Source organism: Rhizobium sp. BK212 (assembly GCF_014197475.1).
GTDB lineage: Bacteria > Pseudomonadota > Alphaproteobacteria > Rhizobiales > Rhizobiaceae > Rhizobium > Rhizobium anhuiense.
Window position 1 is genome coordinate 345,705 of sequence record NZ_JACIFS010000005.1, and the last position, 57,671, is coordinate 403,375.

Below are 57,671 nucleotides of genomic sequence, written 5' to 3' on the forward strand. Positions count from 1 at the left end.
GACAATCCGGACGCCAAGATCGGCGCGCCGGGCGGCGGGACCGAGGAGAAGCTGGCGCTTGAGGCCGGCGTGCCGCGCGACCGCGTCATCGTTGTTCCCGATGGCCAGAGCGGCATCAAGATGCTGCAGGACGGCCGCATCGACGTCTACTCGCTGCCGGTCCTGTCGATCCATGACCTGATGGCCAAGGCGAACGATCCGAACCTCGAAACTGTCGCTCCGGTCGTCAATGCGCCGGTCTATTGCGATGGCGCTGCCTTCCGCAAGCAGGACGTCGCCCTGCGCGACGCCTTCGACGTCGAGCTGAAGAAGCTGAAGGAATCGGGCGAATTCGCCAAGATCATCGAGCCCTACGGCTTCTCGGCCAAGGCCGCGATGTCGACGAGCCGCGAAAAGCTCTGCGCCGCGGCGAAGTAATCGAGGTTGGCAGCCGGCCATGCCATCGGCATGGCCGGGTTGTCCCCGAACGATCTCCTAAAGCGCGTCGCGCTTTAGGTCCTTGTTTTTACGCATGTCGTTATCGCAACCGCTGCACAGTTTTGCGCGGCATGCTCTAGGAAGTGAGTTGCCGATGTCGGTATGGTCCGGCTATCTGACACTGATCCTTGAGGGCGCCCTGGTGACGCTCGAACTGACGGTCATGGGGTCTGCGCTGGCACTGGTGATGGCCTTCCTGGCGGGCCTCGGCCGGCTGTCGCGCTTCTTCGCCGTGCGGGCTCTGGCGACGGCCTATATCGAATTCTTCCGCGGCACCTCGATCTTCGTCCAGCTTTTCTGGGTTTATTTCGTGCTGCCTTTTGCGGGTTTGACCCTGACGCCGCTGCAGGCGGGCGTGCTGGCGCTCGGGCTGAATGTCGGTGCCTATGCGGCGGAGGTGGTGCGCGGCGCCGTCAAGGCCGTCGGGCGCGAACAGTCGGAAGCCTGCATCGCGCTCAACCTTTCGCGATACCAGCGCATGCGCCACGTCATCCTGCCGCAGGCGCTGCCGCTGATGCTGCCGACCTTCTGCAACAATGCGATCGAACTTCTCAAAGGCACGGCCGTCGTGTCGCTGATCTCGCTGACGGATATGACGTTCCAGGCGCAGGTGGTGCGGGCGCAGACCGGCAATACGCTGGTGCCCTTTGCGACGATCCTCATCCTCTATTTTCTCATAGCCTCGGCGATCTCCGCGACGATGCGCTGGCTGGAGCGGCGTATGGCGCGCAGCCTCGACGGCATAAGGACCTGATCGGATGGAATGGGATTGGGACTTCGTCTGGCAGATCATGCCGACCCTTCTCGAAGGGTTCAGGATCACCATTCTCGCGACCATCCTCGGCGCTGCCGTCGCGATGATCGTCGGCCTGGCTCTTGCGATTGCCCGGCGATCACCGGTCGCCGGCGTGTCGCGCACGGTCGGCTTCGTCTCGGAATTCATCCGCGGCACGCCGCTGCTGGTGCAGCTCTATTTCATCTTCTACGTGCTGCCCGATATCGGCATTCGGCTGGCGCCGCTGGTCGCAGGCGTCATCGGTATGGGCATTCACTATGCGACCTATACCGCCGAGGTCTATCGCGCCGGCATCGAGAATGTGCCGCGCGGACAATGGGAGGCGGCCAAGGCCACAAATCTGACGACGCGCCAGGCCTGGATCCACGTGGTCCTGCCGCAGGCGATCCCGCCGATGATCCCGGCACTCGCCAATTATTTCATCGCCATGTTCAAGGAGACGCCGCTGCTTTCGGCGATCACCGTGCTCGAACTGATGAACCAGGCCAAGAGCATCGCCAACAGCAACTACCGCTACATCGAACCGATGACGCTGGTCGGCGTCTTCTTCCTCGTCATCAGCCTGATCTCGGTGGTGGGATTGCGCTGGCTCGAGGAACGTTACGCCAGGATGGATGACTGACCATGACCGTAGAGATTGAGATCATCCCTGCCGGCAGGCTGCCGCGACTGGAGAATCGGCCGCTGGAAAAACGCATCGGCCTGATCATTCTGGCGACCGACCACACGACGGAAGTCGACTTCCAGCGCATGGTCGCCAGCGATCGCCTCGGCGTCTATGTCAGCCGCATCCACTATGCCAATCCGGTCACGCCCGAAAACCTCCTGAAGATGCAGCCGTCGCTGACGCAAGGCGCGGCGCTGCTCCTGCCGGACGAGTCGCTCGATGCCATCGTCTATTCCTGCACCTCCGCCTCAGTGGTGATCGGCGATCGCAACATCGAGGCGGCGATCCATGCGGCCAAGCCCGGGATTCCCGTCGTGACGCCGACGGCCGCCGCCGCGAAAGGTCTGAAAGCGCTTGGCGCCAGACGGATCTCGGTGCTGACGCCCTATACGGTCGAGACCAGCCGGCCGATGGCGGACTATTTTTCGGATCTCGGTTTTGCGATCGACCGCTTCACCTGTCTCGGCCTGACCGATGATCGCGAGATGGCGCGGATCGCACCGGAGGAGATCCTTGCCTTTGCGCGCCAGGCGCTGGCGCCGCGATCGGATGCGCTGTTCATCTCCTGTACGGCGGTGCGCGCAGCCCAGGTCGCTGCCCGCATCGAAAGTGAGACCGGCAAGCCGGTGGTGACCAGCAATCTGGCGACGGCCTGGTCCTGTCTGAGGCTTTGCGGCGATGATCGGGCGCGGCCCGAACTCGGTCAGTTGATGACCAAGTCCTATTGGGAAGGCTGAGGTCATGGTGAGCACCTTGCCCGTTTCGCTGGAGGACATCCGTGCGGCGGCGCGACGGATTGCCGGCCGCGTGACCACCACTCCGATGGTGCAGTCCGCGTCGCTTGGCGAATTGGCCGGCGTGCCAGTGCATCTCAAGCTCGAACATCATCAGACGACCGGCAGCTTCAAGCTGCGTGGGGCGACCAATGCGGTGCTGTCCTTGTCGCCGGCGCAGCGCGTACGTGGCGTCGTCGCAGCCTCGACCGGAAATCACGGCCGTGCGCTTGCCTATGCGGCAAAGACCGAAGGTGCCGTCGCGACCATCTGCATGTCGCGGCTGGTGCCGGAGAACAAGGTTTCGGAGATCCGCCGTCTCGGCGCCGATGTCCGCATCGTCGGCATATCGCAGGACGAGGCGCAGCAGGAAGTCGACCGGTTGGTCCGCGAGGAAGGGTTGGTGATGGTGCCGCCCTTCGACCATCCCGATGTCGTGGCCGGGCAGGGGACGCTGGGGCTTGAAATCATCGACGACTTGCCGGAGGCGGCGAGCGTGCTGGTGCCGCTCTCGGGCGGCGGCCTTGCCGCGGGGGTTGCGGCCGCGGTCAAAGCCATCAGTCCGACGACCAAAGTGATCGGCCTGACCATGGAGAAGGGTGCCGCGATGAAGGCAAGCCTCGATGCGGGGCAGGCCGTGCAGGTCGAGGAAGTGGCGAGCCTTGCCGACTCGCTCGGCGGCGGCATTGGTCTCGACAACCGCGTCACCTTTGCCATGTGCCGCGAACTTCTCGACGACGTCATCCTGCTGACCGAGACGGAAATCGCCGCCGGCATGCGCCATGCCTATGCCTGCGAACGCCAGGTCGTCGAAGGCGCGGGTGCGGTCGGTATCGCCGCGCTGCTTGCCGGAAAAATCAGGGGCGGCGGTCCCATCGTTGCGATCTTGTCCGGGGCGAATGTCGACATGGAGCAGCACCTTCGGGTGATCAACGGGACGCAGCCGCTCTACGGCGAGGAGAGACCATGAGCCGGATGATCATTTTGACGGAAACGGAACTGAGGAAAGTCATCGGGCTTGACCGAGATGCGGTCGCCTGCATCGAGGAGGCTTTCGCAGCGCTTGCGACCAAGGCCGTCGCCATGCCCCCGATCCTGCGGCTCGACATTCCGGAATATCGGGGCGAAGTCGATGTGAAGACGGCCTATGTGCCCGGCATCGAGGGCTTCGCGATCAAGATCAGCCCCGGTTTCTTCGACAACCCCCAGATCGGCCTGCCGAGCACCAACGGCATGATGGTGCTGCTGTCGAGCCGGACCGGACTGGTGCAGGCACTGCTGCTGGACAACGGCTATCTCACCGACGTGCGCACCGCAGCAGCCGGCGCTGTCGCGGCGAAACATCTGTCGCGCCAAAATGCGTCCGTGGCCACGATCTTCGGCGCCGGTATGCAGGCGCGGCTGCAGCTCGAAGCGCTGACGCTGGTGCGGCCGATCCGCGAAGCAAGGATATGGGCGCGCGATGCCGCCAAGGCGCAAGCCACGGCTGCGGAATTGGCCGGAAAACTCGGCTTTCCCGTCATCGCGACATCGGACGCCAGGGGAGCAGTGTCCGGCGTCGACCTCATCGTCACCACCACGCCGTCGGAAATGCCGATCATCAAGGCGGGGTGGCTGGAACCCGGACAGCATCTGACGGCGATGGGCTCGGATGCCGAACACAAGAACGAGATCGATCCGGCCGCCATCGCCGCTGCCGGCCTCTACGTCGCCGACAGCCTGAAGCAAACGCGGCGCCTCGGCGAGCTGCATCACGCAATCGATGCCGGCCTGGTCGCGGCCGATGCGGTCTTCACCGAACTCGGCCAGATCGTCGCCGGCCGGGCGCCGGGGCGGACGGATAACGACCAGATCACCATTGCGGACCTGACCGGGACCGGCATTCAGGACACCGCCATCGCCACCCTCGCCTTTGCCCGAGCCGGCGCGGCGAAGGCCGGGACCACGTTCGAAAGCTGACCGGCGCGGCGCCGGAAAAGAAGGGAAGAGACATGACCCAGCCCAACCTCAAATTCTCGCTCGGCGAATATGCCGCGCGGCTGGAAAAGACACGGCGTGCCATGGAAGCGAAGGGCGTCGACCTGCTGATCGTCAGCGACCCGTCGAACATGGCCTGGCTCACCGGCTATGATGGCTGGTCCTTCTATGTGCACCAGGCGGTGATCGTGCCGTCACAGGGAGAGCCGATCTGGTTCGGCCGCGGCCAGGATGCCAACGGCGCCAAGTTCACCGCCTATCTGAAGCATGACAACATCATTGGCTATCCCGATCACTATGTGCAATCGACCGAACGCCATCCGATGGATTATCTCTCGGGCATCCTCACCGAACGCGGCTTCGGCAAGCTGACGATCGGCGTCGAGATGGACAATTACTGGTTCTCGGCGGCGGCCTTCGCGGCGCTGCAGAAGCACCTGCCGAATGCGCGCTTCGTCGATACGACCGCCCTCGTCAACTGGCAGCGCGCGGTCAAGAGCGAGACCGAAATCAAGTATATGCGCAATGCCGCCCGCATCGTCGAGGCGATGCATGCCCGCATCTTCGACAAGATCGAGGTCGGCATGCGCAAATGCGATCTGGTCGCGGAAATCTATGATGCCGGCACCCGCGGCGTCGACGGCATCGGCGGCGATTATCCGGCGATCGTGCCGCTGCTGCCGTCTGGCGTCGAAGCATCCGCACCGCATCTGACCTGGGACGACCGGCCGATGAAGACGGGCGAGGGCACCTTCTTCGAGATCGCCGGCTGCTACAACCGCTATCACCTGCCGCTGTCGCGCACCGTCTTCCTCGGCAAGCCGACGCAGGCCTTTCTCGATGCCGAAAAGGCGACGCTGGAGGGCATGGAGGCCGGTCTTGCGGTCGCCAGACCCGGCAATAGCTGCGAGGATATCGCCAACGCCTTCTTCGCGGTGCTGAAAAAATACGGCATCGTCAAGGACAACCGCACCGGTTATCCGATCGGCCTTTCCTATCCGCCGGACTGGGGCGAGCGCACCATGAGCCTGCGACCGGGCGACCGGACGGAACTGAAGCCCGGGATGACCTTCCATTTCATGACCGGCCTCTGGCTCGACGACATGGGATTCGAGACGACCGAGAGCATCCTCATCACCGAGAGCGGTGTCGAGTGCTTCGCGAACGTGCCGCGCAGGCTGATGGTCAAGGATTGAGGCTGCGATGACAGAGATTGGCTTGCGACCGTCACCGATCAGCGCGACGGTCAATTTCGCCGCCGAGGGCGTCCAGCATGGCTTCCTGCGGCTGCCCTACAGCCGCGACGATTCCGCCTGGGGATCGGTGATGGTGCCGATAACGGTCATCAGGAACGGCAAGGGGCCAACGGCTCTTCTGACCGGCGGCAATCACGGCGACGAGTATGAAGGACCGATCGCGCTCTTCGATCTTGCCCGCACGCTGAAAGCCGAGGAGGTGAGCGGCACTGTCATCATCGTGCCGGCCATGAATTATCCGGCATTCCAGGCGGGAACCAGGACCTCGCCGATCGACAGGGGCAACATGAACCGCAGCTTCCCGGGCCGGCCGGACGGCACGGTGACGGAGAAGATTGCCGACTATTTCCAGCGGGTGCTTCTGCCGATGGCGGATCTCGTCCTCGACTTCCATTCCGGCGGCAAGACGCTCGATTTTCTGCCGTTCTGCGCGGCTCACATCCTGGCGAACAAGCAACAGGAGAAAAAGGCCTTCGAATTGGTGACGGCCTTTGCGGCCCCCTATTCGATGAAGATGCTTGAGATCGATGCGGTCGGCATGTACGACACCGCGGCCGAGGAGATGGGCAAGGTCTTCATCACCACGGAACTCGGCGGCGGCGGCACCGCCACGGCCAAAAGTGCGGCGATTGCCAAACGCGGCACCATCAACGTGCTGCGCCATGCGGGGATCGTCGCGGGCGCCGTCGAGACCGGCCCGACGAGCTGGCTCGATATGCCGGACGGCCGCTGTTTCTCTTTCGCAGAGGAGGGCGGGTTGATCGAGCCTGTCATTGACCTCGGTGAAGCCGTGGCCGAAGACGCCGTCGTCGCGCGCATCCATCCGATCGGCCGGACCGGAATGGCGCCCCGCGAGATCCGCGCCGGCATGAACGGCATTCTCTGTGCCCGGCATTTCCCGGGGCTGGTCAAAGCAGGCGACTGCGTTGCCGTCGTGGCGATCGTTACGAACTGAGGTGGGAAGGGCCTGGCCCTTCCCTTTGCCGCGGACGCGTCAGGCCGCTTTCTGCGATCTTGACGGGCTGGCGGCCGCGTCGATCTGAAAGCGGCTGACGACCCCTTCCAATGTCTGCGTCTGGCTGCCGAGCGCCCGGCAGGCCGAGGCGGTTTCGACGGCCATGGCGGCGTTGCGTTGGGTGACCTGATCCAGGGCGTTGACGGAGGTGTTGATCTCGCCGATCGCCACCGCCTGTTCGGAGGACACCAAGACGATGCGGGCGATCAGACTGGCAACCTGCTCGACCTGTCCTTCGATTTCCAGAAGCGCCTTGCCGGTGCGGTTGACGAGCTGCACCCCGGTGGAGACCTGAGACGAGGAGGTGGAAATCAGCGCTCTGATCTCCTTGGCGGCGTTGGCCGAGCGCATGGCGAGTTCGCGCACTTCCTGGGCGACGACGGCGAAACCCTTGCCCGCTTCGCCCGCACGGGCCGCCTCGACCCCGGCATTGAGCGCCAGAAGATTGGTCTGGAAGGCGATTTCATCGATGACATTGACGATGTCGCCGATCTGGGAGGACGAACCTTCGATCCGTTCCATGGCGGCGATCGCTTCACGAACGACGGCCGCCGAATGTTCGGCGCTGGTGCGGGTCTCGGCCATCATGCCGGTTGCCTTGCCGGCATGGTCGGAGGCGTCTTTCGCCTTGGCATTCATCTCATCGAGCGCGGCTGTGGCCTCTTCGAGCATCGCGGCCTGCTGTTCCGTGCGCGAGGCAAGGCTGTCGGCGGCATCGGTGATGCCGGCCGAGGAACTGCCCACTTGCTTGGAGGTCTGGGCGATCTCGGCCATCGAAGCGCAAAGCGCATCCATGCTGTCGTTGAACTTTGCGCGCAAAGTCTCGTAGGCCGTGGCGAAGGGCGTCGTGATGCGGCAATCGAGATTGCCGTTCGATAGCTGTTCCAGGCCGTATGTCAGCCGGCCGATCACCGTTTCGCGGATCTGTTCCTCAGCGGCCTTTTCGGCCAGCTGGCTGCGCTCGCGCTCGAATTCCGCGTCGCGAAGTGCGGTCTCGCGCTTCTGCGCGTCCTGCCGTTCGAGCGCATTGCGGCGGAATACCGCGACGGCCTTGGACATGGCGCCGATCTCGTCGGAACGGTTGGCATAGGGAACTTCGGTCGAAAAATCGCCTTCGGCGAGGTTGCCCATATAGGCCTTCATACCGTCGAGCGGCACGATGGCGCGGCGGCGCAGGAGATAGAGGCCGACCAGCAGCAGGCCGAACGAGCCGAAACCCGCAGCACCGGCATAGATCGTCCAGGTGACGATTTCCGAAGCGGCATTGCGCTCCTCGCCCTTCAGGAAGGCGTCGGAATTAGCAACGAGTTTCTCGACCGCATCCTGATGCGAATGGAAGGCAACGCGCAACTGTTCGATCGCACCATGCGCCTTGTCTTCATCCTTGGCATTTAAGGCGGGGATGATCTCGCGGTTCATCACCCCCCAGAATGCATCGCCCTTGGCGATGACATCGTTTTCAAGCTCGTCCTTCAACGCCTGCGGCAGCCGGGTGGTTTTCCAATAGGCGCGGCGGTCGTCGTAAGCGGCCTTGAGATTGGCGATCTTGGCAAGATTGGTGTCTGTTAGTTCGGGAAATTTGCTCGCCTCGAAGGAGAGCATGTAGGATTCGACCACGAACAGCGGCGGCGGTAGAATATCGGCAATCAAATCCTTGCCGTAGACCACCTGCTCGTAAACCGGACCGTTGACCTTCAGCCGTTCGAGCGCCGATTGCTGCAATCCGATCGACATGAAAAGACCTACTGAAACGGCGACGCCGAACGCCACCAGACTGCGAGCGATGGTGAATGCCAAGACTGTCTCCAAATAACTTTTGGCCTCTCTACTTCGAGAGACCTGATCTACGTACGGCATTATTTGGCAAGAACACTGAAATATGGTTAATTATTATGAGGTCGGAGCTTAGCCAGCTCTTTCAGGACTGGGGCAACCGTCCAAAATTGGGTTGATAGGTTGAAGCGGTGGTATCAAACCATCACCAGCCATCATGATGGCTCAAGGCGACATCACATTCATCGTGAAGGAGATCAGCTTGGCTGCCCTCAGCTTTCCGTACGAAGTGCAAAAGCGCGTGATCTTGCTCGCCGTGAAAACGGCTCGATAGCCGCCATAGTCACGCGGACCTTTGAATTGGACGAGATAGGCGAAGCTGGACGGGAACCGGCGGTGTCCTTCCATGCCAGGCTTTTTTCGCGGGGACGGACATCGGTATTGAAGCCCCGATCAACGAAGGCCGGCAGCATTGGATGGGCATCGAGCTTTGAATGTTCTCGATACCAACGGTTCTGCGTTTCCACGAAAGCTGAACGCTTCAGGGGATGACATCCGCGGTGTCGAGCAGACCGAAGCCCAAGGATATCCTATCGCGGCGTCGAGGTTATCGCGGATAGCGTTGTCAAGCGGCTAGCTTCTGAATGGGTCGATCGACGCGCCGGTAAGCCTTTCAGGCCAATCGCATGAGCATTTCATTCAGGTCGCTGATCTGGCGGAGCAGTTCGACCAACTTGTCCGTATCATCTTGGCTGAGCCGGCCCGTTCCGGCGCTGCTCTGCCAAAGATGTTGAAATTGTTGGCTCGTCTGGCGCGCGCTGCTCATGATTTCGATGATTTGCGCGCGGTTTTCCCAGGTTGCAACGACGGTCGATTCGTTCATTTCCATCGACACGTCCGATTCGCGTTCCAGCAAAAGCAATTCCTGATTCCTCTTGGCGACGGCGGGTTGGTTCGGCAGTCAGCAGCGATTGAAAATCAAACGATTGTCTGTCGGGTGTGGGGCGAACCCGATAGACAATCGGCAAGTCCTTCTTGGGAACCCAAATCAGGAATCGCAAGAGCAATAAATGGGAAATTTTCCCATATGTCAATCTGATTGATGGCGCGTTAGCGCGGAACTGGAGGATCCGTAGGCGGTGGACCGCGGCGCAAGGGGTCTTGCGGCGGCGGACCCCGCCTGTTCGGATCAGGATAATCTCCGCCAGGCCCGCCTCTGCCGAAAGACGGATGGCCACGCTCTGGCCCGTCTGGAGGACCATCCGGCGGGCGAGGACCAAAGCCGTCTGGGCCTTGCCTGTCCGCAAAGCCCGTCATTCTGCTTGAATCGCGAACGGTGACGTCGACAAATCCATGGCCATCGGGAGACATTCGCATCGAGCCGTAAGGCGCTGAGCCCCCAGGTCCTGCGCCAGCTCCGCCCTTTTCTGCGGGTTTGAAGGTCTCGACGTTGACGACGCCTCGTTTCAGACCCGGCACCACAGGTTCGGCCTGAATGCGTATAATGACCGATCGATTAGCGTCCGTCCTGAGACGCACGACGGTTTGCTTGCCGACCAAATGTGCTTGCGCCTGCCCGAGCGAAAGGCCGCCGAGCAAGACGCGATTGCCGCTCCTTACGGGGACACCGCGAACATGGGCGCCATCGGAAACGGCGCGATGCTCGATGCGTCTGGCAATGATGGTGCCATCCGGTTTGCGGATGCCGAACACGGCGACTCGCTTGCCCTTTCGTAAGCCCTTCGTGACCAAACCGGTCGTGTCGACGGTTTGCGACAGGATGGTCATCCCGGTCTTACCCATCTCGTCGATGCGGCCCTGGACCTCGCTGACGATCGCGATGCGGGCAGCACGCTTTCCTGCCAGCAGCACACGGACGACATGACCGACCTTCATCGCGCTTGCAGGCGCGCGTCGTCCATCGATGTCGATCGGCGTCGTCGCACTGAACGGTATGTGGATGTTGTTGACGATGATGCTGCCAAAACCCTGGATGGTTCCGACGATGCCGGTTCCGCCGATACCGTGGTCTTCGTTTTCTCCACCTGCAATGGAAAGACCGGAGCCGCCGATGCCATGGTCGCTGGTGCCTGTCGGCTGCGCGGCGGTCATCGCTGGCATCAGAACCTGGAGCGCTATTCCGCCCAGGAGAAACTGTCTTCTCGAGATCGTTGACGGGCTCATGCGTCAGTCTCCGTCTCGGAAGCGGCTGCCGGAGGAACTGCGTCACCCTCCTCGGTCATGACATAGACGCCGGTGATCCAGCGGCTGTTGCCGCCGGGATCGTCCTTGATGGCCTGATGGGCGATCTTGTTGAGCTTCAGGAGCAGCGCCATCCCTTCCTTGCGCCCAATCTCGTCGAGCCGGGCTGCCAGCGCTGGAGATATCCCGTCATAATGAACGGCGCGTTCGAAATAGGGAGGAGGATCGTTCATCAGGTTCATGACCGATGCCTGCACGTGGTCCCGAAGGTTGCGGGTAAAATAATGCCGGCGGGCTTCGTCCCCGGCATTCGGGACGATCGATGAGAGGTTGAGCTGGATCCAACCGTTCTGATCGACAACGACAATGTCTCTGTCCAGCCAGTCGTCCAGGATCGAGCGAGGATGGACGTCCTTGGTGATGTCGCTCACCAGGCTTTCGAATGACGGACCGCCGTCGCTGGATGTGCGGGGCAGGGCGCTCGGCCTATCCTCCGCATCGCAATAGAGCGGCTCGGCAAGCCATCTCGCAAGAATGCGGCTCGTCTGCGAAACACTCACGGTGAGAAAGGATGCCGTCAGGGTCTGTCCACGCAGCCGGTTGACGTCCTTGCGGTGGATGCCGGTTAGAAGCGAGATACGGCTATCCGTCTGCTGTTTGTTCGGCAGCGTAAATTCGTTCTCCGCAACCTCGATATAGAGGTGGCGAAGAATGGCCGAAAAGGCAGTGAAGTTGAAGCCGGAGGCGAGAGCGAGTTTGACCAGCGGGCGAAGCACGCGGACGAGCATGGCCTGCAAGGTCTCTTCGGAGAATGGAAGCTTCGCGCGCGGCTTTGACATCAACAATACACTCGGTCCCTGAAAGACCATTGCCGGCAGACTTCGACAGTCGCCCTCCATCTCCCTATGGTAAAGTCCAGACTGCTGCAACGGACAAGCCAGATGCAAGACCGGGCTATGCCGTGCTGCTGTGCGGCGCGGCCGCGATCGTGCCGACTTTGAAAGGAGATTTAGCGTGCTCCGTTAATGAGTTACCGGATGCGGCTCGGGTGAGAGCACCGCGCCATGGCTCCAGTCGATCAGCCGGTCGATACGTGCAATCTTGTGGAAAACCTCGAAGACGTCGAATGACGCGCCTTTCTCGATATGGCCGGCCAAAAGCTCGCAAAGCTCGAATATTTCAGGCGGCGTGCCGGTCATCTCGACGCCGTCATCGGTGAAAACACCTGATCGAGGCCATGCCCGCGGCTGTTGTTCATCAAGTTTGCAGCCGACGAAAGGGATTGTATCGATGATGCCGGAGGCGAGCGCGAAGGCGGCTTCCGTCACGATTTCGGAGCAATCCGTGCTGGGCTGTTTCCTTAAGGCTGGTATCTGCAACCGCTTGAACTCCTTCATGTCAGATCCGTCAGAGGTAATTGACCAAACTCAGCCCCTGGAGTTTCGAGACGAGCGTATAGGCCGTTTCCAGTTGCGTTTGCAGTTGGTTGACGAGCGTCGACGCCTCATAGACATCCACGCCCTGGAGGTCGACGAGCTTGCCCTGAAGCAGGGTTGATTGAGCGTCGAGGGCGTCATTTGCCTTTTCGACCCGCTCCTGCGAGAGGCCTAGCTCGCTTTGCTGTGTGACGATGCCGGCTGTTGCCTGCGCCGCATAAGCGATAGCCTGGGATGCAACGGTGCTTTGCGCATCGGATGCGAGATCCTGACCGAAGAGGGACGACACGACGACGGATGCAAGCGCGAGATAACGCATCCCTTCCGAATTCGCGTTGGTGGACGAGGTGATGGTTTCCGATCCGCTGATCCGGCTTGTCATGTCGGTGCTCGAGGCGGTCGACCAGCCGTCTGCAGAGTCCGTCCAGGCGCTTTCGGAAAACATCGGCTCGACCGTGTCGGTGATGAATGTGCCGATTTCCTCGCCCGTCAGCTCGTTCACGTCTTTTCCAAGGCCGGTTGCATAGTCGCTCAGCGCCGTCACGATCGTATCCGAGACCGTGGAAGTTTGGTCGGTCAGGGGCTGGCTGTCGAGGTTTGTCCCGCCAAACAGGAACTCGCCGTTGACGGCCGTATTCGCCGTCGAGATCAATTGCGAAACCGTGGAGCTCGCTGTCTGCAAGGCGACTGCGATACTCGTCGTATCCTGGCTCGCCTGAAGCGCGGTCAGGTTCGAAACCAGGCTGTCGCCGGCATCCTTGAGGTTTGAAAGGGCCGTCTGCGACGCGTCCATGCGCAATGCGACGACGGAATTGCTCGTTTGAAACGACGCGGCCTGGTTGATGGCGCTGGTGAGGTTGAGCGACTTTGCAGTGCCGGCACCAAGGGCCGTGCCGATATCGCTGTAGGTTCCCGTCGTTGCCTCTGTCGAAGCGCTCTGCAGCTTGGACTGGGACTGGCTGATGGTCAGCTTGAGAACGTTTTGCATCGCCGATGATGAGACAAAAGATGCTTTCATGACTAGCTCGCTATGTCGAGGAGCGACTTGAACATGTCGTCGATGACGTTCAGGATTTTCGTCGCCGCTTTGTAGGATTGTTCGATGTCGAGAAGCAGCGTCAGCTCCTCGTCGAGGTTCACGCCCGCTTCATTGGAATAAGCCTCGTCGGAGCGCGACAGGGCCGCCGAAGTGGTTTCGGAGGCCGTCGTCGCATCGCTGCGATATTGCTCGAGCCAGCCGATGGAGGCGCTGGCATAGTCCGTCAGGCTTTGCGTCGTGGAGAGGCCGGCATCGGAAGAGAAGGAGCGCTGTTCCGTCAAGGCCTCGTACAGGGCGTCGAGATTGTCCGAGAAGCCGCTGTCTCCCGACGTATTGAGATCGGTGATGCCGCTGATCGTTCCATCGCGCAGCTTCGTCGCATCGCCGCCGTCGCTCGTGACAACGGCTGTATTGACCGAGATGGTGGACGCGATCCCGGTGATATCGTCGGTGTCGGACGGCGTTGTCCCGGTTGCGCCCGCCGCCGTCGTCCACACGAAAAGTCCGGGTGCGCTCGTGCTGCCGTCGGTTTCCGAAAAGATCTGGACGAGCGATTTGGCGATCTCGTCGAGCTGGGCCTGGAAGGTCGGGGCGACCTCGTCGCGAAGCTGCAGCAATGACTGCAGGCTGCCCGAGGCAGTGGTCGTCGATCCTTCGCCGGCGTCGAGCGCAACCCCGTCTATGTAGACGGAATTGCCCTCCGTTCCCGCGACATAGGTTGCTGTCGAGGTGAATGAGACGGTGCGCGGGACGGTCTCGAACAGCACGGTGCCATCCGAGGTGTAGAGCGCCATGTCGTTATTGCTGCGGACGACGGAATTGACGCCGACGATCGAGGAGATCTGCTTCAAGAGCTTTTCGCGCTCGTCGAGCGCCGAGGATGTATCCGCGCCGGTCGATGTCGCCAGTTTGACTGCGTTGTTTGCCGTCTCGAACTGCGACAGCAGCGTATTCAGCGTCGAGACCTGCGTGGCGATTTCCGCGTCGGCCTCTGTTCTGATCGACTGAATGCCGTCGCTTGCAGTATTCAGCGAATTGGCAAGGTCCTGCGCGGCGGTGACGGCCGATTGTGCCGCGGTCGTGCTGCTCGGCGAGGTGCCGAACGTCTGGAGCGCCTGCTGGAATGCCGCGAGATAAGTGCTTGGCGAGGTCTCGTAGTCATTGCCGCCCACCAGCGACTTCAAGCTTTCAAGGCCGGTCAGCAGCGTTTGCTGGGCGCTGTCCTTGGAATTCGTCTGCAGGTACTGAGACAGAAGTGCGGTTTCCTGCGCCCGGCTGATGCTGACGACCTGCGCGCCGGAAAGGGATGTCGTGATCGACGCTTCCCGTCTCACATAGTCGGAGTTTCCTGCATTGGCGATGTTCGTCGAGACGACGCTGCTTTGCTGGCCGGTATTGTTGAAGATGCTTTGTGCGCTGTTTAAGGCGGAGGTGAGCGACATGCCGACGCCCTCCCTATCGTTTCAGATTGACGAGGACATCCATGATATCGGAGCCGGTCTGGAACACCTTCGAATTGGCGGTATAGCTGCGCTGCGCTTCGATCATCTCCGTCAGTTCGCCGGCGAGATCGACGTTCGAGCTTTCGAGAGCGCCGGACTGGATGGAGCCGAGGCCGTTGGTCTGCGGGAAGCCGGTGACCGTCACGCCGGACATTCCGTTGGCGGTGTAGACGTTGCCGCTGAGCAGCGTCAGATTGTCGGGGCTTGCGACCGTCGCGAGAGGAATCTGGTAGAGAGACTTCGTCGTGCCGTTGGCATAGGAGACCGACACCACACCATCGGTGCCGATCGAGACCGCACTGACAGCGCTCGCGGCCTGGCCGTCGGCCGAGCCCGTCGCCGAGAAGTCGGAGGCGAGCTGGGTGAAATCCGAATAGTCCATGGTGATCGTCTGTGCCGTCGTCGGATCGACGATATCCGTGTCGGTCGCCGAGGTGAGCTGTCCGTCGGCGTCGAAGGAGAGCGTCGCGACGCTGACGGCGTCGGAGGAGTAGGGGAAGGATGTCGTGCCGCCGGTGGTTGCGTCGGCATTGCGATAAACCGCGACCTCCCAGGTGCTTCCGGTGACCGCGCCGCTTGAATCCGTCGTCACACCGGTTTTGGTGAAAAAGTAGTCGTATTGGACGGTAGCGCCGAGGCTGTCATAGGCAACCAGCGACATTTTCTGCGTGTCGTCGGTGACATCAGACGTGTTGGCGCTCGGCAAAGTCGTCGTATCGGTAACGACGGTCGCTTCGGAGTTCAGGTTGCCGCTGAAATAGGCGCTGCTCGAGGCAACTGCGCTCAATCCCGACTGGGACACGTTGACCGGCACCAGGCCGTCAAAACCGTTGACGACCACCGCCGGCACGCCGGAATCATAGGAATATCCCATCAGCGTGTAGCCGGCGCCGTTGACGAGATTGCCGTCGCTGTCGACAGAGAAGTCGCCGGCCCGGGTGAGCACCGGCGTGCCGTCGGCACCTTGCACGATGAAGAACCCGTCTCCCGAGATCGCCAGGTCGTAATCGGAGGTCGTGTAGGAGATGTCGCCCTGTTCGGAAATCGCCTGGCGCACGGAAGTCTGGACGCCGCCGGAATTGTAATTACCCGACGAAGACGGCAGGACCAGCGACGAGAAGGACGTGGAAACGGCCTTGTAGCCGGTGGTGTTGGCATTGGCGATATTGTCGGAAACCGTGCTGAGCCGGTTTGCCTGGGCGCTCATGCCGGAGACGGCGGTTTTCATGCTTCCAAAAATGCTCATGGCTCGATCCTTTAAGGTTTGGGAACATGCCATGTGACGAAAGGCTTCCAGAGCCCGGATGGCGGGCGCACGACATCGCTGGCGCCGGGCAAAAGCCGACACCGGTCGATGATCTGATTGTCTGGACTGACCCCGTGATGGCGATAGGCGCTTCGGCTCATCCGCGCGCTGGTTATCCGTGCGCCTGTGACGGCGCACACTTCGAACGTTTCCATATTTCGGAAGCGACCCGACTGAAGGCTCTGCCGGCTCAACTGCCGGGTCGCTTTAAAACCGTCTCATTGCAGATCCTCCAGCGACCGCAATGGCGACGGCTTAACGACCGTCAGCTCGTGGACTGTGCAGACAATGAACCGGCGCCTGACGTGTCGAGCAGACTGAAGAGCTGGCTCGCCTGGTCTTCGGTGACGTCGTCCGGCTTACCCGCCATGAATTCGTCCAATGACACGAGCCCGTCGCCGTCCGTATCGAGATCGGAGAGCAGGGATGCAAACTGGTCATCGTCATCGTCACTGGACGACGGCGGCGGTCCTTCGGGGCGTTCCGACTGCTGAGCGGACATGGCCTCGGTCAGCGTATCGACCGATAGCGAGCCGGCACCTTCGCTGTCGAAGCTGTCGAACAGCGTGCCGGCCTGCTCCTCGCTCACATCGGACGGCCGACCTGCAACGAATTCGGCTTTGCTTACCTGCCCGTCGCCGTCGGTATCGAGATCGGAGAGCAGGGATGCAAGATCGTCATCGTCGGAAGGTGGCGGGGGTGGCGGCCCCTCGGCACGTTCCGACTGCTGGGCGGACATGGCTTCGGTCAGCGCATCGACCGATAGCGAGCCGGCACCTTCGCTGTCGAAGCTGTCGAACAGCGTGCCGGCTTGATCCTCCGACACATCGGACGGCCGGGCTGCGACGAACTCGGCCTTGCTGACGTAGCCGTCGCCGTCGCTGTCCAGCTGCGCAACGTCCATGTCTGCGCCGCCGTCCTGCTGCTCGCTGGAAGCGGACTGATCGGCGAGGCCGTTCATCGTCAGTGACATCAACTGCGACATGAGTTTCTCGGCGCTGTTGGTCGCGTCTTCGCTGAGCTGCTGGGTTGTGGTTGATTTTTTTGCCGAAACCGTATTACAGGATAGGACGTCCTGGGACGCTGACGTCGAACTCTTGCTATAGGAATAGGAAGACATTGACGTTGCGGCGGAAATGGTCGTCATAAGCGCTCCATCGCTAGAGGGTGGGGATGCAACGCATTACAGAACTGATGAGTTCTCTAAATCGAAATTACTAATGCCACAACCGAAAAAATCGTCCCTCAGAAATCGTAGTCTCCTTTCTGCGGGCGTCGGCTTGTGCTTCGATGAGGCGGTCTAGATCATCATGGATGTTGCCGACGATCCCGCAGATGAGCCGCGCAAACGGGGCCGGCCGAAAGTCTCCAGCGACGATGACAAGCGCGTGCATATCGTCGAGATTGCCCGCCGCGTTTTTGTAAAATACGGCTACGCCGGAAGCACGACCGCGGTCGTCGCCACCGAGGCGGGTGTTTCGAAACAGACGCTCTACAAGCTGTTTCAGAGCAAGGAAGAGCTGTTTGCCGCCGTGGTCGGTGCTCATCGGCGCATGATGCTCGACCTGCCTCGGCCTCCGGAAGATCTCTCGATCGCCGAGAGCCTTGAACGCATCTTCATGATCGACATGGATGAGGACAAGGATGCCGATCGTGCCGGTTTCCTGCAGCTCGTCTTTCGCGAAGCAGGGCAGTTTCCCGAACTCGTCGACATTCTGCAGCGCGAAGGCATGCGTGCCAGCCGGCAGCAGCTTGCCGACTGGCTGAGCGACCGCCGGGCCGAAGGCAGGCTGTCGCTTGATGATCCGACCAGCGGAGCCCGCATGCTGATGGATATGATCTTCGGTGGCATGGGCCCGCCGGAAGGGCGCGCTCAGGCCTGGCGCGATCGGGCGGCACTGCTTGCCCATCTCCGGCGCTGCATTGCAATCTTTGCCGCGGGCGTCGGCGCCGCGTGACCCGATAAAGCCGCGATCCCTCGGCTTTCGACGTCCTGTTGCATTTTTCGAAGAATTATAGTACCATACGGTTCTATTAAATTGATTCGGCCGCATGAATGCGGTTCGTCAGCGCCATGAACGGCGGCAACATCTCAGCAAACATGAAAAGTTTCAACCGTGGCGGCCGGCAGGCTTTCGCGCGCGCATGCTCATGAAAGGGACAGACGTTGGTTTCCACCTATGTGAGCTACCTCTCGGTCGCCAGAAATCTGAGCGCCAGTCTCTCGAGTGTGGCTTCACAGGCAACGGTTTCCCGAGACAGTGACTACTACAAGGAAAACATCGACAAGGTCACGACGGTCGATGAATTCATGGGCGATTACAAGCTCTACTCCTATGCTATGAAGGCCTATGGACTTGAGGACATGACCTATGCCAAGGCCTTCATGAAGAAGGTGCTGGAAAGCGACCTCAGCGATTCATCGAGCTTCGCCAACACTTTGAGCGATAGCCGCTATGCCGAATTCGCCGCCGCCTTCAAATTCGGGGGCGAGACGAAGACGGCGCAGTCGGACGTGCAGCGGGACAATCTGCTCGATGCCTATGAGACATCCTTCGACACCGAGGCGGACGACATCACGGATGAGACGGATTATTTCGAAGAGAATATCTCGTCGATCACCTCGGTCGATGATTTCCTGTCGAGCTCCAGACTGAAGAACTATGCGCTGACGGCCTTCGGCCTCAGCACCGAATACACGTCCAGCAGCTTCCTGAAGCAGGTTTTGACGAGCGATCTGGATGATGCCGACAGTTTCGTCAACCAGCTCGGCGACGACGTCTATGTCAGCCTGGCAAAGGCCTTCAACTTCAACGAGGATGGCTCGACCGACGGCGATGTGATGTCGGAAGACCAGATCTCGCTGGTGACGAGCGGCTATGCGGTGGCCTCCTCGACGATCGCGTCCACGGAAACCGGGGAGGCCTACGACACCTATTTCGCTGCTGAAATTGGCAACATCACCTCCGTCGACCAATTGATGAGCGACGACAAGCTGGTCGGCTATCTCAGGATTGCCTACGGTCTTTCCGACGACGAATCCGACAGCTACATTTCGGCAGCCCTGAAAAGCGCCGACATCGCCGAAGCGATCGGCTTGTCCGACCTGCACGACGCCTTCAATTTCGACGAGGACGGCGCGCTTGCCGATGGCGACACCGCCCAGACCTCCGACCAGACCGCCACGACCACGGCAGCCTTCGATGAAAATTATGAAGTGCTGGTCGCCAATACCAGCACGGAAGACGCCACCGACAACTATACGACGCGCATCGCCAGCGTCACCTCGATCGATGATTTCCTCGTGTCGAATGCCGATGACGACGATGACGACAACGACGATCTCCCCGAGCTGTGGGAAATGGCGTTGCGCGCCTATGATATAGACCCCGACAGCGTTTCGAGAAGCGAGGTCCGGAAAATTCTCGAAAGCGATCCCACGGACTCGAAAAGCTATGTCAACAGCCTGAAGGACGACCGGTTCGTAGCCTTTCGCAAAGCATTCAACTTCGACGACAATGGCGACGTCACCGTTCCCTTGCAGGCCATGTCGGAATCCGTCGTCGACGACTACGCCGCCTATTACAAGCAGAACAAGATCCGATACCTCGAAGGCGACGAGCTGACCCAGGCGACCGACGCGGCGAATGACGAGATCACCTATTTTCGCGAGCAGATGGCGACGATCACGACGGCCAGCGAATTCCTGGCCGACGATCGCCTGGTTAGCTTCGCGCTTGAGGCGAAGGGGCTCGATCCGGACGATGTCACGTCGGACGAACTGAAGAAGATGTTCTCTTCCGATCTCGACGACGAAGATAGTTATGTCAACAAGCAGGACGACAATCGTTTCGCCGAACTCGTCGGCTCGTTCAATTTCGATCAGGACGGCAATATATCCGCCGATCCGACCGGGACCGTGCAGCAGCGCGGCGACGTGCTGGAAACGATCGACTCCTATGTCAGGCTGACGCTCGAAGACGATCAGGGCGACAGCAACACCGGCGTGCGCCTTGCCCTCTATTTCGAACGCAAGGCGCCGGAGATCTCGAACGCCTATGATATTCTGGGCGACAGCGCGCTCTTCGAGTTCTTTACGACGACCTTCAACCTGTCCAGTTACGTCTCGAATATGGACGTCGAGAAGCAAGCCGAGATGGTCAACAATTTCATCGACATGGAGGATCTGTCGGATCCTGACAAAGTCGACGATCTGATCCAACGCTTCACCGCCATGTATGACATGGCCAACGGTACGGGCACCACGTCGTCAGCCCTTTCGATCCTGACCGGCTCGTCGACAATAAGCGCTGACACGCTGCTTGCGGTGGCGCAGTTGAAAAGCAGCTGAGCGGCCCGCAGTGCGCCGTTCCCGGGGAGGCTGCATCGCTGCCCGCGGCAGGGCGGGCCGCCGGCTGTCTTTGCCCCCGGATGCGCCTGATGAATGCAGCGCTGGTTGAAAATAAATTATACTGCACGTCACATTCATAATTAAATCCCCGTTAATGAGCATGAGCGAATATTCGCAAAATGGCTGGATCGACAGCGATGAATCTAGGAGGATTTGCGAGTGAATATTCTTGATCGTGGTGCAAATGCTGTCGCTGTTCTGGCGGCTCTATCGAATTCGCAAGCCATGATCGAGTTTGATTTGTCGGGCAAAATCCTCACCGCAAACGAAAACTTCTGCAGGGCGCTTGGTTACGAGTTGAGGGAGATCGTCGGAAAACATCACAGCATGTTTGTCGAACCTGCCTATGCATCCTCGGCAGAATACAAGGCTTTCTGGACGAAGCTGTCAGCAGGAAAATTCGATCAACAACAGTATAAACGGCTCGGCAAAGGCGGGCGTGAGGTCTGGATCGAAGCGTCCTACAATCCGGTGTTCCGTCGCGGGAAGCCGGTCAAGGTCATCAAGATTGCAACCGATATCACCGCGCAGAAGCTGAAATCTGCCGAGCATGCGGGCAAGATCGACGCATTGTCCCGGGCTCAGGCGATCATCGAATTCACGCCGGCCGGCGAAATCCTGACCGCAAACGACAATTTCCTGACCGCTCTTGGTTATTCGCTTGCCGAAATCCAGGGCAAGCATCACTCGATGTTCTGCGAAGGCGACTATTCCAAGTCGGAGGCCTACAAGGAATTCTGGCGGAAACTTGCGGGCGGCCAACTGGTTGCCGACGAATTCATGCGTGTGGGCAAGGGCGGACGGAAGGTTTACATCCAGGCTTCCTATAATCCGATCTTCGACCTGAACGGCAAAGTGTTCAAAGTCGTGAAGTTCGCAACCGATGTCACGGCGCGTGTCGAGAATGTCGAACAGCTCGCCCGTTGCCTGACGAATTTTGCAGATGGCGACCTGTCGCAGACGATCCAGAAGCCTTTCATTCCTTCGCTGGAACGGCTGCGCACCGACTTCAACAGCGCTTCGGAAAAGTTGAAGGACGCGATGGCAACGGTGGCCGAAAATGCCAAGGCGATCTCGGCCGGTTCCAACGAAATCCGCACCGCCGCCGACGACCTGGCAAAGCGTACCGAGCAGCAAGCGGCATCCGTCGAAGAGACGGCGGCCGCCCTTGAGGAAATCACGACGACGGTCAAGGATTCGAGCCGCCGCGCCGAGGAGGCCGGTCAACTCGTCTCCCGCACCAAAGACCATGCGGAACATTCCGGCCAGGTGGTTCGTGATGCGATCGGAGCGATGGACCAGATCGAAACCTCGTCGCGCGAAATTTCCAATATCATCGGCGTCATCGATGAGATTGCCTTCCAGACGAACCTCTTGGCGCTCAATGCCGGCGTAGAGGCGGCACGGGCAGGGGAGGCCGGCAAGGGTTTTGCGGTCGTTGCTCAGGAGGTCCGGGAGTTGGCGCAGCGGTCGGCGAAAGCTGCAAAGGAGATAAAGAGCCTGATTACAGCCTCCGGTTCTCACGTCGCAAAGGGCGTCGCCCTCGTCACGAATGCCGGATCGGCGCTTCAGGAAATCGCCAGTCAGGTTCACGACATCAACACCAATGTCACGGCGATCGTGGAGGCGGCGCGCGAGCAATCGACGGCGCTCGGCGAGATCAACCAGGCCATCAACACCGTCGACCAGGGAACGCAGCAGAATGCCGCGATGGTCGAGGAACAGACGGCTGCGAGCCACGGCCTCGCACGCGAGGCCGCCGCACTTTTCAAGCTTCTTGAACAGTTCCGTTTCGACGATGCTCCGAGATCGAGACTTTCATCCACGCAGGCGGATCGTCATGTGCCCGCACCGACGGCTTTGAAAGTTGTTCGTACCTCGCCCGCCGCGTCCGTCCAGCGCGGGTCGGCGGCCGCCGCGCTGAAGTCTGATTGGGAAGAATTCTGATCAACCCAGAAAATTGCTGTCGGCGGCAAGTTCGTCCGCTTCCATGATCCATGAAGCGTCTCACTCCGCGTCACGCAGCACTGCGAGGAGTAAGGTCGCATGTCCCTTACCGAAGATGAAAGATTGAACCTTCTCCACGAGGCAAGCATTCTCGATACACCGCCGACGACAGAGTTCGACGCTATCGTTCGTCTGGCCTGCAATATATTCAACATGCCGATGGCGTTGGTGTCGTTCGTCGACGAGCAGCGGCAGTGGTTCAAGGCCCAGCAAGGCTTCACTTTGAAAGAGACGTCACGCGAGCATTCCTTTTGCGGACATGTTGTGGAAACAGGGTTGCCGCTCGTCGTTGAAGATGCCGGGAAAGATTCCCGCTTTTGGGAAAACACATTCGTGAACGAGTGTTCCGTCCAATTCTACGCGGGCGTTCCGCTTTTGGAAGGGGAGACCTGCTACGGCAGTTTTTGTGTCCTCGATACGAAGACCCGCCGTTTCGGCGATCGGGATATCGAACAGCTCCGTAACTTGGCAAGCGTCATCGTGGGCCTGATTCGCGAGCATCGTCAGCAAAGCCAGCTGAAAGAGCAGCAACGTGAACTGGAGTTGAAGCAGGCTCGGTTCGAACAGACCGAGCGCTCTGCCAAAGTCGGTGGCTTTGAGATGGATCTCAGCACCGGTACGATCATCTGGTCGGACCAGATTTATCGCACTGTCGGATTGCCGGTCGGTAAACGAATGACCTCGGAGGAGGTGATCGGCTGCTATGCTCCGGAAGAGCGCGACGGCGTCAGTCGCAGGATTCGCGGTCTCCTGAATGGCTCGGAGATCGGCGTTGACAAAGAGTATCGCATCATAACGCCAGAAGGCGAAGAACGATGGATTCGCGTGGTCAGCGATATCGAACACCTGCACGGTGAGCCAAAACGTTTGTTCGGCATCGTTCAGGATGTTTCCGAAAAAGTGCGCTACGAGCAACGCTTGCTGCAGGCGGCAAATGCCGATCCCCTGACCGGGCTTGCCAACCGGGCGGCATACAATGCTCACATGGCGAGGCTCACAGCGACGGATGCCGCCTCCATTGGTTTGCTGCTGGTCGACGTCGATCGCCTGAAGCAGGTGAACGATATCCTGGGCCATGCGACCGGTGACCTGCTGCTGAAAGGCGTGGCATCCCGTCTGGACGAGCGCTTGGGAAAGCGCGGAAAGGTCTTTCGCCTCGGCGGCGACGAATTCTCGGTTGTTCTGGACGCACCCGCAAACGCGCGGGTAATGCGTTCACTCGCGCGACACCTGATTGAATATATCGGCCGCCCTCTGGAGGTCGTGGGATCAACGATAAATCCCACGATAACCGTGGGAGGCGCGATTTCGGAAGGTGAAATGGATGCGGCGACGCTTTCGCAAAACGCAGACTTCGCCCTGTATCACGCCAAGGAAACACGGCGTGGAAGCTACGTTCAATATGAGCCCAGCCTGCGTTCGAGGATAGCCCATCGCATTCAGATCGTCCGAGAGGTGGAGTTGGCGCTTACCGAGCATCGAATGGTGCCGCATTATCAGCCAATCGTGAGCTGCGCCGACGGTCAGGTATGGGCGTTTGAAGCGCTGGTGAGAATGCAACGTCCCGATGGATCAGTCGTATCGGCGGCGCAATTTCATGAAGCCTTCACGGACTCGAGTGTTTCCCATCACATTACGACATGCATGCTCGATCATGTCGCGACCGATATCTGCAAATGGATGGACCGGGGGCTGAGTTTCGGACGGGTTGGCATCAATGTCAGCGCCTCTGATTTCATGAGGGGTGACCTGGAAAGCCGCATCGTTGGTGCGTTCGCGTCGAGAGGCATTCCGCTCGATAAGCTAGTGCTCGAAGTGACGGAAACCGTCTTCCTGCAGGGCTTGGAAGACACTGTTGCAACAACGCTGCAACGTTTGCGGAAAAGAGGCTTGGCCGTGGCGCTCGATGATTTCGGGACGGGCTATGCATCGCTGACACATTTGCGGAGCCTGCCCGTCGATATCATCAAAATCGACAAGAGCTTCATCGACACCATGCTCGTGGATGAATCGAGCCTCGCAATCGTAGAACTGGTGCTCAACCTAGCGCGGAAGCTCGACATGAAGGTCACGGCGGAGGGCGTCGAAAGCCATCGGCAGGCGATGTGCTTGCTGGAAATGGGCTGCACCACCCTCCAGGGCTATTTGTTTAACAAGCCGATGGACCGCGAACACGTGGGCAGCTACCTATCTGCATCAAAACCACATTGTACGGACAATTCAGGAGAATCGCGGACGGGTCTGCTGCTCTTCGGATAGTCATCAAGATGGCGTGTCGAAGGTGGTGCGGGGCCGTCCCCGCGCTCCTTTGCGCCATCGGGACGGGCCTGCGTCCACATCAGCAGATCAGCGTGCTTCGAGCTTGTCCAGGTTGGTATGGATGATCTTCAGCGCCGATTTCAGCCAGGCCACCTCCGCCTCGCTGAACGTCTCGACGCCGACCGCCTCGAATTCTGCTGCGAGCGGCATCAATTTCTGCACCAGCGCATCGCCCGAGGGGGTCAGCGCAATCGAAACCGTGCGGCCGTCGTCGGGCCGGGTGCGCGACACCAGTTCTTTCTTCTTCATCACAGTGACTAGGCGCGACAGGGTGGAGAGCTCGACCGTAACCATGGGGCTCAGATCTGTCAGCCTTTGCGGTCCCTCCTGCTTCAGGATCGCAAGGACGCGGTACATGGGCAAGGTAACGTCAAAATCGTGCAGCCGCTCCGAAAAAAGCTCCCCCATGCGCACGCCGACGCGATTGAGAAGGTAGGGAAAGGATCCGGTAAATCGATAGGACATTTTCGCTCACAACTATTGCATCCGCACTGAATAGCCTTAGGCGAGGGCATGTGCAATCAAAAGTCGCGTTCGTCAGGACAAATGAAAGCCGGCCTCATCGAGGCCGGCCATGGTCGCGGGCGTGCTTGCCTTAGCTAGTCAGTGCACGACGACGTCTCCCTTTTCGGTCGTGCCATGGAGGAAGGTGAGGGCCGTCAAAGCGCAGCCGACCACGGCCGCTATGGCGAAGATGTAGAAGTTCCACTCCGGTGCGAGCCCCCGCTGCAGCACTGCGCCGCCGATCAGCGGCCCGGCCATGCCACCAAGGCGGCCGACCGCGAGCGAAAATCCGAGCCCGGTTCCGCGGATCTGGACTGGATAGAAGCGGCCAACCAGAACATTCGAGAGGATCTGGGTGCCGATCGTTCCAGCGCCGGCAAGAGCGACAAGCGCGTACATGAAAACACCCTGCTTCAGTGTGAGCATGTAGATCGCCCCAGCGCCGATGGCGAACAGCACGGCGACAGTCATCTTCACATGGCCCCTATCGGCAATCCGGCCGGCAATGACGATACCGATGGCGGCGCCGACATTGAGCATGATCGCAAACAGCAGCGCCGAACTGATGTCGTAGCCCATTTTGTTCATGATGGTCGGCAGCCAGTTCACCATGCCGAAAGTCAGCAACAGAGAGCAGAAGTGAATCGCCCAGGCATTCAGCGTCAGCGCAAGCCGCCCTTCCGCAAACAGCGCCCGTACGCCCTCTTTTTCCGAAGTTGTCGGCTGGTGCGGAACCCGTTCCAGGCCAAAGCTGTCGCAAACCGCGTCGGCCTCGGCGCGGCGGCCCTTGGCGGCGAGCCAGTCGGGCGATTCGGGCAGTGATTTGATCAGGAACGGCAGTGCCAGCAAAGGCGCGCCGCCAATGATCATCAGGGGGCGCCAGCCGTAATGCTCAAGAAGAAGCATGCCGAGAATGCCGGAAAGGATGCCGCCCAGCAGATAGCCCATGAAGGACAGGGAGTTGGCCAGCGCCTTCCGTTTGGTGGGCGAAAATTCGAGAATGAGCGCGGTTACGGTCGGCAGAAGTGCGCCGAGCCCGAGCCCGCTCAGGAAACGCGTGGCTGCGAAGACCGGGAAGTTCGGAGCAAGCCCGCTGGCGATCATCATGAAGGAAAAACTGGCGAGGCTGCCGAGAACGACTTTTTTCCGGCCGATGCGATCGGCGAGCGTCCCGGCGATTGCCGCACCCAGCAGCATGCCGAACAGGGTCAAGGCGGCGGCACGGCCGACGAGGGATGGATCCAGCGCCCATTCCGCCTGTTTGAGTAGCGCTGGTGCGATCACCCCGTAGACGACCAGGTCATAGCCGTCGAATAATATCATGAAGCCGCACATGGCAATGACACTTGCCGTCGTTTTGGTCTGCGCCACCATGGCGCTCATTTCCTGCGAAGACATGGCTCCTCCTCCGTGATCTCGCTTTGAAAAAGGCTTCAGCTGTCCTGGAGCCTAGAAAATCAAAGATTACCTCCGTCGTCATCGGGCTTCTGAACGGCGCGCTAGGCACGCTGCCCGATAATCCTCTCCCACCCGATGCGTAAGACAATAGAATATTGCAAATGCAAATATTGCAATAGAAAATATGGTGCGATCAAAATTATCTTCCGGCAGGCGGTGGGAACGCATCTGCAGGTTATCCAATCGCAGGTCTCGTCATCACGAATAGGAAATTATTTGCATTGACAATAATTGCAAATGCAAATAAATGATGGAAATCGGAATGGGAGAGAGATCATGCAGATTTTATCCGATGGAGTGGTCGGCGCGAATTTTCGTGCCGCAATGCGCAAATTTCCAGCGACAGTGACCGTGATCACGGCGGTGAAGGACGGTATCGACCATGGCATGACGGTCACGGCGGTCACCTCCGTTTCCATGGAGCCGCCCTCGCTTGTGGTCTGCCTGAACAACAGGACCCTGCTGCACGAAATGCTGCTTTGTCAGCCGGATTTCGCGGTGAATGTCCTCAGTCACGCGCAGCGGCCGCTGTCTGAGGCATTCGCCGGCAAAGTCGAGCCGCATGCGCGCTTCGGACTGGCGAACTGGCGGCGGCACGAAGCCGGAATGCAGCTCCTCGACGGCGCCAACGCCAATGTCGTCTGCCGCCGCATGGCTGCCGTGCCCTATGGCACTCACACGCTTTTCATCGGGCAGGTCGTTCACGCGACCGTCGACCCCAACACCATACCGCTCATCTACGAGGACGCCCGCTACTGCGTCTCGCAGCCGGCGGCTTGATCCCGCCAAGGAGGAGAATATGAAGCTTGAGATCATCGAAGGCGGTGCCGATAATATCGCACGCCCCATTCGCGGCGCTGTACTGAAGGACCGCATCCTGCCGCTCCTGCCGGCCTTCAAGGACCGTGCGCAGGCAACCGAAAAGGCACGCCGGGTACCGGCGGAAAACATCGCAGCTCTTCGCGCTGCCGGTTATTTCGATGCGGTCAAGCCGGCCGCTTATGGTGGCGCGCCCGGGCCTTTCGCCGATCTCGTCGACGCCAATCTCGAACTGGCCTCGGCCTGTGCCTCGACCGGCTGGGTCGCGGGTCTTCTTGCAGCCCATCAATGGCTGCTCGCAATGTTTCCGAAGGCCGCGCAGGATGACGTCTGGGGCAAAAATCCGGATGCGCTTCTCTGCGGCTCCTATGCGCCCGCCTCCTTGGCCGAGGCCACCGAAGACGGTTATCGGCTGAACGGCCGCTGGGCTTTTGCCAGCGGCTGCGAGAATGCCGACTGGTCGCTCTGCGCCGCCGTCCTGCCCGCTGAAGGTGCCAGCAAGCCGGTTCCGGCCTTCCTGCTGGTGCCTGCGACGCAGTATGAAATCGAAGACACATGGGATGTCGCGGGACTGGCGGGCACCGGCTCCAAGACCCTCATTCTCGCCAATGTCGTTGTGCCGAAGCATCGCGTGCTCACTTTCCCGGAGGCCACCAGCGGCCGGACGCCGGGCGCCGGCCTCTATGCCGACAAGGGCCTTTTCAACATGCCGCTTCTCACCGGCATTCCGTCCTGCCTCGCTTCCGCCGCTGTCGGCGCCGCGAAAGGCGCGTTGGAAAGCTATGTCGCATCAACAGGTAGCCGTGTGACCCGGGGGGCGGTCGCGGGCGGCAACAGCCGCATGGCAGAATTTGCGACAATCCAGCTCAGGGTGGCGGATGCCGCTGCCAGCGTCGACGCAGCCCGCGAGATCCTGCTCCGGGATGTGGCGCGCGCCGAGGAGCTGGCGGGTTCAGGACGAGAATTCACCATCGAGGACAGATTGCTCAGCCGGCGCGGCCAGTCCTTTGCCGTCACCCTGGCGCTCCGGGCCGTCGAAGCCCTGAACGCTTCCACCGGCGGACTTGGCCTCAACATGGACAATCCGGTTCAGCGCGCCTGGCGCGACGCCAACGCCGTCGGCCGTCATATCAGCATGAACTGGGACGCCGTCGGCACGATGGTCGGCCAGCACATGCTCGGCCTCGAGCCCAAGGGTCAATATTAAAACGAGAAAGTTGGAGGAGAAACATGCAAGGCAAGATCGCGCTCGAAGAGCATTTCGCCATTCCCGAGACGCTGATGGATTCGGCGGGTTTCGTCCCGGGCGACTACTGGACAGAGCTTCAGTCCCGATTGCTCGACATTCAGGACAAGCGACTGAAGCTGATGGATGCGCACGGGATCGAGACCATGATCCTGTCGCTCAACGCACCGGCCGTCCAGGCAATCGCCGAAACCGGACGGGCCATAGATATTGCCCGCCGCGCCAACGATGCGCTGGCCGAAGAATGCGCCAAACGTCCCGACCGCTTTCGCGCCTTTGCGGCCCTGCCGCTCCAGGATCCCGAGGCCGCCGCACGGGAGCTGGAACGGTGCGTGAAGGACATGGGCTTCGTCGGAGCCCTGGTCAACGGCTTCAGCCAGCGCGCCGATACCAATGCGCTGCTCTATTACGACCTGCCGCAATATCGCGGCTTCTGGGCGACGGTCGCCGCGCTCGATGTGCCCTTCTATCTGCACCCGCGCAATCCGCTGGCTGAGGACAGCCGCATCTATGAGGGCCACCCCTGGCTGATGGGGCCGACCTGGGCCTTCGCCCAGGAGACGGCGGTCCACGCGTTGCGCCTCATGGGATCGGGACTTTTCGACGAACACCCGAACCTCCGTATCATCCTCGGCCATATGGGCGAAGGTCTGCCCTACATGATGTGGCGCATCGACAATCGTAACGCCTGGGTCAAGGTGCCGCCGAAATATCCGGCCAAACGCCGCATCGCCGACTATTTCAACGAGAATTTCTACATCACGACTTCAGGCAATTTCCGCACCCAGACGCTGATCGATGCCATGCTGGAAATCGGCGCCGACCGGATCCTGTTTTCGACCGATTGGCCGTTCGAGAATATCGATCATGCCGCCGATTGGTTCGACACCACGACGATTGCGGAGGCGGACAGGGTGAAAATCGGCCGGACAAATGCCAAACTGCTCTTCGGCATTTGATGGAGGGTGAGATGGCTGCGACGAAGTACCCGCTTTTCACCGAAGAAAACTCGGTCGAGGCCGTCAATGCGCGCATGGGCGGGGATATCGATCCCCGCCTGCGTGAGATCATGTCGGTTCTCGTGCGGCATCTCCATGCTGCAGTGAAAGAGATCGAGCCGACTCATGAGGAATGGCTGACGGCGATCGACTTTCTCACCAGAACTGGCCAGATGTGCAATGAATGGCGGCAGGAATACATTCTGCTCTCGGATGTGCTGGGTGTTTCGATGCTGGTCGATGCGATCAACCATCGCCGGCCTTCCGGCGCGACGGAAAACACCATTCTCGGTCCGTTCTACGTGCCGGAAGCACCGCGTTATGCACGGGGAGCGAATATCTGCCTCGACGGCAAGGGCGAGCCGCTCGTGGTCGGCGGCTTCGTCAGGGATACCGCTGGCAATCCGATCGAGCACGCATTGATCGACGTCTGGCAGACCAATGACGACGGCTTCTATGACGTCCAGCAAAAGGGCACGCAGCCGGACTGGAACCTGCGTGGTGTCTTCACGACGGACGGCGAGGGCAGCTATCGGTTCCGCTCCGTCAAGCCGCGCTATTATCCCATCCCCGACGACGGGCCGGTGGGCAAGCTTCTGGGCCGCCTGGGCCGGCATCCGAACCGCGCGGCGCATATCCATTTCATCGTCAGCGCCGAGGGGTATGATCCCGTTGTCACCCATATCTTCCCCCCTGATTGCCAATATCTGGATCAGGATGCGGTGTTCGGAGTGAAGGAGAGTCTCATCGCCGATTTCCGGACGCAGCAGGAGGACGCCGTGGGCGAGGACGAGGGCCTCAAGGCGCCTTATTGGCAGGTGGACTGGGATTTCGTGCTGACAAAAAGGGCTGAGATCTGAGATGGAGGACTTCGTCTATACCGGATTGGCAACGCGCGTGATTTTCGGCACCGGCACGCTCAAACAGCTTGCCGATGAGGCCAAGCGGCTCGGCATGTCCCGGCCGCTGGTCCTCTCCACGCCGCATCAGGTGAGCGAAGCGGAAAGAGTGGCGGGCCTGATCGGACCCCAGGCCGCGGTCTTTTCCGGCGCCGTCATGCATACTCCCGTCGAGGTGACGATGGAGGCGATGAAGGTCGCTGCGGAAGCCGGCGCCGACGGCGTGATCGCGATTGGCGGCGGCTCGACCACCGGTCTTTCCAAAGCGATCGCGCTGCGCACGGATTTGCCGCAGCTCATCGTGCCCACGACCTATGCAGGGTCGGAAATGACACCCATTCTCGGACAGACCGAAAATGGCAGCAAGACAACGCTTCGGGACAATCGCGTGCTGCCGGAAACGGTGATCTATGATGTCTCGCTGACATTGGGGCTGCCAGTGGGTCTATCTGCGGTCAGCGGCCTCAACGCGATCGCGCATGCGGTTGAAGCGCTCTATGCTCGCGACCGCAATCCGGTGACCGATCTGATGGCAGAGGACGGGATCCGCGCCCTGGCGCGGGCATTGCCGCGTATCGGCCGCGATGGCCTGGATGTGGAGGCCCGCTCGGATGCTCTCTACGGCGCATGGCTCTGCGGCATCAGCCTGGGTTGCGTCGGCATGGCGCTCCATCACAAGCTTTGCCACACGCTGGGCGGCATGTTCGACCTGCCGCATGCCGAAACCCACAGCGTGATCCTGCCTTACGTGATGCGGTATAATATGCAGGCCGCTCCCGATGCGGCCCAGAAGGTCGCGCGGGCACTCCGAGCGGACAATGCCGCAACCGGGCTTCGCAACCTCGCACAGGTGATCGGGGCACCCCTGTCACTTGCGCAGATCGGAATGCCGGCCGAAGGCATAGGGACGGCGGCCATCGAGGCAACTTCCAATCCCTATTGGAACCCGGCGCCCGTCACCGAACCGGCCATTCGCGCGCTGTTGACGGACGCATTCGACGGCGTTTGGCCCGACTGACTGTTTTCGGGCTGCGCGATAGCTGTCGATCCTCAAATGTGGAGCGTCAAAGGACCGAAATCATGCCGCCATGGCAACACGGCGGCATCAGAGCGACATCAAAGACCGGCGGCGCTGGTTGGCCGCCAGCAAGTTAGTCCTCCGCCGGACCGTAGAGCCCGAGTTGGTCGAGCAGCGCCCGCTGCCGGTCGGCGCTTTCGACGAGCAGGGCGGTGTAGCGATCGATGAGCCGGCTGCGATGGCAGGGATCCGAAACGGCCGAGAGCCCGCCCAGGATCGCCGCGACCTTCATCGAGGTCTGCTGCAACTCGTTGAGGATCTCCGTCTTGCCGCCGGCCTCCGCGACTGCCTGCTTCGTTACCTGGCCGATGCCTGCCGGCGTGCGGCTGCCGGCCGACACGTAACCCTCCGGCAGGTCGCCCTTGAGATTGGTGACCGATTTGAAGCGGATGACGTCGAAGATCTGGTCGACCGCCTGCTTGGCGCCGTTCACCCGTGAGGGATGGTCGGTGTCGGCGGCGGCGTGCGGCAGCAGTTCCAGCTTGCCCTTATGGCGCTCTTCGAGTGGCAGGTAAGGAAGTATCGGCCCGCTGAGCTTGCCGGTCGCGGCGTCCTTGAAGAGGTCGGCGTCGATCGCCGCATGAGCAATCTTGCCCGACGACAGGGCCTCGTCGAGCGCGGCGACATCGACGACCTCGCCCCGATCGTAGTTGACCAGCACCGCGCCATCCTTCATAGCGCCGAGCACCTTCGCATCGACAGTGCCGGCGTTGGAATAGACGCCGGTTGACCCGTCCAGGCGGCCGAGACCGATATGGACGGAGAGTATGTCGGCGCCGCTCGCCGCTTCAACCGGAGTCTTGGCGTAGTCGAAGCCTTCCGCCTCAATCCAGCGCTGGTGATGCTGGCGGGCGTAGATCGCCACCTTCATGCCGAAAGCCTTGGCGAGCTTGGCGACTTCGCGGCCGATATTGCCATAGCCGAGAATGGCGATTTTCCGGCCTTCGAGCTTGGCGGTCGGAAAATCCTTGAGCTGGCGGCCTGTATCGAAGTCGCCCCCGGCGACCATCCGATGCAGCCTGTCGACCGGCAGATCGGGCACGACCTTCAGGATCGCCTTGATCGCCATCTGAGCGGTCGCCCGGCTGTTGATGCCCGGCGTATTCATCAGCGGCGCGTTGCCGCCTTCGCCATTGCCGCCACCCCAGGAGGCCGAGCCCATATTGCCGGTGCCTGCACCGATGCGCACGCCGCCGAGCGGAAATACGGAGGCTTTTGGGATGAAGGTCGCGGCTGCGATCAGCGCGTCGTACTGGCCCCTGTCGGTTTGCGGCAGGATCTCTGCCTCCGTGCTCAGGTTTGGCTGATAGAAGAAATGGACGCGGCCCTTCTCGAGCGTCGATCGGTCGCCCAGCGCCCCGAGGTGGAAGACGCCACCCTTTTCCTCGATATATGCCTTGATCTCGCTGTGATCCGGCTGCCCCCCGGCGTCGAAGCGCAGGCCGACCAGGTCGGCGATCAGCACGGTATAGGCGCGCGCCGGATCCTCCTTGCGGGCCGCTGCACCAGCGCCGGCAGGCGCCTCGAACGTGACGCCCTCCTTCGCCAATTCCTCTTCGAGAACGACGATCTTGGCGCGCAGATAGGCGTATTGCAGATTCTCCAGCAGTGCGACGACATCTTCCGGCTCGCGGATGCCGCCAACCCAGGCGCGGTAGTCGCCGGGTGTACCCGGGAAAGCATTGACGTAGCGGGCCGCGTCGAGGCCGGGCTCGTATTCGCCGTTCGGATGGGTCATGCCCTCATAGCCGAGCAGTTGTTTCGATCGCGCGATGATGCGGGCATGGATGTCGGCATCGGCGATGCCGTCATCCTCGACCTTCAGAAGCGTCACCGCCGCGCCGCGGCGCTCGGCATCGGTGACGGTTAGCGACAGAAGCGGATGCGACTTGACCCAGTCGTCGATCACGTTGCGATTGGCGGCAGAGCGGCGATTGAGCTCGACGACGGAGCCGACCCGGGCCTCCGACTGCAACAGGCCGAAGGTGGTCTCGGCAAAAGCGAGCGCGCTGTAGGTGTTGATGACGCCGCCGAGCATGCGGTCTTCGGCAGCATCGTAGAACGGCCCTGCATCGACGGAGCGCTTCGCCGAAAACGGCCGCCTCGGATCGATCGGCGGTGCGATCTTCAACTGGCGTGGGATCGCCCAGGCCGGATCCTGCTGGTTCTTCTCGATCAATGCCAAAGCATGCGGCGTGAAGGAGGCGACGAAATAGCCGGAAACCCCGCCGATCGCCTTCTGGAAGGGCATGAACAGGCAGCACTTCGCCATGACGGCGCTGACCAGTTCGGGCTCCCACGGCATGGCGCCGAGCATCGAGGTGGCATCGAACACCGCATGGCGATTTGCCGGATCGCCGTCGAGCCAGTTCAAAAGTTCGCGGATCTCACGGCTGGTATAGGCATTGGCGCCGGTCGTTTCGTGACCGACGCCGACGAAGATCGAAACGCCCAGGGCCGACAGCTCCGCTGCCGTCGGGATCACGCCTTCGGAGGCGGCAAAATGAATGCGGCTCTCGCAGCCCTTTTCGGCGAAGCGCTGCATCTCGATCAACTGCGTGGCCCAAGACTGGCGGAAGAAACCGGCGGCCCTGGAGGGATCGCTCTCTGGCCGCGGCGTATCGACATAGACATGCTGGGTCGCGTCGTTGGCGTTCATCAGATGCTGGATGCAGACCGTATAGCCGCTGTGGCCGCCGCCGAGTCCCACTGCCATGCGGTTCGTCTTCGGAAAGCCGAAATAGCGATGGATCGCCCGCATCATGTCGGTCAGGATTTTGTCTGCGGGATAGCCGCGATGCATGCTCCGGGAAATCTCGGCGGTCGTAAAGCCGCCGATGTCGTTACCCCTGTCATCGAACTTGCGATAGGTCTTCTCGATCCACGCGTCGAAGGCCGCGCTCCGAAGACGGCTGTCCACTTCGTCGGTGGTCGCATCCGTGATCGGACCGACGCCGAAGAACGGGTTGGAAGGCCGCTTCGGTGCGCCCGATCCGGTCAATTCGAGCGCCTTCAGTCGCTGTTCCTGCATCTGCGCGATATTCATCATTGTTTGCCTATCTGTGCTTGAGGCGGGGCATGGTGCCGATAATGAAGCGAACGCCTGGGAAAGATGATGGCATATGCGTCGAACAGCAGGCGGAATGCGTCATCCATACGCCTGCGTGACGTAATGCGACGAATAAGGGCGAGGGCATGGTCGGTAACCCCGCAAATCGGATTCGATGCTGATTTGAAACAGGCCTGCCCGTGCTCGACGTCGACACGGCGGACGATACCGTGGCAGCCGGCGGCACGATAAAGAGCCACCAAAGCGCGGGGATCTGGGCAGCTGAACGGTGCGGGTACGGCCACGCCGACCAACTTTGCCGCAGCGATTGTCGTCCGACAGTCGAGCCGAACGCAATCTCGCGGATCGATCCGACGTGGGACTATCTGCGCAATAGCGCGACCAGCGATATCGGCATCTCAACCGCGAAAAAATCCATCACCGCACCGATAATCACAGCCCACACGACGATCAGGAAAATGAGCGCTGCGATCCTGATTTCTACTGGTTGCACTATTCGTTCCGCCCCAGCATATGCCTCCCCCGAGACAAAACCTTGTTATCCCTCGCCAAATCCGCTAGCGCGAGGGATGATGTGCGACCGTGGAGAGCGTGGGCGCGTGCAGCGCCGAAGTCTTGGCTTTCTCAAAGCTGATGTCGCTTTGACCGATCAAGTCGCCGGACGCAGCGCCGTTGCTGCGTTCGAGATAATGGCCAGCAAGGAAGGAGCGGTAGGCGTCTGCGATACCCTCCTGCAGGCCGATCTTAGGAGACCAGCCGAGCGCGCGAAGCTTGTCGACGTTCAAGAGTTTACGTGGCGTGCCATCTGGCTTGGTGAGATCGCACGTGATCTTGCCTTCGAAACCGACGACCTTGGAGACGAGATATCCCAATTCGAGGATGGTAATGTCTTCGCCAGAACCCACGTTCACATGACTTTCGGCGGAATAGGTCTTCATGAGATGGACGCAGGCGTCGGCGCAATCGTCAACATGCAGGAATTCGCGCCGCGGCGTGCCAGTACCCCAGATGCATATCTCTTGCTGCTGGTTGATCTTGGCCTCATGCGCCTTGCGTATGAGCGCCGGCATGACATGGCTTGACCCCAAGTCAAAATTGTCCTCTGGACCATAAAGATTGGTAGGCATGCCCGAGATGAAATCTCTACCGTGCTGGTTGCGATAGGCCTGGCAGAGTTTCAATCCGGCAATTTTGGCGATCGCATACCACTCATTCGTGGGCTCGAGCGATCCTGTCAGAAGTGAGTCCTCAACGATCGGCTGATCGGCGAATTTCGGATAGATGCAGGACGATCCCAGAAACATCAGTTTTTCGACCTGAGCCTTATGGGCTGCATGGATGATGTTCGCCTGGAGAATCAAGTTGTCGTAAAGGAAGTCGGCCGGATAGGTGGCGTTCGCGAGAATGCCGCCGACCCTCGCAGCAGCCAGGAAGACAGCGTCGGGACGATTCTTACTCATCCAGGTCTCCACCTGCTCTTGCCGTCTGAGATCGACCTCGGCGCGGGTGGCCGTCAAAATCTCGCAGCCCTCGGAAGCGAGACGCCGCACGATCGCAGAGCCCACCATGCCGCGGTGGCCCGCGACATAGACCCTTTTTCCGGCAAGGCCGTAGATCACCTCAGGCATAGGCAAAACCTTTCGTGACACCGACCGACGGGACATTTCGTGCCATGACTTTCAAATCTTCGCGAACCATCTCCGTCACCAGCTGATCAAGACTGGTCTCATGTTTCCAGCCAAGCTTTGTGTGCGCCTTCGTCGGATCGCCAATCAGAAGATCAACCTCAGTCGGACGGAAGTAAGCTGGATCGATCTCCACCACACACTGGCCCGAGGTCTTGTCGTATCCCTTTTCTTCAACCCCGTTCCCACGCCAATCAATCGGCATGCCCACCTTGGCAAAGGCCTTGTCGACAAAGGAACGAACCGAGTGCGTTTCGCCGGTCGCAAGCACATAGTCCTCCGGTTCGTCCTGTTGCAGCATCAGCCACATGCCGCGAACATATTCTCGTGCGTGTCCCCAGTCGCGCTTGGCATCCAAATTGCCGAGATAGAGCCTTTCCTGCAGTCCAAGATGGATCGCGGCCGCCGCCCGGGTGATTTTACGCGTCACGAATGTTTCGCCGCGGATCGGGCTTTCATGATTGAACAGAATGCCGTTCGAGGCGTGCATGCCGTATGCCTCGCGATAATTGACCACTATCCAATAGGCGTAGAGCTTGGCCGCCGCGTAGGGTGATCGAGGGTAGAACGGTGTCGTTTCACTCTGCGGGACTTCCTGGACTTTGCCGTAGAGTTCTGAGGTGGACGCTTGATAGAAGCGGGTCTTCTTGGTCAACCCCAGGAGTCGAATAGCTTCAAGTAGCCGAAGGGTGCCGGTTCCATCGGCGTTGGCGGTATATTCCGGCGTCTCGAAAGAGACTTGAACGTGGCTCTGTGCGGCGAGATTATAGATCTCGTCCGGCTGCGTTTCCTGAACGACACGGATGAGATTCGTTGAATCCGTCATGTCCCCGAAATGCAGAATAAACCGAGGATTCTCGACATGGGGATCCTCGTATAGATGCTCGATGCGGCTGGTGTTGAAGGACGATGAGCGTCGCTTGAGGCCGTGAACAATATAGCCCTTCTCCAAGAGCAACTCGGCCAAATACGCACCGTCTTGGCCTGTTATGCCGGTAATTAGCGCGACTTTTCGGTTCTTTGTCATTCCCATATCCATGGTTGCCCTCCAACTCGAATACCAATGCAGAAGTATATGATGCTGTTCATGTCGTACGGTATCACAAAAATGAAAGCGCATCTCCTAATATATTAAGTATTCATGCCTTGAAGCTATAGTATTTCATCAAAGATTTCGAAAATAATTCCGAGTCACTGAAATTATAAAGCGCGTGGTTTTTGGGATTTACATTGTTGATTGCGACAACAATTTCCGAGTTTCGCGAGCTTTTCATTTGCTGCAGGCTGAACTCGACCGCGCGGCGGCTCGTCTTTCCCCATCTAACAACTGCCAGTGTTCTTTCCGCCAGGGCGGTCAAATGCACGGTATCTGTCGAGGCGAGCACAGGCGCGCTGTCGAAGATGACAATCTGGCCGGCCGCGCCCGCCATCTCGATGATTTCTGCCAGGCCGTTCGAACGGACGCGCCGCTGAAGACTGAATTTGCCAGATGGAATGAAATCGATACCGCTTGGGTGGCGGTAGACGATGTCGCGGACATCGGCCCGACCATTCAGGAATTCGTTCAGTCCGTGCACTAGACCCGACCTGAAAAACGAATTGAGTTTTCCCCGTTTGAGGTCGCCGTCAACCAGCAGCACCGGAATTGCGGCGGCGGCAAGTTCGATGGCCAGCGATCTCGCGACCAGCGATTTGCCTTCTCCGCTGTGAGCCGACGTAACGACGATACTGTTCGGCAACTTGCCGCCATTGGACTGCTTGAGTGAAAGCACCACGGTACGGATTGCTTCGTCAAACATCGGGACCGGCATATGTTCGAACATCGTTTTCGAATTTTCCCACCGCGCCAGACGCGGGATAAGTCCAGCCGGTATCGTACGCGCCATCGCAGCTATCTGGTCGAAACTCCGGACCGTCCGGTCCGACATTTCGATCACGAAAGCGGCCGTTACGGCTCCCGAGATTGCGGCCAGGAGGGCGCCCACCAGATAGAAAAGCCGTCCACGTCCCTGTGACGCGAGCGGCACTGAAGCCGGTGACAAAACTTCCAATTCCGCCCCCGGCAGCATGGCCTTCGCGGCGAGGTCGCGGCGCTGGTCCTCAAGCTTGTCGAGTGCCGTTTGTTCCTTGTCGGCGATATGCTGCAGCCGCGTCAATTCCGTCTGCACCATGGCATCGCGTGTGCGTTTTTCATGAGCCTCAGCCAAGATGGATTGTATTGCCTCCGCTTCGTGATCGAGCGCGGCGAGCTTGGCACGCATTGTTCGGAGATATTGCTTGGTCGCAAGGTTGAGATCGGCACGGGATTGCTCGATCTTCCCACGCAGATCCACCACGGCCTCGGCATTGCCGTCATATGTCTGAAGAAGACGGGCGAGATCTTGCTCCTGTGCGCGAAGATCGCGTTGTTTTGTGGCAATGTTGTCGGGGACGGCGATATTCTCCGCGGCGACCGAAGCGTTATCCGTTGCTTCCAGCGTGGATATCGTCGCCTTTACCTCAAGCCGGCTTTCTTCGATTTTCCCTTCGCGGCCAGTGACTTCTATGAGTGACTTGATCCGTTCATCCTGAGCATCCTCTTTCGAGACGACGTCCATCGATTCTTGATAGTTGCGCGCAGCTTCGCGAGCAATATCCGCGCGGGCCTGCTGTTCGGTGATGCGCTGTCGGATCCATTCTTGCGCTGAATCCAGGCGGCCACTGACACTGAACTTCCGTTCATCGAGGTAAACGCTGATGACCCGGTTCGGGACTGCGGCTGCGAGTTGAGGATCATAGGAAGTGAAGCTGACCTGGATAACGTCACTCTTATCTTCGTGCCACACGCCGAGCGCCCTATAATATTCCGGGATGATGGCGTCGACGCTGTCCCGTGACGGCGAGGTGGGTTTTTCCGTGTCGAACAGGCCGCGCAACTTTGCCCGGATACTGTCAACGAGCGAGACCTCGCGCAGCGCTGGATTGAATTCCGGCCGCAGGTTAAACCGCAGTTCGCGGACGACTCGCTCTGCGATGCTTCTGGATAGAAGCCGCTCAGTCTCCGATTTTGCGTCAAGTAGATCACTGCGGCTGCTGTCGTCGGCACCAAGTGATGTTGCGAGAGGCTGGTGGACGATCAATCGGGCCCAGGCCTGATACGTGGGCTTCAACCCAGCGATAATAATTACCGTGGGCGTCATCAGCAGCACGGTTATCGCGATGATCATGATCATTCTTCGCCGGACGAGACGGAAGGCGGATGCCAGATCGAAGTTGTCCGCCTTGGTCTCCACCTGAAAGCGAGGGTCATAGCGCATCGGCGAGATGGGAAGGTTGCGGTCCGGCGGAACAGTGGAAATCGTCATCGTGCGCCAACCATTGCTTGAGGTTTCGCGGAAACGGTTTCGTAGAGGTTCTCGAGCGATCGCATATAGGCCATCATGCTGAAATGGTTGAGATAATGCGCGCGCCCCTGGACCGAGAGGCGGATGCAGATTTCCGGATCGGACACCAGCTTCGCCAGGGCTGCAGCCAGGGCATCCTGGTCTCCGACTGGGACGAAGATGCCGGTTTCGCCGTCGGTAATGACTTCGTCATGGGCCCCAACACGCGTGGTGACGACGGCGAGGCCGTGGGACAGCCCTTCGAGCACGGCCATTGCCAGACCTTCGGCGTGCGAAGGCAAGACCAGGATATCTGCATGCGCACACAGGGCTCGCGCCTCTCCGGCGTCAAGCCAGCCGGGCATCTGTACCAGGTTTGAAAGCGCCATGGCGTCAGCCTGACGGCGATATTCCTCGACAGGTCCGTCGCCTGCCAGTACAGCCCGCCACTGGAGTTCTTTCATGATCGGGTGGCTCAGGGCCAACAGAAGCTCCGTGACCCCCTTGCGTTCGCTCAGCCGGCCAAGGAATACGATCAACGGCGTCTGACCGACGCGAATATCGTGCGCCCCGGGATCGGGGACGCAATTGTGAGCAACGACCGCGCGGCGCTCGTCAACGCCCAAAAGTGTCGTCAGCGTCATGCGATCGCGCCGGCCGAGCGCGACAACGCAATCGGCATTCTGAAACATCCGACGGATGAGCCGTTGTTGGCGCGGCGAGCGTTTCTCGAAGTCGCCGGCGTAGTCGTAGTCGTGCAGGTGCAATATGTGGCAGCACCCGAACAAACGGGCAGCCTCGGTCAGGACCAGCTTTCGGGAGGTGCTGCCGCGGCCGGCGATATGGATATGGTGAATGCGGGCTGGTGCAACAATCCGGTCCTTTGCCATCGTCAGGATGGCCCCGAGCAGCCGTGCGGGCGACGTCACCTTGGACCATCGAGCCCCTCTGGTATCGGTGACGAAATGTTTCGTGCCGGTCTCTTTGGCTGTCTCTGTGATATAGCCGACCAGCCTGCCAATGCCGCCGCCGTTCTCGCAGCCGCCCGGAACATAGTGGCGGACGCTAGCCGCGCTCCGTGCCGCCATTCGAATTCTGTCCGTGAGGGCCTCTGTCAGCATGACCCGACCACCTCCCGATAAACGGCCGCGGCCTGGGCGCCGACGCGTTCAGGCGAATTCGGCCCTTTGGCCCATTCGAGTGCATTGGCACCGAAATTGTTTCTAAGCTCGCCGTTGTCTGCCAATGTCCTGATAGCTGCCGCGAGCTCTTTGGCATCCCCGGGAGGGACCACCATTCCCAACCCATTGGGCTGAACTGTGCCCCGCAACTCGCCGACATCCGTCACGATGACCGGTTTGCCAAATGCGGCGGCAAGGTTGAGCACACCGCTTTGGGATGCTTCCGTATAGGGAAGCACGACGATGTCGGCGTCCAGGAAAAGCTGGGCGACCTCTGCATCCTCGATAAAACGATTGCGAATATCGTAGCGGCCGGCATCCCCCATGAGCGGCTGGAATATCATCGGATTGTCGCCACGGCCTGCGACAGTGATGCGCAGGTTGGGAAGTGCGTCCTTGAGCATCGCCTCGGCCTGGACCAGATGTTCCAAGCCCTTGTAGGCAAAAATCCGTCCGAAAAGCAGGACGCGTATAGTTCCATCCGCTTCGCGCGGCGCCATCTTCTGTTGCCGGGCGAGTTCCGCATAGCGAAGGATCGAAGGATGCGACAGGACATGGACGCAGTCCGGCGATTTTGAATATCGATCGAGGACCAACCGCTTCAGTCCCTCGCCGTGGACGACAAGATGTCCGGATTGTTTCACCATCAATTCGGGGGCCCAGCCGGGCAGCGTTCGCGTATCGGAATCGCCGGGATGGATTTGCACGTCATGAACGGTGGTCACGAGCGGGATCGGGCGCCAGAACGGCACGGCGAGGTTCAGCCAAAGTGTAGAATTGCTGAGGAGATGAATGAGGTTCGGCCGTTCCCGCCGGATCAGACGCGTAAGCTGGTACAGAAACCAGGGATTGGAGAGAGAACGGTGTCTCGGCCAGTCCAGAAGGTGCAGGTCGACAGCCGGATCAATGGAAGAGGCGAGATGTGCATAGCGCCGGCGCGGTACGGCAAGCACAACGTTTAGGTGTTGGGCAACGCCGCTGGCAAATGAGATGGTATAGTCTTCCAGTTCGGAAACTAACAGCAGCGCTTTCATTTTGCTGCCTCCGACAAGCCGACGTCCAGACCGAGCCGTGACAGGCCGCGCACCGAGCGCAAACTATCGCGCGTCCGCCTGAGAAGGTTTGGTTCGCCGGCAAAGAAGAGGCCTTCGACGGCAAGCTTGAACCGGGTGCGCGCATCGGCTCCCTGCAGCTTTGCCGACGCGATGCGATAGGGATAGTGATCCGTCAGATGTAGTCTTGCCGGCAGTTGATGGGTCGAGAGAAACAGGTTCGTCGCTTCAACGGTATGCTGCCAGTGCGTCATCCGCCTCCTCAGCGTGCTCGCATCCTCGGTCGAGCGATACCAGTTGTTATTGTGGATGCGGTAGAATCCAAGCGGATCCGGCAGGGCAATGACGTCCCCCAGAAACGGGTAGATGCCCACGAGCCAGGCGTCGGCTGATATGCGGAATTGTTCGGGAATGCTGCCCGCAGCATTCCATGCGCTACGTCGTACCGCGATGGCTGACGTCATCGGAAAAGGCCACCAACCAGCCGATCTGGTGAGCAGCGCCGACAACGCGCCCGAACACAGGCTTCGAGGGATCGGCTTGGAAGTCGGCGTGCCATCGACAAGCGTTGGCTGCAGCCGGTGATAGACGAGCGATGCCTGAGGGTTGGCGCGGAATGCCGCAGCCGTCGCCGATAGCTTGCTCGGCGCCCACCAGTCGTCGGCATCCAGAAAACAGAGGATCTCGCCCATGCTTGATCCCACAGCGACGTTGATCGCAGCGGCCTGTCCTGCGTTCTCCTGGAAGATCACCTTCACTCGGCTGCCATACGCTTCCAGAACGGACCGCGACTGGTCGGTGGAACCGTCATCGACGACGATTATCTCGACGTTGCGGGCGTCTTGGCTCAACACGCTGTCTATCGCCCGCCCAACGAAGCGAGCGTAGTTGTAATTATTGATGAGGACACTGAGGGCCGGCCGTTCCATGACGCGTCTCAGACGGGTTGCGGCGATGCACCGCCGTACAGCAGCGCAAAGTTGCTTGAGAGGTCGACCTTTAAGCAGCCATCGAGGTTTGGAGCCTCGGCGATGGTGATATCCATAATAGCTTGTCGGCCGAACAGCATCTCGCGCAGAACCGGTGAGGTCGCCGCGACGAATAGAGCGCCCGTCGTGTTGCATAGAGAACTAGGATCATGACGCAGGAACATAGTAATCCTAAACCTTCCAGGCTTCGACTGCAGAGAGAGCCTCTGTCAGAATTGTTGCCTCATTCCAGTAGAACCGCGGCTTACCCGCCACGCTTCACAAGACACTCATCGCCACGGTACCGGCGAACGGACATGCGCAACACCTGCTCTTAAGGGCAATCCGCGGACATGAAGACCCGTCTTTTGGGTAAAGACCGGCTGAAAGCTTACGCCCAACACCGTCTTTGGGTGGAGCGAAGGTGCATTAGGCGTAGCCCGCCCTTCACTAGGACAGATTGACTGCGGCTGTGGCTGAATGATTGCTTGAGAGCAGCGCAGCGCGGAGGCCGACACCTGTTTTTTGATCTGCCGCGATCAACAGTCGCTTGTCTTTTCAAGTCAGTCGGGACGGACAATGAGAGTAGATAGCCTCGGAACTCCCAGCGGACCAACCATCAGTTGGCGGGCCATAGAATGCTGGGGTGCCGGCATATCTCTTTTTTTTCAGGCAGGCGCCCTTCTGCCGCTTATCCTGGCAGATGCGGACGGAACGCTCAGCGAATCTGCCAAATCTATACTGCGTCTTCCTTGCTTTCCGGTATATGTCTTTACAATCGTGATCCTGATACGCAATTTTCCGCAATTTCTAACAGCGCTCAGGCGAAATCTGATTGTTCCCTCGATCCTTATTCTGCCGTTTTTGTCTACCCTGTGGTCAATAGGGCCTCAAACGACCTTGAGGCGCGCAATCGGTCTTTTGTTTTGCGTGCTTCTTTCCTATGTGCTCGCGATACGTTTCACCCCAAGGCAGCTGCTGTTCCTGTTATTTGTGACCCTCGGAGCCTGTATCGTCCTCAGTGTGGTGATGTCAGTGGTGTCACCAAGCCTCGCCAGTATGCCGGATGGCACTATGCGGGGCATTTTCATTCACAAGAATGTCCTGGGCTGGTACGCGTCTCTGATGATCTTGGCGGCGACGGCTGTGCTGATCGACGGGACGCTCGGCCTGCGGCGAACCGCGTTCATCCTGTTGGCCGCGGGTGTGATCTGCCTTGCAAGCTCCGGATCGATGACCGCGATCATTGCAACGTCAGTGGCATATTGCCTGATCGGCTTCTATACCCTCCTGAAAAGAAGCAGCAGCATTGGCCGCGTGGTCGTCGTCCTGCTTTTCGTCCAGCTGTCGCTCGGCATTCTGATTTCGCTTCACGAATTCCTGGTTCCGGCCCTTGAAGCGCTCGGCAAGGACGCGACTCTGACCGGTCGGGTGCCATTGTGGGAGCTGGTTGATCGCGAAATATCCGATCGTTGGATGGTTGGCTACGGTTACCAGGCATTCTGGACAACCGTGAACCCCGAAGCGACGCGCATGTGGTTGAAGATTGGATGGGCGGCACCCCACGCGCATAATGGATACCGCGATATCCTGTTGAGCTTTGGAATAATGGGAATGATTCCGTTTGTTCTGCTGCTTCTCCATGCAATCCGCCAAGGCGCGACCCTTCACTGCCATGATCCGCACTACGGGTGGCTCTGGCTCAATGTCTTTACGATCATGATTCTGGTGATGAATCTAACCGAGAGTATTTTTTTCACTCAGAATGACGCCATCTTCATCCTGTTTACCGCAGCCATCATCATGTTTTCGCTGTATGCACCCGTCGTTTCGATCAGCCGCGCGCCACCTTGGCAGGCGCCCTCGCGCGGCCTTGCGAGCGGGTTGCAGATATCATGAGGCGGCGTTTTGGACTGACGCTGAGCATGTTGCCTGTCATGCTGTTTCCGCAGTCCGGTAATCCGGCTCCGGTCGGGACAGAGATAGATGCGCCCGAGCGCTTGCAGATGCTCGTCAGGGAGGCGACTTGCGCGGAAGCTTCGCCGACTTTGTCCGCCAAGTTGAATGGGACTTCATTAAGCGAGGTATTGAGCAGCAGCACCGAGGCACGGACGATATTTTACGTTTCTCCCGATGGCAAAGACGGCTGGAGTGGCCTCCTTCCGACCGCAGATCAGCAGGGCGGCGACGGCCCTTTCGCCAGCATTGAAAGAGCCCGTGATGCTGCCCGTGAGAAGGGCGGCAACAACACAATCGCGCTGGGTAAAGGCGATTACTACCTTGCTCAGCCGATCGTCTTTGACACCCGCGATAAGGGCTTGATCGTCACGGCAAGATGCAATGAAGCGCCGATTTTGCATGGGGGGCAACGCGTGCTCAACTGGACGCAGCAGGCCGATGGTCGCTGGACGGCGCCGCTGAAATTGCCACCGGATGAGGGGGTCGGTGACCTTTTCGTCAATGGGATACGCCAAACTCGGGCTCGATTTCCCGACGCTCCCGCTGATGGCGATCCACGCAAAGGATGGTTGTTTGCCGCAAAGTGCCAGCCTGCCATCGACGTGCGGGAAGGAAACACGCGCTTTTGTTTCCATGCCGGCGACCTTCCGGCAGTGGGTGATACAAGTGGACTGGTCGTGGACATCGTTGGGGGTTATCAACCCGGAAGCCAGTGGGGCAATGATACGCTCCCAGTTGTATCGATCGATGGCGCCGGCCGGACTGTCTATACGAAAGGCACAGACTATTTCTTTACCGCAGAAGGCAGCCGCTATTTCCTAACCGGAGCCAAGGCCTTGCTCGATGCTCCCGGAGAGTGGTGGTACGATCTTGTCGCGGGCCAGCTTCATTATATCCCCGTCGATCAGTCGTTACCCAGTTCCGTAGTCGTTGCTGGCATTTTGCCGACCTTGTTCAAATTGGATGGGGCCAATGGGATGGTTGTATCAGGGCTCGAGTTTAGAGACGGCGCTCCTGAAGGCAGCGGCAAGTTCTATACGGAAACCAGAGGATTTGGCGCCATACGGATCGAACACGCTGACGGCGTCAAGATTCTCGGCAACAGCATCGAAAATGTCGGCGTCGGGGTCCATGTGACGGAAAGCAAGGATGCGTTGATTGCCGGCAATGTGATTGCCGATGTGGCTGGCAACGGGATTTACGTCGGCACAAATTATGGCACGTTCGGCAAGTCGAACGGCTCCAGAATCCTTTCGAACCACATCCATGACATCGGAAAGGTTTACATTGAAACCGCAGGAATATGGTTCCAGGCGGCTGACAATGTCAGGATCGCCAACAATCTGATCGAAAACACGGCGCAGTTCGGAATCGCCGGCGGTTCGCTATGGGGTTCCAACGACGCCGTCTATAACGCTATCATCGAGCACAACGTGATCCATAACGCCAACCAGCAGACGGCAGACGGCGGCGCCATCAAGATGATGGGGGAGCAAGCCGACTCTCTCAACAGCGTCATCCGCTCCAATCTGGTGACCGGGACCGGTCATCTCATGAACAGGGTCGATGGAACGTTCTGGCCTCCCGGATACGAGAATACCAGCGAATGGCCGTCTCCTATCAGCTGGGCGATCTATACGGATGGGAAGGCGAGCGGACTGCGTATCGAGGGAAATACGCTCTCGGGCAACATCGCGGCGATCGGTATCAATGGCGGTTGGAGCAACCTGGTGGCGGGAAACGTCATCACACACGGATCGGGCGCGGCTTTTCGCGTCGATGAGGGTACCGGCAAGGGTTGGCGTCCGCCATGGGCACGCCCCAATCGCATTGAGGAGAATGTTGTATCCGTCGACAGTGACAGTGGCATTGTAGCCTATGTCAACGCTCCCGATCTTGGGCTTGGATTTGTGCAATTCGCGCGCAATCGCTACAGCGGTAACTTGAACGACAAGAGCTTCAGGGTCCATCCGGAGATCATGCTTTCGGGGGAATTCGGCGGCCTAGGAGATCTTCAGAAGGCTGGAGAGGACACCGGAAGCGTAGTCGCGCCGCCCGAATAACAAAAGGCGCCGCGACGAGCGGTGTTCTGCGGCGATAAAGTCCGCAGCTATGGCGACCTATAACGCCCTTCAACCACGGCGTGCCCGCGCTGTGCTAGGCTTGCGGGTATAGCGCATGCAGGCATGCGCGTCAAAATCGGGGACCTAGAGATCTGGCAGGGTGGGGCAGGTTTCCCGATAGTGGGCGGGGCAATGTTATTGGCAGCGTGCTGTCTCAGCATCTCTGCACTGAGCGTTCCGCGAACGTCAAGATCGCGATTGCAGCCTTCCCGGCATAGGGGTCAGGAATTCCCCGATGACTATAACTATGCGGCACATCGCCGCTGGAACTTAGATCTGTCCGCAGCTGGTTGGTTGTGTCGGACGTCTCCGAACGCTCGCCGGCCGGGGTCTTCATCTCGCCTATTGGGTTAAGCATGTCTCTCTTCCTGACTTTGTTCGCGCTCAAACCTCACGAGCGTTGATCACGCTAGAGTGAATAGCTTCTGCGGCTCTGCGCGGGTCGAAGCGCCATTTCGGGCCAACGGTCATCAAAAAGAGCAATATGGCAAGCGGTGGGGTAGATGGACTTACTTCGAATATTGTACGTCGTCGCGGCATAAGACGTAAATATGAAATCTCTTCTACGTCCAATAGCTGGAGCGGCAAGTATGGAGGCAATCGGCCTGCCGGGATATTCTGATTACAGTTTCGATCGCGAAAGCGTAGGTCATGGGAAATCAATCAGCAGGCAGCAGCCAAACTTCAGTTCTTCATCCAAAGGGTTCCCTAGAATGGACGAATGTCCTTGGCGTTCGCGTTTCGGCAGTCAATCTCAAAAGCGCGACGGCATTTATTCAAGAAGCGATCGAAGACGGCAGGAAGGAATATGTGTGCGTTCGCGACGCACACGGCATCGTCCGCTGCCAAGATGATCCCGAGCTCCGGTCGATCCACAACCGCGCGTTCCTCGTAACCCCCGACGGCATGCCGCTTGTTTGGGCGCTGAGACATGCTGGTCATGCGGAAAGCGACAGGGTCTATGGGCCGGATCTCATGCTATCCGTCTTCGATGCCGGCAGCTCCAAGGGCTTGCGCCACTTCCTTTATGGCGCAACGGCCGACACACTCGAACAACTGCAGGCGCGCCTTCTGGCAAAATTTCCGCAGGCACGGATCGTCGGCTCCTATGCGCCGCCTTTTCGCAACCTGTCGACGCGGGAGGAAACGGATATTGCTGACCGGCTCAATCGGTCGGGTGCCGATATCATCTGGGTCGGGCTGAGCAGTCCCAAGCAGGAACTCTGGATGGCGCGCATGCGCGATCGTCTGGAAGCATCGATGCTCATCGGTGTCGGAGCCGCATTCGATTTCCACGCCGGCCTCAAGCGGCAGGCTCCAAGGTTCATTCAAAGAAGCGGCTTCGAATGGGCGTTTCGGCTCTTGTGCGAGCCGCGACGCCTGTGGCGGCGCTATGCGCTCGTCGTGCCGGCCTTCATCTCACTGACGGCATTCCAGAGACTGGGGCTTCGGAAATTTCCAATCGAAGACAAGGTTTTTGGATCAAGCGTGCCAAAAGCGGCAGCTGTAAAGGTGTAGCCATCATGTCCCTATTTGCTTCGTCAGCAATGAGACCAGGTCCGTCGAAGGCATCCACATCAAATGACATGACGTCGCGGGCGATTCAGGCAGGTTCCGTGCCGCCCATAGCAGCTAAGACCGCCGATCCCTTTGCACAGGCAGCGTTGAATATATCAGTCGCGCTAAGGCGCCAGCTTGCTCGGCTTGCAACGTCGTCTTTCCTGGTCGCCGGCGACATTGCAAGCTATTTGATTGCCTACTTTGTTCTCCTGTCCGTTCTCCCCATTGGTTCGGAGGGCACGATGGTGGAGCGTACGTTCACGATCGCAGCATTCGCTGCAATGATCCTTTACGCGTCGGCCGGCCTCTATCCTGGATATCGGTTGCATGAACACGAACATCTCCGGCGGCGCACCATAGCTGCCGTCAAGGTGGCTGTCCTGACGGCATTCGGAGCAATTGTCCTGCCGGAGGGGGAACGACTGCTGCTTGCCGTTATTGGGTTCCTTGCTCTCGGGCTGATTGTCCAGCCACTTGCGCATTGGCTTGCACGAGGCCTGTGCCGGAGACTTGGAATCTGGGGCGAGCGCGCGGTTGTCATAGGGGCGCGCAACCTTACTCCCGCGCTTGTGGCACATTTCGAGGACCACTGGCAGTATGGTATCAGGCCGGAGCCCTTTTCCCCCGATACTTTGGAGGCATTGCCCGATGGCGGGCCATCCATTGCCGTGATTGCCGGCGACACAGGCTCGCTTGGACCCGACTTGGCGGCGATGCGTCGGAAGTTCGTGGAAGTCATTTTGCTATCCGACACGCCGAGCCTCAAGGTAAGCGGATTGCGACCTGCAGATGTCGGCGGAGAGATCGGCATTCGGCTCACCACCGGTGGGAGTTGGGTCAACTCGGATCTGGTTCGCCGGATCCTCGATCTCGCGATCGCCATCCCTGCAACGATCGTGGTCGCGCCATTCATCGCGTTCGCAGCGGCCGCAATCTATGCCATCGATCCAGGCCCCGTCTTCTTCCGGCATACAAGGGAAGGGCTGTCCGGCAAGCCGGTGCACGTCCTGAAATTGAGGACGATGTACCAAGATGCAGAACAGCGCCTTGAAGCATTATTCCGAGACAACCCCAGCATGCGCGCCGAGTGGTTGAGCCACTTCAAGCTCAAGGACGATCCGCGCATCCTTCCGGTCATCGGACATATGCTGCGCTCTTCGAGCATCGACGAGCTCCCGCAATTGGCAAACATCATTGCGGGCGAGATGGCCTTCGTGGGACCACGCCCGTTTCCCGAGTACCACCTTTCGGCGATGGACGGCGAATTTCGGGCCAAGCGCCGTTCCGTCACGCCGGGGCTGACGGGTCTCTGGCAAATATCCGAACGAAGCAATGCGGATATCGAGCTGCAGCAGCAACTCGATGAGTTCTACATCGACAACCGGTCCTTGTGGTTCGACTTGCACATCCTTCTGAGCACAATTCCTGCGGTCTTAAAGGGCAAGGGAGCTTGCTGACCTGTTCCTCGTCCTTCGGCAATCATCACAACAACGGAGCACACCAATGCACGGACAAAAGCGAATTATGGTAACCGGCGGCACCGGGTTTCTGGGGTCATTCCTGTGCGAAAGGCTTTTGCGAGAGGGCAATGATGTCCTCTGCGTGGACAATTACTACACCGGTTCGCGCGACAATGTGCTGCATCTTCTTGACGATCCTCGCTTTGAGGTGCTCCGTCATGACATTACCTTCCCGCTCTATGTGGAGGTCGACGAGATCTACAACCTCGCCTGTCCGGCATCTCCGGTTCACTATCAGCACGACCCCGTGCAGACCGTGAAGACCAATGTGCACGGGGCCATCAATATGCTCGGCCTGGCAAAACGCACCAAGGCGAAGATCTTCCAGGCATCCACGAGCGAAGTCTATGGCGATCCGGCAGTCCACCCTCAGCCCGAGGACTATCGAGGCAGCGTCAATCCCATAGGGCCGCGCGCATGTTATGACGAAGGCAAGCGATGTGCCGAAACATTGTTCTTCGATTACCATCGCCAATATGGCGTGGAGATCCGCGTGGCACGGATCTTCAATACATACGGGCCTCGCATGCAAACCAATGACGGCCGCGTCGTCTCCAATTTCATCGTTCAGGCGCTTCAAAACGAGCCGATCACCATCTTCGGCAACGGTAAGCAAACGCGCTCCTTCTGCTATGTAGACGATCTGATTGAGGGCTTTATCCGCCTGATGGGGGCGCCGGCCGGCGTTACGGGTCCGATCAATCTCGGTAATCCAGGAGAATTCCAGGTCCGGGAACTGGCCGAAATGGTCATCGAGATGACGGGATCGAAATCAAGCATTGTTTACAAGCCTCTGCCGATTGACGATCCGACGCAGCGCAAGCCCGACATCACCCACGCAAAGCAGGACCTGGGCTGGCAGCCGACCGTGAACCTGCGACAGGGGCTTGAGAAAACGATCGCGTATTTCGAGTGGAAGCTGTCTGGCGGAACCAAGAGCACGCATGGCGTCCAGTCCTCGCGAATGGCCTACACCCATCTGCCTACCCCGGCCGTCGGCCTTCCCGTTCAGGAAGCCGTACCAATCGGGCCGTGAACAGAAAGATCGGTCATTGCAAGGCAGCTCGTGTTCTTTCGATGGGATGGTGCCGGAAACATGAATGTGCATAGCATACCAACAGGAGCCGCCCTTGCGGGTGCAAAACAGCGGTTGGGGCCCATCGTCTTTGCGGTCGATGCGGCCTACGCCGTTCCCTTGGCGACCGCCCTTAGATCGATCGCCGAGAATAACCAAAGCGCATGGCCCTTGAATATCCATGTCATTCATGAGGGAATAGGCGAAGAAACAAAGCAACTGATCTTTGACTCGCTGCCCGCAAATTCTGCAGTCATTCAGTGGCATCCCATCGCCACATTGTCCTTCGCAAACGGATTTTCCACTCGCCCTGGCGTATCGAGGATGACCTTCGCAAGGATCCTTCTGCCGCAGTTCCTTCCGCAGACCTGCAATCGGGCTCTGTATCTGGATGGCGACATCCTGGTCCTGACTGCGCTTGAACAGTTGTGGAATATCGATCTCGGCGAGGCAGTGATCGGCGCCGTACCGGATTACTGGTTGGACAATGTTGTAAGCATCGGACCAAGTGCGACAGGCAGCCCTCGGGTCGAACGTTATTTCAACGCCGGCATTCTTCTCATCGACCTTGAAAAATGGCGAAACGAGCGAATAACGGAACGTTCGCTGGAGTATCTCGACCGCTTTCCGACGACGGAATATTCGGATCAGGACGCCCTTAACTTTGCCTGCGACGGAAAGTGGAAGATCCTGAACCGCGCCTGGAATTTTCAGTTCGAGCCAACGCAGGCGATCGCCCGCATCGCGCTCGAGCAGAAGCTCGCGATCGTTCATTTCGTGACCAACGTGAAGCCCTGGAAATCAGGAAGCTTGAGCCCGAACGTCGCCTTCTACGATGCATTTCGGTCCCGAACCCGTTTTGCGCTTACCCGGTGGGAGCGCGCTCGGAGTGGCTTGAAGCGTGTAGGCTCGCGGCTGCTTGCCCGATCCTCCTTGTTGAGAGCTGCATGGTCCTGCACGAAATCAGCGATGCGGGCGCACGCATCGACGTCGCGCCAATGAATCGGGAGCGACGAACGCGTCAGAGCGAAACGAAGCCGGGTTCGAGTTCCATGAAATACTCCCGAACGTAACGATTGCCTGCGGAGGATTAAGTTTGCAACGCGTTGATGTCGTCATTCCCTGCTACAACTACGCTCATTTCCTTGAGGAATGTGTTGGAAGTGTTCTGTCACAGGCAGGCGTCGATGTACGCGTGCTTATTCTAGATGACTGCTCGCCAGACAATACGCCGGAAGTCGGAAAGGCTCTGGCATCCCGGGACAAACGGGTCACCTATCGGCGGCACACGGCAAACAAGGGCCACATCGCCACCTATAATGGCGGAATCGAGTGGGCGGGCGGCGACTTATTCCTGCTTCTCTCCGCGGATGATTATCTCTTGCCGGGCGCGCTGGGTCGCGCTTCGGAGTTGATGCGCAATCATCCGAAGGTGGGGTTCACCTTCGGGAACGCGCTCATAGCTGAGCCGAGTGGCGTCAGTAAGCGCGTCGATCCTCTCGGGGACAATGGTGTGGCTCCCATGCAGGTCTTGTCGGGCCCGCAATTCATACGGTTGAGTGGAGCAAACAACCTGGTTCCGACACCGACGGCCGTCGTCAGAACGACGCTGCAAAAACAGGTCGGCGGCTATCATAAGGAACTGCCGCATACCGGTGATATGGAGATGTGGCTGCGGCTCGCATCACATGCCGGAGTGGGCTACATCAACCAAGACCAAGCCGTATACCGCAGACATGCTTCGAACATGTCGCTACAATACTATGGACAAAGTATCCTTCCCGACCTCCGGCAAAGAAAACAGGCTTTCGATATTCTGTTTCGTCAAGGTGCGGAAAGCCTCAGGAAAGATGAGAAACTCAGACGTTTTCTTGCCAAGGATCTCGGGAAAGAGGCGCTTCGGCTGGCAGGCATGGCATTCAATAATTTCGATATTGCCACAGCCATGGCTATTCAGCGCTTTGCTCTTGAAGTTTCGCCCGAAGTGCGAAATTCATTGCCCTGGATCAAATTGGTCTGCAAGCAAACAATCGGGCCAAAATACTGGTACGCCCTGAATTCTATCGGGCGACGCGTTGCAGGATGAATGGGCAGGACCGGGCCGTTCATCCGCAAGTACGCAAACAACAGTCAGGTGGTCGAGCGCTCGATCGCTATTATGCCAAGATCGCGGGAGACGGGATGGAGACGAACCCCGGCATCAAAAAACCCGGTGACGCATTCGCGCCATCGGGTTTTTTGAGCAAGACCGTGGGTCCAAGATACGAAGAGGTTTGCCTCAACAACGATCAGTACAACGCCTTATCCACGCTCATGCCGGAATACTGGTTTGGAACAAGTCGTTGAGCTTGAACACGACTTCCGTCCTGTTCGTTGCTTTGACCTTTTTCATAATGTTACGAACATGCACCTTTACAGTGCTTTCTCGCAGATTGAGCTCATAGGCGATAATTTTATTCGCCTTTCCGCGTCGGAGCGCTTCAACGACTTCCACCTGACGATCCGTGAATATGCCGGCTAGCGGGCGCGCGGTCGAATTGCTCGAGTCCAGCAAGTGACGCATGGCGAACAGGGCGCTTGCAGGCACAAAAATTCCTCCTGCCACCGACAGCGCGATCAGCTCCATGCACACACTGACGCTGACCGAGGCGGGTATGAACCCCTTGGCTCCGTACTCGAGCGCCCTGACGATTTGGCCGAAATCGTCGCTATCGGCCAATACGATGAGTGGCGTTGAGGCAAATTCCGACGAGAGCTTCCGGATTTGCTCCGAAACGGCCGGTTCATCGATCTTTTTGCCGCCGACGTTCAAGAGGATTGCCGAAAGCGGAGGATAGTCATCCCGCTTCTGCTTCCACTCCTCAATTGATCCAAATGCCAGAATCTGCAAATCCGTCTTTTGGGCAGCCATGCATTGCGCCAAGCATTGCCGATCGAGTTCACGATTATCGAGAATGACAAGCGAATGCGTTTGTCTTGTCGACAAGGCAAGTGCCGTCGAATTACTTTCTATCGTAAGGGGAAAGGCTAGGTTCTCCTGCCTGGAGTCTAAATTCGGTATAAGTGCTGAATTCACAGCTTCACCCTCCCCTAACACGTTTACGCTCTCACTACGGCTTCGAGTACCAACCCCTCTCAATACGGGGGTTTAGGAAACTCTAAAGTAGGAATCGAATACCACAATTCGCGGAACGTTACAGTAGCTAATATAGGCTAAGTAGCGCACAACTACCATCGTAAGGCGGAAATAGAATGATAAATCTAAGGTAGACTTATATATTACTAGGCGGTTTGTAGAATAGTCTGCGCCGTTACACCGCATTTTGGGCGGGCCACTAAATGCATGGAAACAATCGTCGTCTCCGGCATGGGTCCGGTAACGGGTGTGGGAGGGGGCCCCACCACCAATCTCGGTCGATGCGTGAATAAGGGCGTAAGTCGTCATAAGTAGATACGCCTTTAGGTGAATAACCTTAAACGTTTTGTTTCTTTACTCAGATGAAGAAAACAATTCTCTTTGAAGTGAAGAGAAGTATTTGTCCTGTCGGTATGAAAACTTGGGTGCAATCAAGCGATTGTTGTTTCAACTGAGAATCTGGGCTTGTTCAGGAGTAGGGGTTTTGCAGGGATGATTGCATCAAACGTCAAGCTGGGTGACGGCAGCATCATCCACCATCCAGATCTAGTGAATCTATACGGCTGCACGATCGGCGCAGGAACGCGCATCGGCACCTTCGTCGAGATTCAGAAGAACGTCATCGTCGGAAAAGACTGCAAGATCTCCAGCCATTCCTTCCTCTGCGAGGGCGTGACGCTGGAGGACGGCGTGTTCATAGGCCACGGGGTGATGTTTACGAACGACATGTACCCGCGCGCCGTCAATCCGGATGGCAGCCTGCAGACGGAGGCCGATTGGATCCTCATCCCGACGTTGGTCAAGCGCTACGCATCGATCGGCAGCAACGCCACCATTCTGCCTGGCGTGACCATCGGAGAGGCTGCCCAGGTCGGCGCCGGTGCGGTTGTAACAAAGGACGTGCCTGATGGCGCCATTGTCGCGGGCGTTCCAGCCAGGGTGATCGGTCGCGTCAATGACGGGGCAGTCGACATGTATGCGTTGGGAGGAATGAAATGATCGGCATCGCTGTTGTCGGGTATGGGTATTGGGGTCCGAATCTGGTTCGTAACATCTCGGAAGCGGCCGGCGCGCACCTCGTTTCAGTTTGTGATCTGAATGTCGAACGGTTGGCGGCTGTTAAAAGCCGGTATCCAGCAGTAACGATCACCGACAAGTTCGAGGAAGTTCTGCGCGATCCAAAGGTGGACGCAATCGCCATCGCAACGCCGGTCTCGACCCATTTCAAGCTCGCAATGCAGGCCATGATGGCCGGAAAGCATGTCTTCGTCGAAAAGCCGATGGCATCGACGACGGAGGAAGCCGCGCGGATGGTCGAAGAAGCGGCGCGCAGACGCCTCGTGCTGGCCGTGGATCATACCTTCGTCCACACCGGCGCCGTCCGCAAGATGTGCGAACTCGTCGAAAGCGGCTTGGGCGACATGTATTATTACGACTCGGTCCGGGTCAATCTGGGGCTCTTCCAGCACGATGTCAGCGTTATCTGGGACCTCGCGGTGCATGATCTCTCTATCTTGGACCATGTTGTGCAGGAAAGGCCGGTGGCGGTTTCGGCGACGGGCATGAGCCATGTGCTCGGCGAGCCTGAGAACATCGCCTATCTGACGCTCTTCTTCGAAAGCAAGCTGATCGCCCACATCCACGTCAATTGGCTGGCGCCGGTAAAGGTGCGCCGCACCCTGATCGGCGGCAGCAACAAGATGGTCGTCTACGACGATCTGGAGCCCAGCGAAAAGATCAAGGTTTACGACAAGGGCATCACGCTGAACCCAAATTCTCAGGCCTACGGCGAAAAGGTGCATCAGATGATGGTCGGGTACCGCAGCGGCGACATGTGGGCGCCCAAGCTCGATATGACCGAGGCATTGAAACGCGAACTGGATCAGTTCGTCGAGTGCATCGAGCAAAATTCGCGGCCCATTACGGATGGCCAAGCCGGGCTGCGGGTCGTTCGCATCCTTGAAGCCGCAAGCCGGTCGCTCGCCCAGCGCGGTCGTATCATCGAGCTTGAAGAGGCGAGGCGCATTGCATGATCCCGTTCCTCGATCTCAAAGCACAATATCAATCCATCAAGAGCGAAATCGACACCGCCGTGCTCGGTGTCCTGGCCTCGGGGCAATACATATTGGGCGAGGAGGTCGCCCGCCTCGAGCAGGAATTCGCGGACTATTGCAACGTCAAACATGCGATAGCCGTCAACACCGGGACGAGTGCCCTGCATCTGTCGCTTCTCGCGGCAGGCGTCGGCCCCGGCGATGAAGTCATCACCGTGCCATTTACCTTCGTCGCGACCGTATCGGCGATCTGCTACGCAGGTGCACGACCGGTATTCGTCGATGTCGAGCCCGTGACGCTGACGATGGATCCGGCGCAACTCGAGGCTAAGATTACGGCCCGAACCAAGGCCATTATTCCCGTCCATCTCTACGGTCAGATGGCCGATATGGACGCGATCAAAGCGATCGCCGACCACTACCGGATCCCGGTCATCGAGGACGCCTGCCAGGCGCACGGAGCGCAATACAAAGGCGCGCGCGCCGGCAGTATCGGCACATCCGGCTGCTTCAGCTTCTATCCCGGCAAAAATCTCGGCGCTTGCGGCGAGGGGGGTATCGTCGTCACCAACAGCGACGATCAGGCCAAGACGATGCGGATGCTGCGCGACTGGGGTCAGGAACAGCGCTATCACCATCTGCTGAAGGGCTTCAACTACCGCATGGATGCCATTCAAGGTGCGATCCTGCGCATCAAGCTCCGGCATCTCGAAGCCTGGACCGAAGCGCGGCGCGCCCATGGACGCCGCTACTCGTTGCTGCTTGGCGGTTCGGCGAATTTGAGGACTCCTGTCGAAATCTCCGACCGGCGCCACGTCTATCACGTCTATGCTATCAGAAGCCGCGATCGTGACCAGCTTCAGCGCGTATTGAGCGCGGAGGGCATTCAGTCCGGGCTGCACTATCCGATCCCAGTGCATCTGCAGAAGGCCCATGCCGACCTTGGTTACAAGGCCGGCGATTTCCCA

At 59.3% G+C, this 57,671-nt stretch carries 47 protein-coding genes and 1 pseudogene (2 of these 48 cut by a window edge); 28 read left to right on the plus strand and 20 right to left on the minus strand.

The features are described from left to right. From ehuB to doeB, 8 genes are all read left to right on the plus strand, one after another. Positions 1-417, plus strand: partial view of an ectoine/hydroxyectoine ABC transporter substrate-binding protein EhuB gene (gene ehuB, locus FHT79_RS18975; protein WP_047619777.1) — the 3' end only. The gene continues 432 nt to the left of window position 1, outside the view; only the last 417 of its 849 coding nucleotides appear in the window; the start codon falls outside the window, past its left edge; its stop codon occupies positions 415-417. A gap of 154 nt (positions 418-571) precedes the next feature. Then, positions 572-1,231, plus strand: a complete 660-nt coding sequence (gene ehuC / locus FHT79_RS18980) for an ectoine/hydroxyectoine ABC transporter permease subunit EhuC (RefSeq protein WP_183903929.1) — start codon at positions 572-574, stop codon at positions 1,229-1,231. A gap of 4 nt (positions 1,232-1,235) precedes the next feature. Further along, complete coding sequence (gene ehuD / locus FHT79_RS18985; RefSeq protein WP_183903930.1) at positions 1,236-1,895, plus strand: ectoine/hydroxyectoine ABC transporter permease subunit EhuD; 660 nt, start codon at positions 1,236-1,238, stop codon at positions 1,893-1,895. Between the two features lie 2 nt (positions 1,896-1,897). Further along, entirely contained in the window at positions 1,898-2,677 is a 780-nt protein-coding gene (gene eutA, locus FHT79_RS18990) for an ectoine utilization protein EutA (protein WP_183903931.1), read from the plus strand. Positions 2,678-2,681: 4 nt separating this feature from the next. Further along, positions 2,682-3,683, plus strand: coding sequence for a hydroxyectoine utilization dehydratase EutB (gene eutB / locus FHT79_RS18995; protein ID WP_183903932.1), 1,002 nt, complete (start codon positions 2,682-2,684; stop codon positions 3,681-3,683). Further along, the gene (gene eutC / locus FHT79_RS19000) at positions 3,680-4,672 is read left to right on the plus strand and encodes an ectoine utilization protein EutC (protein WP_183903933.1); all 993 of its coding nucleotides are present in this window, start codon (positions 3,680-3,682) and stop codon (positions 4,670-4,672) included. The genes eutB and eutC overlap by 4 nt, the downstream gene beginning before the upstream one ends. Positions 4,673-4,704: 32 nt before the next feature. Beyond that, positions 4,705-5,886, plus strand: a complete 1,182-nt coding sequence (gene doeA / locus FHT79_RS19005) for an ectoine hydrolase DoeA (protein WP_183903934.1) — start codon at positions 4,705-4,707, stop codon at positions 5,884-5,886. Between the two features lie 7 nt (positions 5,887-5,893). Next, complete coding sequence (gene doeB, locus FHT79_RS19010) at positions 5,894-6,901, plus strand: N(2)-acetyl-L-2,4-diaminobutanoate deacetylase DoeB (protein ID WP_097545055.1); 1,008 nt, start codon at positions 5,894-5,896, stop codon at positions 6,899-6,901. A gap of 39 nt (positions 6,902-6,940) precedes the next feature. On the opposite strand, the gene FHT79_RS19015 is transcribed toward doeB, so the two are convergent. Then, positions 6,941-8,758: a HAMP domain-containing methyl-accepting chemotaxis protein gene (locus FHT79_RS19015; RefSeq protein ID WP_183903935.1), complete on the minus strand. Its 1,818-nt coding sequence runs from the start codon at positions 8,756-8,758 to the stop codon at positions 6,941-6,943. A gap of 216 nt (positions 8,759-8,974) precedes the next feature. Between FHT79_RS19015 and FHT79_RS32190 the strand changes: the two are divergent. After that, a pseudogene (locus FHT79_RS32190) lies at positions 8,975-9,228 on the plus strand (plasmid stabilization protein). 179 nt (positions 9,229-9,407) lie between these two features. On the opposite strand, the gene FHT79_RS19020 reads toward FHT79_RS32190, so the two are convergent. The 8 genes from FHT79_RS19020 to FHT79_RS19055 all read right to left on the minus strand — a co-directional run bounded on the left by FHT79_RS19020 (position 9,408) and on the right by FHT79_RS19055 (position 17,366). After that, entirely contained in the window at positions 9,408-9,656 is a 249-nt protein-coding gene (locus FHT79_RS19020; protein WP_183903936.1) for a hypothetical protein, read from the minus strand. 188 nt (positions 9,657-9,844) lie between these two features. Then, complete coding sequence (locus FHT79_RS19025) at positions 9,845-10,918, minus strand: DUF5666 domain-containing protein (protein ID WP_047619710.1); 1,074 nt, start codon at positions 10,916-10,918, stop codon at positions 9,845-9,847. Then, complete coding sequence (locus FHT79_RS19030) at positions 10,915-11,805, minus strand: DUF6502 family protein (RefSeq protein ID WP_183903937.1); 891 nt, start codon at positions 11,803-11,805, stop codon at positions 10,915-10,917. Before FHT79_RS19030 ends, FHT79_RS19025 begins: the two co-directional genes overlap by 4 nt. 153 nt (positions 11,806-11,958) lie before the next feature. Beyond that, positions 11,959-12,333: a hypothetical protein gene (locus FHT79_RS19035; RefSeq protein ID WP_047619714.1), complete on the minus strand. Its 375-nt coding sequence runs from the start codon at positions 12,331-12,333 to the stop codon at positions 11,959-11,961. 10 nt (positions 12,334-12,343) lie between these two features. After that, complete coding sequence (locus FHT79_RS19040; RefSeq protein WP_047619720.1) at positions 12,344-13,390, minus strand: flagellar hook-associated family protein; 1,047 nt, start codon at positions 13,388-13,390, stop codon at positions 12,344-12,346. Between the two features lie 2 nt (positions 13,391-13,392). Beyond that, complete coding sequence (gene flgK, locus FHT79_RS19045; RefSeq protein WP_183903938.1) at positions 13,393-14,853, minus strand: flagellar hook-associated protein FlgK; 1,461 nt, start codon at positions 14,851-14,853, stop codon at positions 13,393-13,395. A 13-nt stretch (positions 14,854-14,866) separates the two neighbouring features. After that, the gene (locus tag FHT79_RS19050) at positions 14,867-16,159 is read right to left on the minus strand and encodes a flagellar hook protein FlgE (protein ID WP_183903939.1); all 1,293 of its coding nucleotides are present in this window, start codon (positions 16,157-16,159) and stop codon (positions 14,867-14,869) included. A 325-nt stretch (positions 16,160-16,484) separates the two neighbouring features. Then, the gene (locus FHT79_RS19055) at positions 16,485-17,366 is read right to left on the minus strand and encodes an EF-hand domain-containing protein (RefSeq protein ID WP_183903940.1); all 882 of its coding nucleotides are present in this window, start codon (positions 17,364-17,366) and stop codon (positions 16,485-16,487) included. 163 nt (positions 17,367-17,529) lie between these two features. Here FHT79_RS19055 and FHT79_RS19060 point away from each other — a divergent pair, with 163 nt between their 5' ends. From FHT79_RS19060 to FHT79_RS19075, 4 genes are all read left to right on the plus strand, one after another. Continuing rightward, positions 17,530-18,177 (plus strand): TetR/AcrR family transcriptional regulator, encoded by a 648-nt coding sequence (locus tag FHT79_RS19060; protein WP_183903941.1) that lies wholly within the window; start codon positions 17,530-17,532, stop codon positions 18,175-18,177. A gap of 209 nt (positions 18,178-18,386) precedes the next feature. Next, the gene (locus FHT79_RS19065) at positions 18,387-20,570 is read left to right on the plus strand and encodes a DUF1217 domain-containing protein (RefSeq protein ID WP_183903942.1); all 2,184 of its coding nucleotides are present in this window, start codon (positions 18,387-18,389) and stop codon (positions 20,568-20,570) included. A 219-nt stretch (positions 20,571-20,789) separates the two neighbouring features. Beyond that, positions 20,790-22,577 (plus strand): PAS domain-containing methyl-accepting chemotaxis protein, encoded by a 1,788-nt coding sequence (locus FHT79_RS19070; RefSeq protein ID WP_168333752.1) that lies wholly within the window; start codon positions 20,790-20,792, stop codon positions 22,575-22,577. Between the two features lie 99 nt (positions 22,578-22,676). After that, positions 22,677-24,896: an EAL domain-containing protein gene (locus FHT79_RS19075; protein ID WP_183903943.1), complete on the plus strand. Its 2,220-nt coding sequence runs from the start codon at positions 22,677-22,679 to the stop codon at positions 24,894-24,896. Between the two features lie 87 nt (positions 24,897-24,983). Here FHT79_RS19075 and FHT79_RS19080 read toward each other — a convergent pair whose 3' ends face one another. Together FHT79_RS19080 and FHT79_RS19085 are read right to left on the minus strand one after the other, a co-directional pair. After that, on the minus strand, positions 24,984-25,421 hold the full coding sequence (locus FHT79_RS19080) for a MarR family transcriptional regulator (RefSeq protein ID WP_047619733.1): 438 nt from the start codon (positions 25,419-25,421) through the stop codon (positions 24,984-24,986). A 138-nt stretch (positions 25,422-25,559) separates the two neighbouring features. Further along, complete coding sequence (locus tag FHT79_RS19085) at positions 25,560-26,858, minus strand: aromatic acid/H+ symport family MFS transporter (RefSeq protein WP_183903944.1); 1,299 nt, start codon at positions 26,856-26,858, stop codon at positions 25,560-25,562. 336 nt (positions 26,859-27,194) lie between these two features. On the opposite strand from FHT79_RS19085, the gene FHT79_RS19090 reads away from it, so the two are divergent. Genes FHT79_RS19090 through FHT79_RS19110 form a run of 5 tightly spaced genes read left to right on the plus strand, consistent with a single transcriptional unit; the run spans position 27,195 to position 31,898 of the window. Continuing rightward, positions 27,195-27,698 (plus strand): flavin reductase family protein, encoded by a 504-nt coding sequence (locus FHT79_RS19090; protein ID WP_183903945.1) that lies wholly within the window; start codon positions 27,195-27,197, stop codon positions 27,696-27,698. Positions 27,699-27,717: 19 nt separating this feature from the next. Further along, positions 27,718-28,944 carry an acyl-CoA dehydrogenase family protein gene (locus tag FHT79_RS19095; protein WP_052213517.1) on the plus strand — a complete coding sequence of 409 codons (1,227 nt, stop codon included), beginning with the start codon at positions 27,718-27,720 and terminating at the stop codon, positions 28,942-28,944. 23 nt (positions 28,945-28,967) lie between these two features. After that, positions 28,968-29,942, plus strand: a complete 975-nt coding sequence (gene tsdA, locus FHT79_RS19100; RefSeq protein ID WP_047619739.1) for a gamma-resorcylate decarboxylase — start codon at positions 28,968-28,970, stop codon at positions 29,940-29,942. A gap of 11 nt (positions 29,943-29,953) precedes the next feature. Continuing rightward, entirely contained in the window at positions 29,954-30,841 is an 888-nt protein-coding gene (locus tag FHT79_RS19105; protein WP_047619783.1) for an intradiol ring-cleavage dioxygenase, read from the plus strand. 1 nt (position 30,842) lies between these two features. After that, the gene (locus tag FHT79_RS19110; RefSeq protein ID WP_183903946.1) at positions 30,843-31,898 is read left to right on the plus strand and encodes a maleylacetate reductase; all 1,056 of its coding nucleotides are present in this window, start codon (positions 30,843-30,845) and stop codon (positions 31,896-31,898) included. A 133-nt stretch (positions 31,899-32,031) separates the two neighbouring features. On the opposite strand, the gene FHT79_RS19115 is transcribed toward FHT79_RS19110, so the two are convergent. The 8 genes from FHT79_RS19115 to FHT79_RS19150 all read right to left on the minus strand — a co-directional run bounded on the left by FHT79_RS19115 (position 32,032) and on the right by FHT79_RS19150 (position 43,461). Continuing rightward, positions 32,032-35,007 carry an NAD(P)-dependent oxidoreductase gene (locus FHT79_RS19115; protein ID WP_183903947.1) on the minus strand — a complete coding sequence of 992 codons (2,976 nt, stop codon included), beginning with the start codon at positions 35,005-35,007 and terminating at the stop codon, positions 32,032-32,034. Positions 35,008-35,585: 578 nt separating this feature from the next. Further along, entirely contained in the window at positions 35,586-36,656 is a 1,071-nt protein-coding gene (locus FHT79_RS19120) for a GDP-L-fucose synthase (protein ID WP_047619745.1), read from the minus strand. Then, positions 36,649-37,752 (minus strand): GDP-mannose 4,6-dehydratase, encoded by a 1,104-nt coding sequence (gene gmd, locus FHT79_RS19125; protein ID WP_047619747.1) that lies wholly within the window; start codon positions 37,750-37,752, stop codon positions 36,649-36,651. Before gmd ends, FHT79_RS19120 begins: the two co-directional genes overlap by 8 nt. Before the next feature lie 100 nt (positions 37,753-37,852). Then, positions 37,853-40,057, minus strand: a complete 2,205-nt coding sequence (locus FHT79_RS19130) for a polysaccharide biosynthesis tyrosine autokinase (protein ID WP_028757627.1) — start codon at positions 40,055-40,057, stop codon at positions 37,853-37,855. Beyond that, positions 40,054-41,196: a glycosyltransferase family 4 protein gene (locus FHT79_RS19135; RefSeq protein WP_183903948.1), complete on the minus strand. Its 1,143-nt coding sequence runs from the start codon at positions 41,194-41,196 to the stop codon at positions 40,054-40,056. The genes FHT79_RS19130 and FHT79_RS19135 overlap by 4 nt, the downstream gene beginning before the upstream one ends. After that, the gene (locus tag FHT79_RS19140; RefSeq protein WP_183903949.1) at positions 41,190-42,290 is read right to left on the minus strand and encodes a glycosyltransferase family 4 protein; all 1,101 of its coding nucleotides are present in this window, start codon (positions 42,288-42,290) and stop codon (positions 41,190-41,192) included. The genes FHT79_RS19135 and FHT79_RS19140 overlap by 7 nt, the downstream gene beginning before the upstream one ends. Next, the gene (locus FHT79_RS19145; RefSeq protein WP_029868055.1) at positions 42,287-43,237 is read right to left on the minus strand and encodes a glycosyltransferase; all 951 of its coding nucleotides are present in this window, start codon (positions 43,235-43,237) and stop codon (positions 42,287-42,289) included. The genes FHT79_RS19140 and FHT79_RS19145 overlap by 4 nt, the downstream gene beginning before the upstream one ends. Before the next feature lie 8 nt (positions 43,238-43,245). Then, on the minus strand, positions 43,246-43,461 hold the full coding sequence (locus tag FHT79_RS19150) for a hypothetical protein (RefSeq protein WP_029733089.1): 216 nt from the start codon (positions 43,459-43,461) through the stop codon (positions 43,246-43,248). Positions 43,462-43,855: 394 nt separating this feature from the next. On the opposite strand from FHT79_RS19150, the gene FHT79_RS19155 reads away from it, so the two are divergent. From FHT79_RS19155 to FHT79_RS19185, 7 genes are all read left to right on the plus strand, one after another. Continuing rightward, positions 43,856-45,175 (plus strand): O-antigen ligase family protein, encoded by a 1,320-nt coding sequence (locus FHT79_RS19155; RefSeq protein ID WP_183903950.1) that lies wholly within the window; start codon positions 43,856-43,858, stop codon positions 45,173-45,175. After that, positions 45,172-47,298 carry a right-handed parallel beta-helix repeat-containing protein gene (locus FHT79_RS19160; protein WP_183903951.1) on the plus strand — a complete coding sequence of 709 codons (2,127 nt, stop codon included), beginning with the start codon at positions 45,172-45,174 and terminating at the stop codon, positions 47,296-47,298. Before FHT79_RS19155 ends, FHT79_RS19160 begins: the two co-directional genes overlap by 4 nt. 711 nt (positions 47,299-48,009) lie before the next feature. Beyond that, complete coding sequence (locus FHT79_RS19165; protein WP_183903952.1) at positions 48,010-48,876, plus strand: WecB/TagA/CpsF family glycosyltransferase; 867 nt, start codon at positions 48,010-48,012, stop codon at positions 48,874-48,876. A gap of 5 nt (positions 48,877-48,881) precedes the next feature. Then, positions 48,882-50,375: a sugar transferase gene (locus tag FHT79_RS19170; RefSeq protein WP_183903953.1), complete on the plus strand. Its 1,494-nt coding sequence runs from the start codon at positions 48,882-48,884 to the stop codon at positions 50,373-50,375. Between the two features lie 46 nt (positions 50,376-50,421). Beyond that, positions 50,422-51,474, plus strand: coding sequence for a UDP-glucuronic acid decarboxylase family protein (locus tag FHT79_RS19175; RefSeq protein ID WP_183903954.1), 1,053 nt, complete (start codon positions 50,422-50,424; stop codon positions 51,472-51,474). 60 nt (positions 51,475-51,534) lie between these two features. Further along, on the plus strand, positions 51,535-52,515 hold the full coding sequence (locus FHT79_RS19180) for a glycosyltransferase family 8 protein (protein ID WP_183903955.1): 981 nt from the start codon (positions 51,535-51,537) through the stop codon (positions 52,513-52,515). A 94-nt stretch (positions 52,516-52,609) separates the two neighbouring features. Beyond that, positions 52,610-53,599: a glycosyltransferase family 2 protein gene (locus tag FHT79_RS19185; RefSeq protein ID WP_183903956.1), complete on the plus strand. Its 990-nt coding sequence runs from the start codon at positions 52,610-52,612 to the stop codon at positions 53,597-53,599. Between the two features lie 225 nt (positions 53,600-53,824). Here the strand turns inward: FHT79_RS19185 and FHT79_RS19190 are convergent, their stop codons facing one another. Beyond that, entirely contained in the window at positions 53,825-54,589 is a 765-nt protein-coding gene (locus FHT79_RS19190; RefSeq protein WP_029733098.1) for a response regulator transcription factor, read from the minus strand. A 552-nt stretch (positions 54,590-55,141) separates the two neighbouring features. Between FHT79_RS19190 and FHT79_RS19195 the strand changes: the two genes are divergently transcribed. The 3 genes in view from FHT79_RS19195 to FHT79_RS19205 are tightly spaced (each overlapping or abutting the next) and all read left to right on the plus strand, a layout consistent with a single transcriptional unit that may run on beyond the window. Continuing rightward, positions 55,142-55,648: an acyltransferase gene (locus tag FHT79_RS19195; RefSeq protein ID WP_029733099.1), complete on the plus strand. Its 507-nt coding sequence runs from the start codon at positions 55,142-55,144 to the stop codon at positions 55,646-55,648. Beyond that, on the plus strand, positions 55,645-56,682 hold the full coding sequence (locus FHT79_RS19200) for a Gfo/Idh/MocA family oxidoreductase (RefSeq protein WP_029733100.1): 1,038 nt from the start codon (positions 55,645-55,647) through the stop codon (positions 56,680-56,682). The genes FHT79_RS19195 and FHT79_RS19200 overlap by 4 nt, the downstream gene beginning before the upstream one ends. Next, positions 56,679-57,671 carry the 5' portion of a DegT/DnrJ/EryC1/StrS family aminotransferase gene (locus FHT79_RS19205; protein WP_029868054.1) on the plus strand. The gene runs 111 nt beyond the window's last position, so 993 of the gene's 1,104 nt are visible here — the first part of the coding sequence; the start codon lies at positions 56,679-56,681; its stop codon lies beyond the right edge, outside the window. The genes FHT79_RS19200 and FHT79_RS19205 overlap by 4 nt, the downstream gene beginning before the upstream one ends.

Coding starts and splice junctions, on each gene's coding strand:
- ehuC (WP_183903929.1), top strand. CDS start 572: ATGTCGGTATGGTCCGGCTATCTGACACTGATCCTTGAGGGCGCCCTG.
- ehuD (WP_183903930.1), top strand. CDS start 1,236: ATGGAATGGGATTGGGACTTCGTCTGGCAGATCATGCCGACCCTTCTC.
- eutA (WP_183903931.1), top strand. CDS start 1,898: ATGACCGTAGAGATTGAGATCATCCCTGCCGGCAGGCTGCCGCGACTG.
- eutB (WP_183903932.1), top strand. CDS start 2,682: ATGGTGAGCACCTTGCCCGTTTCGCTGGAGGACATCCGTGCGGCGGCG.
- eutC (WP_183903933.1), top strand. CDS start 3,680: ATGAGCCGGATGATCATTTTGACGGAAACGGAACTGAGGAAAGTCATC.
- doeA (WP_183903934.1), top strand. CDS start 4,705: ATGACCCAGCCCAACCTCAAATTCTCGCTCGGCGAATATGCCGCGCGG.
- doeB (WP_097545055.1), top strand. CDS start 5,894: ATGACAGAGATTGGCTTGCGACCGTCACCGATCAGCGCGACGGTCAAT.
- FHT79_RS19025 (WP_047619710.1), bottom strand. CDS start 10,918: ATGAGCCCGTCAACGATCTCGAGAAGACAGTTTCTCCTGGGCGGAATA.
- FHT79_RS19030 (WP_183903937.1), bottom strand. CDS start 11,805: ATGGTCTTTCAGGGACCGAGTGTATTGTTGATGTCAAAGCCGCGCGCG.
- FHT79_RS19035 (WP_047619714.1), bottom strand. CDS start 12,333: ATGAAGGAGTTCAAGCGGTTGCAGATACCAGCCTTAAGGAAACAGCCC.
- FHT79_RS19040 (WP_047619720.1), bottom strand. CDS start 13,390: ATGAAAGCATCTTTTGTCTCATCATCGGCGATGCAAAACGTTCTCAAG.
- flgK (WP_183903938.1), bottom strand. CDS start 14,853: ATGTCGCTCACCTCCGCCTTAAACAGCGCACAAAGCATCTTCAACAAT.
- FHT79_RS19050 (WP_183903939.1), bottom strand. CDS start 16,159: ATGAGCATTTTTGGAAGCATGAAAACCGCCGTCTCCGGCATGAGCGCC.
- FHT79_RS19055 (WP_183903940.1), bottom strand. CDS start 17,366: ATGACGACCATTTCCGCCGCAACGTCAATGTCTTCCTATTCCTATAGC.
- FHT79_RS19060 (WP_183903941.1), top strand. CDS start 17,530: ATGGATGTTGCCGACGATCCCGCAGATGAGCCGCGCAAACGGGGCCGG.
- FHT79_RS19075 (WP_183903943.1), top strand. CDS start 22,677: ATGTCCCTTACCGAAGATGAAAGATTGAACCTTCTCCACGAGGCAAGC.
- FHT79_RS19080 (WP_047619733.1), bottom strand. CDS start 25,421: ATGTCCTATCGATTTACCGGATCCTTTCCCTACCTTCTCAATCGCGTC.
- FHT79_RS19085 (WP_183903944.1), bottom strand. CDS start 26,858: ATGTCTTCGCAGGAAATGAGCGCCATGGTGGCGCAGACCAAAACGACG.
- FHT79_RS19090 (WP_183903945.1), top strand. CDS start 27,195: ATGCAGATTTTATCCGATGGAGTGGTCGGCGCGAATTTTCGTGCCGCA.
- FHT79_RS19095 (WP_052213517.1), top strand. CDS start 27,718: ATGAAGCTTGAGATCATCGAAGGCGGTGCCGATAATATCGCACGCCCC.
- tsdA (WP_047619739.1), top strand. CDS start 28,968: ATGCAAGGCAAGATCGCGCTCGAAGAGCATTTCGCCATTCCCGAGACG.
- FHT79_RS19105 (WP_047619783.1), top strand. CDS start 29,954: ATGGCTGCGACGAAGTACCCGCTTTTCACCGAAGAAAACTCGGTCGAG.
- FHT79_RS19110 (WP_183903946.1), top strand. CDS start 30,843: ATGGAGGACTTCGTCTATACCGGATTGGCAACGCGCGTGATTTTCGGC.
- FHT79_RS19115 (WP_183903947.1), bottom strand. CDS start 35,007: ATGATGAATATCGCGCAGATGCAGGAACAGCGACTGAAGGCGCTCGAA.
- FHT79_RS19120 (WP_047619745.1), bottom strand. CDS start 36,656: ATGCCTGAGGTGATCTACGGCCTTGCCGGAAAAAGGGTCTATGTCGCG.
- gmd (WP_047619747.1), bottom strand. CDS start 37,752: ATGGATATGGGAATGACAAAGAACCGAAAAGTCGCGCTAATTACCGGC.
- FHT79_RS19130 (WP_028757627.1), bottom strand. CDS start 40,057: ATGACGATTTCCACTGTTCCGCCGGACCGCAACCTTCCCATCTCGCCG.
- FHT79_RS19135 (WP_183903948.1), bottom strand. CDS start 41,196: ATGCTGACAGAGGCCCTCACGGACAGAATTCGAATGGCGGCACGGAGC.
- FHT79_RS19140 (WP_183903949.1), bottom strand. CDS start 42,290: ATGAAAGCGCTGCTGTTAGTTTCCGAACTGGAAGACTATACCATCTCA.
- FHT79_RS19145 (WP_029868055.1), bottom strand. CDS start 43,237: ATGGAACGGCCGGCCCTCAGTGTCCTCATCAATAATTACAACTACGCT.
- FHT79_RS19150 (WP_029733089.1), bottom strand. CDS start 43,461: ATGTTCCTGCGTCATGATCCTAGTTCTCTATGCAACACGACGGGCGCT.
- FHT79_RS19155 (WP_183903950.1), top strand. CDS start 43,856: ATGAGAGTAGATAGCCTCGGAACTCCCAGCGGACCAACCATCAGTTGG.
- FHT79_RS19160 (WP_183903951.1), top strand. CDS start 45,172: ATGAGGCGGCGTTTTGGACTGACGCTGAGCATGTTGCCTGTCATGCTG.
- FHT79_RS19165 (WP_183903952.1), top strand. CDS start 48,010: ATGGGAAATCAATCAGCAGGCAGCAGCCAAACTTCAGTTCTTCATCCA.
- FHT79_RS19170 (WP_183903953.1), top strand. CDS start 48,882: ATGTCCCTATTTGCTTCGTCAGCAATGAGACCAGGTCCGTCGAAGGCA.
- FHT79_RS19175 (WP_183903954.1), top strand. CDS start 50,422: ATGCACGGACAAAAGCGAATTATGGTAACCGGCGGCACCGGGTTTCTG.
- FHT79_RS19180 (WP_183903955.1), top strand. CDS start 51,535: ATGAATGTGCATAGCATACCAACAGGAGCCGCCCTTGCGGGTGCAAAA.
- FHT79_RS19195 (WP_029733099.1), top strand. CDS start 55,142: ATGATTGCATCAAACGTCAAGCTGGGTGACGGCAGCATCATCCACCAT.
- FHT79_RS19200 (WP_029733100.1), top strand. CDS start 55,645: ATGATCGGCATCGCTGTTGTCGGGTATGGGTATTGGGGTCCGAATCTG.